Raw genomic sequence first — 53,339 nt, 5'->3', positions numbered from 1 at the left:
GCTCATACCGGTAACAAACGAAGTGCGTTTTCCGATGCTGCAAAACAATCAGGCAGATATGATAATCGCGGCTGCAAGTATCACTGAAGAGCGTAAAGGCAGCGTGGATTTCTCGATGCCGTATTTTACGGTAAATTTGGGAATTTTAACGAAAAAAGACTCAAATATTCACAAAATAGGCGATCTGATGGGTAAAAAGATCGGCATCATCCGCAAGACTACCGGCGAGGCGTATATCAAAAAGGACGGCGGTTATAATGTTTCTTATTGCAACGATTCGGTCGATTGCTATAGGAGATTAAAAAGTGGCGAGATCGACGGGTATTGCAACAACAACCTTTTTGTAATGGTCTATCCGATCGTAGATCCTGCAGTCGAAGTCAATATAAAAAATTTAGGCGATAATGTATTCTTGGGCGTCGCGGTGCAAAAGGGTAACGTGGAGCTGCTAGAAGCGATCAATAAAGGCTTGATCGCGCTTAGCAAAGAGGGCTTTTTCAAAAAGGCTTACGAGGACACTTTCGAATCCTTCTATAAAGGCACCGTCGATAAAAAATATTTCTTACTCGACGATCTTTACAGCTTTTTTTAATAAAAAAGGAATTTAAAATGAAAAAATCACTGTTTTTAATTCTTCTATCTTGCATCTTTGCGCTTGCGAATTCTTTAAGCCAAATAAAGCAGAGTAAAGTCATTCGTATCGCTGTCTATGAAAACGAGCCTCCATTTAGTAGAGTTACGGATAACGGCTTTGAGGGCTTTGACGTAGAGCTTGCTAATGCAATCGGAGGCAAAATTTTAGGCGATACCGGCGGCAGGATCGAGCTCATACCGGTATCAGCGCAAGCGCGCTTTCCGTCCATTCAAAATAATCAGGCAGATATGCTTATCGCGGCTGCAAGCGTTACTGAGGAGAGAAAGAAAAATTATGAGTTTTCGATGCCCTATCTTTCGGTAAATTCCGGAGTTTTAACCAGAAAAAGCGACAATATCCAAAAAATGAGCGATCTGCGAGGTAAGAAAGTAGGCGTCATCCGCGGCTCGACGGGCGAAGCGTTTATGCAAAAGGACGGCGGCTACAATCTAGTGTATTGCAAAAATTCCTCCGATTGCTACAAGCGGCTAAAAAGCGGCGAGATCGACGGCGCGTGCGACGATAATCTATTTGTGATGGTCTATCCGGTCGCAGATCCTAGCGTCGAGGTTAATATCAAAAGCCTCGGCGAGAACGTATTTTTGGGTATCGCGATGCAAAAGGGCAACGCAGATCTCGCAGAAGCCGTCAATCAAGCGCTTATCTCGCTTAGTAAAGAGGGCTTTTTCAAAAAAGCGTATAACGATACTTTCGAGCCGTTCTACAAAGGCACCGTCGATAAAAAATACTTCCTTTTAGACGACATATACAGCTTCTTTTAGAATTTTAAATTTGATGTGGGTTAGGATTTGAAGCTTTCGGCTTTAAATTCTAACCCGCGCATAACCGGTGCGTCATTAAAATTCCATCTCAAAATTTTGTCCTAAAAATCTCATTTCAAATTTTATTGGTCCCACTGCCGCGCCTAAGCCCAGCGTACACATGGCGGTTGCAATCTTTAGTATTTGCGAGTATTTACGGCGCGCAAAATTAGATCGAGCTAAGCTTTAAATTTTTACTCCGAGCCCTTGGAATTTTTTAAATCCTGCATGCGCTCCTGCTGAGCCTGTATGAACGCGCCGTATCTCGTAAAAAGATAATCTTTGATCTCAAAAATCATCAACGTAAAAATCGAAGGCAGCGTAAAAAATCTAATCGTCATAAATACAAGATCAAGCGCGCTTAGCTCATCCTCGCTAGCGCGATACCCTCCCGAGCCCGCGGTTAAAATCCCGTGCAGTGCCTCGTAGTTGTAAAGGATGAAAATCGTCACGAAAAGTGTGGAGAGCTTCGATACGATCTTGTTCATGATCTGCGCTACGTCCTCGTCGGCGATCACCGACATCGCAAACCACACGATGGTGAAAAACAGCGGAAAGACGATGTTAAAATTTAGCGAGTTATCAAGCTTCTGTGCGCCCGTCACCGCGATGATCGCAAACACCGCCGCAAAGGGGATCACAAATAGCGCGAAGGTCATCGCCGATTTTATCGCTTTAAAAAAGCTATACGCAAGCAGTGGCGAACCCAAAGCAAGCAAAAAGATCGTCAGCGCGTAGTTTGCTTTGGCAAAATCGTATAGGTTAAACAGCGCAAATACCGACGCTGCTGCAAGTAGCGGCACGCTTAGTTTAAAGAGCGCCCCATATTTGGCGTAAGCGTGCGACACGACGGCGTCGAGCTTGCTAAATTTGACGTTTAAGCTTTGCGCCCTGATGAAAAACAAAATGACGAATTTGACGATTACGTTTGGGCTCATACGCACCTTTCCGTTTAAATTTATAAAATTTTATCCGCGCTAAATTTAGTAAATTTTATCCGCGGAACCTGTCCGTAGAATTAGGCTTTGCCGACGGCTTATGCGGTCTGCGTTAAAATTTCATTGCGCTCTCGCTGCGTTGCTATCTTGCCGCCTTGTAGGCTTTGTCTTTTGGCTACGTGAGGCGGACCTGCGCGCTTTGGCTTGCGTAGCGTCTCGTTAGCAAGCCCCCTAGGTTGCAGCGTATCGCAGTAGCGCTCATTCGGCTCGGCGCGCGATACTTTGCTTGTGGTATCCGCACTCGCGTATGAGAGCTTGGCGCCGCTAAAATCTTACCGGCTCTTAGCCCTATGCGATACGTCCTGCGCGCCGCGATAGAATTTTGTGTGACGCAAGGACCTATCGGGCTTGGCTTTGCGCCGCATTGTGGCAAAATTTTAAAATTTATGCTGCAAAGCGCCTATCTTGCTCACTAGGATGTGCCGCGAATGATTAAATTTTAACCGCACCGTCGCCGAGCCGTTTTAAATCTCAAACGAATTTTTGAGCCGCTACGATACGTGAAATTCCAAAAATCGCGCCTTAGCGATCAAGCTCATTTGCGCTTGCTTGTGAGCCATGCAAAAAGCGGCGCACTTGCGCCCCTCGCCGCGCCCATGCAAAAGCAACGCGTCCCTTGCCGCTCAAAGTCCATTTCCGCTCGCTTGCGCCGCCCGCCAAGCCGAGGCTAAGAAGCGCGCCGCCTCACATCCAATCTAAAATTTGTGTGATCTCGGTGGCGTGAAAAATTTTAAGCCCTTGCGCGTTTTGCGGCTTCATCGGGACGATCGCGTTTTTAAATTTCTGCATCGCGGCTTCTTTCAGGCGCGCATCGAGGTTGAATATCTCTCTGATCTCGCCGTTTAGGCTCACCTCGCCGATGAAGACGCTCTCTTTGCTGATCGGGCGGTTTTTGAAGCTGCTTACGATCGCCGCGACGACGGCGAGATCGCACGCCGTTTCGGTGATTTTTACGCCGCCGCTTACGTTTACGAAGACGTCGTATCCGCCAAGCCCGATCTCAAGCTTGCGATCAAGCAGCGCTAGAAGCATATCCAGACGGTTTTTATCAAAGCCCGTGGCGCTGCGCTTCGGATAGCCGCTCTCGCACACGAGTGCTTGGATCTCCACGACGAGCGCGCGCGTGCCCTCCATCGTGATCGTGATCGCCGAGCCACTTACCGCCTTACCGCGCGTGAAAAATTTACTCGCGACGTCCTTGGCGCTTACGAGCCCGTGCGGCCCCATCTCGAAAATCCCCACCTCGCTCGTAGCCCCGAAGCGGTTTTTAAAACCGCGCAAAATTCTAAGCTGCTTGCTCGCATCGCCCTCGAAATACAGCACCACGTCCACCATATGTTCTAGTATGCGCGGGCCCGCGATCGAGCCCTCTTTGGTGATATGGCCGATGATGAAGATCGAAATCCCGCGCGCTTTGGCAAGTCGCATCAATTCAAACGTGATCTCGCGCACCTGCGTGATCGAGCCCGGCGCAGAGGGGGCTTTGTCGCTAAAAAGCGTCTGGATGCTGTCGATGACGATAAACTTATAATCCCTGCGCTCGACCTCTTCAAGCACGGCACCCAGATTTATCTCGGTGAGCAAAAACAGCTGCTCGCTTATCGCGCCAAGCCGCTGCGCGCGCATTTTGATCTGGCTGGCGCTTTCCTCGCCGCTTACGTAGAGCACGGCGCGGCCGCTGCTTGCTAAATTTGCCGCGATCTTAAGCAGTAGCGTGGATTTTCCGATGCCCGGGCTGCCGCCGATTAGCACGAGCGAGCCCTCTACGACGCCGCCTCCGAGGACTAAATTTAGCTCGCTATCCTTGGTGTCGATGCGCGAAATTTGCTCGATTTCTATCTCGCTGATCGCTTTGGCGCTTGCGGACGAGGCACGAGCAAGCTCGCCCTCGATCTCTTTTAGCGCTTTGATCTGAGCGGGCTTGAGCTCGATGAAACTATCGAATGCGCCGCAGTCTGGGCATCTGCCGAGCCATCTGCTTTGCTGATTGCCGCAGTGCTGACACTCAAAAATCGTAGTTTTAATCTTCGCCATCTTTATTCCTCGTTCATTTTGTCTAAATTTAGCCTTGAATTTCGTGAAATTATACTTAAAATTTTTAAAATTTTAGCCGCCCCGCGTGCTGTTTGCGGAATCAAAAATCGCGAGATAGAGGATTTGCGGCTAAATTTAGGCTAAATTTAAATATGTTTTAAATATTTATAACTATAATACAAACTTCACTTTATTTAAAGAAGGTTTAAGATGAAGGGCAAGCTTAGTAGAAGCCAGTTTTTGACGATATCGCTTACGCTGTTTGCGATGTTTTTCGGTGCGGGAAATTTTATTTTTCCGCCGGGCTTAGGCAAGGATTCCGGACAGAATTTTTATATTGCGATAATGTTTTTTTGCGCTACGGCGGTGCTTCTGCCGGTGCTCGGCGTTGCGGGTATAGCTCGTGCCAAGGGGCTTCAGAGCTTGGTGCGCCGCATAGATCCCGTGTTTGCGATCGTTTTTACCGCGCTTTTATATCTTACGATCGGGCCTCTTTTTGCGATACCGCGCGCGGCGAATATGCCCTTTGACATCGCGATCAAGCCTTTTATCGGGCAAGATAGCCTTCAAATTTGGCTATTTGTTTATTCTGCGGCGTATTTTGCGCTGAACTATTACATCTGTATGAACCCTTCAAAGCTCGTCGATCTGCTCGGAAAATACCTCACGCCGATACTTTTGGCGCTTATTTTGCTGCTTTTTGGCGCGGGATTTTTATTTCCGATCGGAGGTTTCGTCGCTCCTAGCGGAGAGTATATCGATCACGCCGCAGCAAAGGGCTTCGTAGAGGGCTATCAGACGATGGATGCGCTTGCCTCGCTGGCATTTGGAATCATCGTGATTAATGCCATTAAAGCAACCGGCGTGAGCGACGAAAAGCACCTCGTCACCTCTACGATAAAAGCGGGAATGATGTCGGGCGTCATACTGATGACGATATATTTTATGCTGGGCTATCTGGGCGCGACCTCCGCGGAGCTTTTCAAAGATACGCCGAATATCAACGGAGCGGAGCTTTTGTCGCGAGTAAGCGATCATTATTTCGGAAGAGTTGGCGTCGTGATCCTAGGCAGCGCGTTTTTCCTAGCTTGCATCACCACGACTCTTGGCCTTATAAGCTCGGCTAGCGAATACTTCGAGGAGCTTACGAAGGGCAAGATCAAATACAAAACCTGGGTGATCGCTTGGTGCGTGATCGGCTTTGGAGTCGCAAATTTCGGCCTTACGACCATCATCAAAGGCTCCATCCCCGTGCTCGTCGCAATCTACCCGATCTCGATCATGCTGATAATCCTCTCGCTGATCAATCCGTGGATCGATTCGAGCAAGCTGATTTACCGCGCCTGCGTCTATGTCTGCGTTGTCGAGGGCGTCATAAACGGACTTGATATTTTGGGGATTTCGGTGCCGCTTGTAACGTCGTTTGTGAAGATGATGCCGTTTTACGATTCTATGCTCGGCTGGATCGTGCCTAGCACCTTGACCTTCGCCGTGACCTACGTGCTGCATCTGATCTTTGAAAAAAGAGACGATAGCTTTTAAATTTAAGAGCTATTTTAAAATTTAGCCGGGCTCTACGGGGCTCGGCACACTTCTAAATTTTAATTCGTCGCCGAATTTAATCTCCCATATTTTTCCATAGAATTTTGAGATACAAGATAAGCCGCCTTCAAAATTTAACTTAAATTTACGATAAAATTATCAAAATAAAATCGCAAAAGGAAATAAGATGGATAAACGGGATGAGGCGCTAAATCTGGCGCAAGATTTCGAACGCGACGGCTTTAGAGTGCCTGGTTTATATGAGCGATTTTGGCGACTGCAAGGCGACGAGACGGCGTATTTTACGCTATCGGACAGTCTGCTGCGCGGGCGGCAAGAGGGCGGCACGCTGCTAAAGGACGCTCTGGACTATGTAGGCGAGGAGGATTTTAAGGCTCTGATTGCTACGGCGGTTGAAATTTTGCGCGAAGAGGTGGCAGAGGGGCGCGAAACGAAGCAGGACGAAAGCGCGGCACAGACGGGAGAGAATGCACGCTCAGCGTGGGCGGACGAAAGCGCAGGCAAAAGTGTACGGCAACGCGGCAGAGATGAAAAAAGCGCACGCTGGAAAAACGCCGAAGAGGTAATCGCTGCGGCAAGTCTCGAGTTCGCGCCGTTTTTGCACCCGTATCTGGGCGAGCTTTTTAAATTGCAGCCGAACGAGAGCACGTATTACGCGGAGTATCCGTGGCGCGGGCTTAGCTATGAGGGCTCGCAAATCTGGCGCGAGAAGCTTGCGGATCCGCAGACGAGCAAAGACGATAAGCAAAAAATTTTTAGCTGTCTGCTGCAAACCCGCGATCCGCGAAACGTAAAATTTGCCTGTGAGTTCGCGCTTGCGGAGGATTTTTTCGATCGCCCGTGCGACCTATTAGAGTATATCGGCTATTGGCTGGAGGCTGTCGGATTTACCTTTGAGCGGACTAAATTTAACGCAGACGGCGTGGCTCAAACGGCAGCGGATGAAATTTTAAAAACGGATGCAAACGAATGTGTCGGCGTCAAACAAACCCAAACGAGCGAGCGCAACGTATCGCGAGCTAACGTAAATTTAAATGAAACGTGCAATGTGGCAAGCGTCGTTAAATTTAACGCGGACGAAACCGACTCCGATAAATCACAAAAAGCGCCGAACGATGAAATTTGCTTTGGCGGCGAGAAATTTATGCTCAAAAGATACTGCGGCCAGCGCGTGTATCACATAATCTTTCCGCGCGGCTATTTCGGCGCACCCTATGCACCGCATCTGGCGAAGCACCATCCGACCTGGCGGCTTGATGGCAGCGAGGTAGGCTATAAGCTCGGCGGGGTTTTGGACGAGGCGGACGGCGATGCGCAAAATCCGCTATTTCATCTCATCACGCTTGATCCGCTGCCCCGCGACTTGCCCGTGCGATCGCTGCCTCGCCTAACCCTCGCCGCGCACGTCAGAGAGATAAACGAAGGCGAGATAGTCTTTTACGAGCACGACGCGCAGGGTATGCCACGACGTATCGGCGAAAGGACGCAGGTCGAATACGCCTTTGACGAACCGATAAAGGAGTGCGAAGTAGCACTTGCGCCTACGCCCGCCCGCTGGACGGCTCAGGACTGGGGGATGTCAAATAGTAGGCAAAACCTCGCGCGCATCGGCGGCGAGCCTTCATGGATACAGGGCGCGCAGGTGCCGCGCTGTCCGATATGCGGCGAAAAGATGGAGTTTTTGATGCAGCTTGACAGCGAGCTTCCAAGCTGCGAGCAAGGCGGTGAGGTGATGTTTGGCAGCGGCGGGATTTTATATGTGTTTTGGTGCGAGCGGACGCGGGTGAGCGCGTTTTTTATGCAGTGCACGTGAGTAAAATTTAAGAAAAACGCGCAAATGGACGGACGGATAATCACGGCGAAAATAAAAAGAAAGGGCCGTATTTGGTATTTTGACGATTATTTTAAGTCGCTTCGCAAGAATGAAAACGAAATAGCAAAGCCTATCAGGCAGTTCGTCTCGGATCCAAAAAGGTATCTGTTCAGTACGAAAGAGACCCTTCACGACGCCGTTTTGACTGAATTTAAATTCGCTATTTTAAAAAACGAAGATAGACTAGCAATGAAATTTTTATCGCCATATGGGGATAGAAATTTTAAATTTGTTTTCAAAAACGTCCTAGCCGTCCGCTTCAAAACGGACGACAAGAGCTTTAAAAATAACGATCTGATAGTTCATCAATTTTCGCTAAAGCGGGAAGGCGTTTGCGAGTATGATTTTATCTTTGCGAGCGGACAGAGGATAACCGTAAAATTTAAGCGGCTTGAGATCATTGAAGAATTCTCGTAAGCGCACCGCGTTGCAGGCGGCGGGATTCTACATGTTTTGATACGAATGGACGCGGACGAGCGCGTTTTTTATGCAGTGCGTGAGCTAAAATTTTGTAAAATTCTAAAACGAAAATCGCAAAATTTTAAGTAAAATTTATTCTAAGATAATAAAGCGGCAAAATTTGCCGAGCATTTCAGCGCGTAAAATTTAAGCTTGTTCGGCGAGAATATGTAAATTTACGCAGAGCCTAAGCGTAAATCCCATCCACCAGCGTCTCTACAAACTCATCCGAGTTAAATTCCGCCAAATCCTCCATCCGCTCGCCCACGCCGACGAAAAGTATCGGCAGCCGCAGCTCGCGCGCTATGGCGAAAAGTGCGCCGCCTTTGGGCGTGCCGTCAAGCTTCGTGATGATGATGCCGTCAAGCCTTACGATCTCGTTGAACGCCCTGGCTTGCGCGACGCTGTGATTGCCCTGAGTGGCGTCGAGCACGATGATCTTGCGGTGCGGTGCGCCGCTTTTTGCGCGGTCGCATATTCGCACGATCTTTTCTAGCTCCGCGGCTAAATTTTTCTGGTTTTGCAGGCGCCCTGCGGTGTCGATCAGGACGCGATCAATGTTTTTGGCACTTGCCGAACTAATGGTGTCAAACGCCACGGCTGCGGGATCGTGCCCTTGCGCGGTCGCCACGATCGGTAGATTTAGGATCTGCGCCCATTTGCGCAACTGCTCGACCGCGCCCGCGCGAAAGGTGTCGCATGCGCCTAAAATCACGCTTTGGCCACTATTTTTATATAAATTTGCAAGCTTTGCGGTTGTTGTAGTTTTGCCCGCGCCGTTTACGCCCAAAATTAGCTCGACGAAAGGCTTTTCATCCGCAGGACGGGCAATCTCGTAATTAAAATAGCTCTTCAAAACGCCTTTAAGATCATCTTTAGCGACTAGCTTTTTTGCGGGCAGCTTTTCTAAAATTTCCTCCACGAGTTCGTAGCTTACGTCGGCTTCAAGCAGCATCTCTTCTAGGATTTCTTTTGAAATTTTATCTTCGCTTTTCGCGCCTCGCATCGCGTCTATGGTCTTGCTAAGCCCTTTTTTAAAAAATTCGAACATCAGAAAATTTTCTCCAATTCGGTCATTAAAATTTCTTCCGGCATCAGCCCGAAATACTGCGCGCTAAACTCGCCCTTTTCGTCGTATATCGCCATATACGGCACTTCGTTTATGCCGCCTAGCGCCTTTGTAAAAAAGTCCGTCCCTTCGCCGTAAGCGATCGCGTAATTTACTTCGTGTGCGCTTGCGTAATTTTTTGCATCGTCTAAATTTGCATCACCGATCATCACGCCGATTATGTCAAGCTTGCCGGAGTAGGCTTGTTTGGCGGCGTTTAGCGCGCTTACCTGCACGGCGCAGGCGTCGCACCACGGCGTAAAAAATGCAAATAGCGTCACGGAGGAGTTATTATCGATTCGAAAGCCTTGCTTTGTCTTTTGCATATTTAAAATTTTTCCGTTACTTAGCTGAAGTGTAAAAGGAGCGGTATAATCGACCTGGATTACGGCTTCGGTTTCGGACTGTGGCTGCGTGGCGTTGCTCTCGGTGCTACTTTGCTCCTCGTCGCTGCCGCAACCCGCAAGAAACAAAAAAGCCGTAAAAAGCGCTAGAAAAAAACGAAATTTCATAATAAACCTTGAGAATTTTATCGCAAAATTATACAAAAAATAGCTAAAATAAGCGTTAATATTTTATTCGAAAGTTCAAACGATGCTAAAGAATGAATTTAGAAAAGCTTGCAAATCCCGCCTAAAATCTCACGCCGCGCGCGCAGCTAGATGCGAGCATTATGCGCTTTTAAGGCGCATAGAGGGTCTGGTAAAATTTTTAAAAGCGCGTAAAATTTTGATATTTTTGCCGATGAGCTACGAGCCTAACGTTTTGATTTTAAGAAAAAAGCTATCAAAAAGCTGCGAATTTTACGTTCCGTTTATGGTGGATATTAGCTTAAAAATGGTAAGATTGCGCCAGCCTTTTAAAATTTCGCGCTTTGGGTTGCGACAGACGCTGCCGCAAAATGGGTATTTTAAAAAGGTCGATCTAGCCGTGGTTCCAGCTATCGGAGTGGATGGCGCAATGGCTAGAATAGGACATGGGAAAGGATTTTACGATATGTTTTTTTCTGGTCTTAAGCTTAAGCCCACAATCGCGTTCGTGAGTATAAAAGACTGCTTTTGCAGCGAAATTTTATCGTTTGATCACGACGTAAAGGGCGATTTTTACATAACTCCGAGCCAAAATTACCTAAAAAGAGGAAAGTATGATAGAGATTTTAATCGCCTTGTGCGCTCTTGCGGTGGGCGCTGGCATAGGATACTTAGTAGCTAGAAAGATCAATAACGCCAATTACGATTTCTTCGTAGAACAAGCCAAAGCTAAAGCTAAAGCGATAGAATTTGAAGCTGAGGGCATCTTGCGAAATTCTAAAATTTCGGTGCAGGAAGCCGAGTTTGAAGCGAAGAAAAAATATGACGACAAATCAAGCAAACTACAGAAGGAATTTAACGTTAAATTTGACGAGCTCGGCAAAAAGGAGCACGCGCTTCTAACCGAGCAAGAGATTTTAAAAGACAGCAAAAAAGAGCTCGAAAGCGCCAAAAAAGAGGCGAAATTCCTTTACGAAGAGGGCTCGAATTTAAAGAAAAGCTATGAAGAGAAGCTCTCCGAGGCTCTTAAGGTGCTTGAGCGCGTGGCGGGCTTTACGCAGGATGAAGCGCGTGCGCAGGTGCTTAAGAAGGTCGAGGAGCAAAGCCGCACCGACATCGCTCACATCGTGCGAAAGTATGAAGAGGAAGCCAAAAAAGAGGCGCGAAAAAAGGCGAATTATATTTTGGCGCAGGCTACGTCGCGCTTTGCGGGCGAGTTTGCGGCAGAGCGACTTATCAACGTCGTAAATATCAAAAACGACGAGCTAAAAGGCCGTATCATCGGCAAAGAGGGGCGTAACATAAAGGCGCTTGAGATGACCCTTGGCGTGGATGTCATCATCGACGATACCCCGAATGCGATCATCGTAAGCTCACATAATCTCTACCGCCGCGCCATCGCCGTTCGCGTCATCGAAACGCTTATTGAGGACGGTAGAATTCAGCCTGCGCGCATCGAGGATATCTACAAAAAAGTAAGCGACGAATTTGAAGCTAGCATTGCGGAAGAGGGCGAAAATATCGTAATGGATCTAGGTCTTAGTAAAATTCATCCCGAAATTTTAAAACTCATCGGCAAGCTTAAATTTCGCGCCAGCTATGGACAGAACGCCCTTGCGCACAGCCTTGAAGTCGCACATCTTGCGGGCATTATCGCCGCAGAAACGGGCGGAGATCAAAAGCTGGCCAAGAGGGCGGGCCTACTTCACGACATCGGCAAGGCGCTGACTCACGAATACGAGGGCTCGCACGTGGATCTGGGCGCTGAGGTTTGCCGCCGCTACAAAGAGCATCCGGTAGTTATAAACGCGATCTACGCCCACCACGGCCACGAGGAGGCCACAAGCGTAGAAAGCGCCGCAGTCTGTGCCGCAGACGCGCTAAGTGCCGCGCGTCCGGGCGCTAGACGAGAGGTGCTAGAAAGTTATCTAAAACGCGTTAGCGACATCGAAGCGATCGCGATGAGTAAAACGGGCGTTAAGCAGGCCTACGCGATCAATGCGGGTCGCGAGATCCGCGTCATCGCAAATGCTAAGCTTATGAACGACGACGAGGCGGTTTTGGTCGCTAAAGAGATTGCCTCCGAGATCCAAGATAAGGTTCAATTCCCAGGCGAGATCAAGGTTAACGTCATACGCGAGCTTCGCGCGGTCGAGATAGCCAAATAAGGAGTGTGAAATGAAAAAATTTATAATCGCTTTATTTTTGCTTTTTAACGCGGCATTTGCCGATGATGAGCTCATCATCAACAGCGCAAGCGCCTATTCGTCGGTAATGCGCACAAACTCGCAGTACAAATATCTAGCGCAGCAAGCCCGCGCGATAGTGATCTTTCCGAGCGTCAAAAAGCTGGGCTTCATCATAGGCGGAATGTACGGCGAGGGGATCATCATCTACAATAACGACGGCGCGCGCAGCGTAAGCGGCGCAGAGATCAGCAGCGCCAGCATCGGACTTCAGATCGGCTACGAGGATAACTACCTAGTCATTTTCGTGATGAACGACGACGTGATCGAAAAGATGCGAAAATCCCAAATCACGCTCTCAGGCGATGCGACGGCGGTCGCGGGCAATTACAGCGCGGATTCGGGCGCACTGGACGTGCTAAATCAGGATATGTACGTCTTTACGAACAAGGGTGGATTATTCGCTGGCGTGAGCCTGGGCGGCTCGGTGCTGGAGACTAAAAACGATCGCGCTTTTGATCCAAACAGCGACGGCTACGCGTTTTTGATGCGCATAATCGGCGCGGAGGGCGGATATTGATTTTAAAGAACATAGCCTGTGCGCGCTTCGGCGGCCAAATTTAGCCGAAATTTAGTCCGACGATAGCAGGCTAAATTTAAACGTTTATAAAATTTAGCGCCGCTTGCTTGCGAAACTTTGCAAATTTTAACTTAGCGTTTTTCTAAATTTAGCTTCGTACGAGCCTTTAAGTCGTGCAGATCGAGCTTTATGCGGTAGCCATCGCAAAACGTGGAATTTGCCTGCTCGTCGTGTGTAAATTTAGAGCTTTAAATTTAGCTGCCGCGTCGCAAGCCCGCAAAATCAAAAGAGCGTATGCTAATAAATTTTGTCGCAGCGGAATTTCGGCGCATAAAAGCCTCGAAATTTTGAAATTTAAAACCTAAAATTTAATAGAATTTTATGAAAGGATTTGATGGAGTCGATGTTTGAAAACCTCCATACGTGGGGGTATCTGATACTGTTTTTATATTCGCTGGGCGGAGGATTTTTGGCGCTTGCGGCGGCGGGCGTGCTAAGCTCAGCCGGCGAGCTCAATATCGTCTTATGCATCGTAATCGCCTGCATATCGAACTTCATAGGCGATTCGGGGCTGTTTTTAGTAAGCCGCTACAATAAAAAAGAGATCATGCCATATCTGCGCAAACAGCGCCGAAACCTCGCTTTGGCGCAGATTTTATTTCGTAAATACGGCGACCGTATAATTTTAATCAAAAAATTTATCTACGGCCTCAAAACCCTCGTGCCGATCGCGATCGGTATCACAAAATATTCATTTTTAAAATTTAGCGTCATCAATGCCGTAAGCTCGCTTATTTGGGCGCTTGTGGTGGGGTTACTGAGCTACTACGCGGGCGATTTCGTGCGCGAGCTCTATGTGCACATTAAGGACGCGCCGTGGATCGCTCCGCTGGCTCTAGGCGCGATAGTAGCGGCGATCGTGCTCTATTTTCGCTTCGCCACGCGCAAAAGAGGCTAGCGGTGGCAAAAAAGCTGATCCCGCTCGCAATTTTTGCAGCACTTCTTTTGGCGCTAAATTTTATCTCCAATTCGCGCGGCTCCGCGGCTAAAGATGAGCGGGTTTTTACCTCCAAAACCCTGGATGCTGCGTCGCGTAAAAGCGGCGTGCAAAATTCAAAAAACGGCGCCGATCGTAAAATTTCAAGCTCACAAAATCCTGCAAGTGGCGCCGGTGCAAAAGATGAGAGCGGCGAAAAGGGCGCATATAGCACGAATATAGACGGCGCAAGAAGCGCAGACGGCGGGACAGGGCGCGGGGCGGATCTAGGAGATTTAAAATCTCATCCGCAAGCAAACGAGCCCGCCGAGGCAAATTCTAAAGATGAGGCGGATATCCACAGGCGGAGCAGCGCAGATTACGAAGCTTCAAACTCGCAAAATCCCGCCGAAAATTCTAAAAATCAGCTCGCGGACGAGCCCTGCATAAGCAGGGAGTGCGTGAGCGCTCATATCCGCCGTACGGGCTCTTTGCCGCAAAATTTTATCACGAAAAAGCAGGCCGGTGAGCTCGGCTGGCAGGGCGGCGATCTGTGGCGATACGCGCGCGGCAAAAGCATAGGCGGCGATCGTTTCGGCAATTTCGAGCGCAGGCTGCCTGATAAAAAGGGGCGGATTTGGCGCGAGTGCGATATCGAGTATCGCGGTGGCCCGCGCAGCGCGAAACGGCTGATATTTTCAAACGACGGGCTGATCTTCTACACCGCCGATCATTACGAAAGCTTCGAGCGCGTACAATGAGCTTAAATTTTAAAACGCGCAGCGCCGCAAAGATCATCATCGACGGCGCAAAGATTAGGCGCAAAGATCAAATTTTCGCGCTATTTGCCGCAGCGCTAAATTTCGAGCCAGAATACGTCGCAAATTTAGACGCGCTCTACGACGCGCTGGGCGAGCGAGGCGGGCAGGTCTTAGTCGTCATCAAAAGGGGCGGAATTTTAAAGCTAAGGCTGGGCAAATTTTATGATATTTTGCTGGATGTTTTGCGCAGCGGCGAGGCGAATATTTTAATGCTATGAGTTTTGCGGCGCCCTCGTCATCTCAAAGCTAAATTTTGCCGAGGCAAAGATAGGTTTGTTTCGGCGCAGTTTCGAGCGTGCTCTTAAAATTTACTGAATTTTAGAGCTTATTAAAAGAGGCGATTTTAGAAATTTCGCTCACAAAGCTCACGCGGTCAAATTTAAACTCAAGCCCATACTGCCAATCTTTGCGGCGCAGGTTTTTAAACTCGTAAAGCTTAACCGTCTCCGTTTCAAATTTAACCCTAAGCGCGAGATACCAGCAGCTCCAGATCCCGCACGGACAGCCCAGTAGAACGACATCTCGCTCATCTTGCGCCAAATCGGCTTCAAGCGCCACACGTAAAAATAGCTCCTCAAAATCGATCAAGTTTAAGTAGGCGTAGCTTCCCGCGATGCTAGCTTGCCCCTCTTTCGCCGCAAAGCTTTGCTCGCGCCGTTTAATCAGCTCAAGCAGGGGCTCGCCGTTTATCGCAACGACGACTTCGGTAAAGCTTTCACCCTCAATTTCGTAATCGTTTAGGTAAAATTTAACGCTATCCATGCGGCAATCTCACTAAATGATCTATTTTGTGCCGTATTTGCACCGGCCTGCTAAAATTTCAGCGCAGTTTAGCGAATTTGAAGTGAAATTCGGTTGAAAATCAAAAAAATTCGCTGGTAAAGCGCAGATCAAATGGGTATTTTGTAAAATTTAGGGATTTCGGGCTTGCGGAGCTTGCTTTCAGTGAGCACAAACTTAAATTCGCAAAAAAGCTCAATTTGTGTAGATGAAAGAAGTGAAAACACAAAGATTAAATTTCATCACAAATCAAAGAGACCGAAACGAGAGTTAAATTTTGCTATGGATAAAGAAGCTGAAATGAGAAACGAGGGGCTAAATTTAATTCGCTTTTCGGGCGCTTAAATTTAGCCCCGCCGCGGCTACATCATTTCGCCGCTTTTGTGCTCGTGCTCGGTGTAGGTTACCGGAATATCCTTCTTGCCTTTTCCCGGTGTATACACTCCCTCTCCGCGTTTGAAAAGAAGCTCGATGCCTTCGGCGTTAGTAAGCATTATACCGCTTGCGGAAGCAGCGCGTTTAAGATTATGCTTTTTACCTTTTTCGTCGGTTAACACGCCCGTTGCGAACATATCGTTCGAGCTAAGGCTGATGCGCTTATCCCCGGTCTCTCCTAGCAGAAATACGATCGTGTGCGCTACAGACTCTTGCTTTTGCTGCGGAGCCGTATCGGCCTTAGGTTGGTTGCATCCGCTTAAAATCGCGATTGCCGCTAATGACGAGAATACAATTCGTCTCATTTTTTCTCCTTTAAAAAAAAGTTCGCGAATTATATAGCCAAAAAGTAAATCCTAGATTTCGCGACTTTTTATTTAATCAAAGATTAACCCAAATTTAGTAAAATTCTAGCTGAAAACATCCCAAATAAGGAGAACCTTATGGCAGTAAAAATCGCAATTAACGGCTTTGGAAGGATCGGTAGGTGCGCGGCTAGAATTGCGCTAAGCAGGGACGATGTGGAGCTTGTGGCGATCAACGATACCGCTAAGCGCGAGCTTACGAGATACCTGCTTCAATACGACACGGTTCACGGCGAATTTCGTAAAAAAGTAGAAATTCTAAGCGACGAATGCATAGCCGTAGACGGCAAAAAGATCCGCGTCTATTCCACCAGAGAGCCTGCGGAGCTTGATTTTGCAGGCGATGGTGCAGAAGCTGTGCTTGAATGTACTGGTGCGTTTTTAACGAGCGAAAAATGCAAGCCGTTCATAGATAACGGTATCGGCGTAGTCGTAATGAGCGCGCCTGCCAAGGATGATACGCCCACTTTTGTAATCGGCGTTAATGAGGGCGCTTATGCAGGACAACGCGTCATCTCAAACGCTAGCTGCACCACTAACGGCCTGGCTCCGATTGCAAAAATTCTAGACGATGAGCTTGGTATCGAAAAGGGTCTGATGACGACGATTCATGCCTATACGCACGGACAGAGCCTAGTCGATGTAAAAGCTAAGGACTTTCGCCGTTCACGCGCTGCGGCTCTTAATATCGCTCCGACCACGACGGGTGCGGCAAAAGCGATTAGTAAGGTACTTCCGCAGCTAAGCGGTAAGATGCACGGACAATCTGTACGCGTGCCGGTAGCTAACGTATCGATGGTTGATCTAACGGTGCTAACGCGCAAGCAGACGAGCGCCGAGGAGCTAAACGAAATTTTCCGCCGCTATGCCTCTAAAGAGATGAAAGGAATTTTGCTCGTAGACGACGATAGCCGTGTCAGCAGTGATTTTTGTACTTCAGAATACTCCAGCATCGTAGCTAGCGACTGCACGCAGGTAATTGACGGCAATCTGATAAAAGTGATGAGCTGGTATGACAACGAGTGGGGATATAGCGAGCGCCTCATAGATTTAGCCTTATATGCGGCAAAAAGAAGGAAATAAGATGGGCGAAATTCTTTCGATTAAAGATTTGAAATTTAAAGACGGCGCGCGCGTTTTTATCAGGTGCGATTTTAACGTGCCTATGGATGAGTTTTGTAATATTACGGACGATCGTCGCATCCGTTCGTCTATCCCTACGATTAAATATTGCTTAGACGAGGGCTGCGCGGTAATTTTAGCCAGCCACTTAGGACGCCCGAAAAACGGATACGAAGAAAGACTTAGCCTAAAGCCTGTGGTAAAGAGGCTATCTAGGCTTTTGGAGCGCGAGATAAAATTTGTCTCTGATGTCGCGGGCGAGGAAGCTGGAGCTGCGGTAAATTCGCTTAAAAAGGGCGAAGTGCTTTTGCTAGATAATCTGCGCTTCGAAAAGGGCGAGAGCAAAAACGACGAAGCACTAGCTAAGAGGCTTGCGAGCTACGCGGAATTTTATATCAACGACGCTTTTGGTGTATGCCACCGCGCGCATGCTTCGGTAGAGGCGATTACGAAATTCTACGATGAGGCACACAAAGCGGCGGGATTTTTGCTGCTAAAAGAGATAAAATTTGCTAAAGACCTTATTAAAGATCCTGCGCGTCCTTTCGTAGCCGTAACGGGCGGCAGCAAAGTAAGCGGCAAGCTTCAGGCGCTTAAGAATTTACTTCCTAAAGTCGATAAGCTCATCATCGGAGGCGGCATGGCGTTTACGTTTTTAAAAGCCGTCGGATATGACATCGGCAAATCTTTGCTCGAAGAGGATCTAATCGAGGAAGCAAAAAATATTCTCCGCAATGCTCGCGAGCTTGGGGTTAAAATTTATATCCCCGTCGATGCCGTCGCAGCTCCGCAATGCTCGCAAGATGCCGTTACAAAAAAGGTTACCGTCCAAGAAATTCCAAGCGATTGGATGGGGCTAGATATCGGGCCTGCGACCGTAGCGCTTTTTAAAGAAGCCCTAGACGATGCACAAACGATCTGGTGGAACGGACCGATGGGGGTTTTTGAGATCGATAAATTCGCTCGCGGCAGCCTGTATATATCGCACGCGATCGCAGATAGCGACGCCACGACCGTAGTGGGCGGCGGCGATACCGCAGATGTCGTCGAACGCGCTGGCAACGCCGACGATATGACTTTTATTTCTACCGGAGGCGGCGCGAGCTTAGAACTCATCGAGGGCAAGGAGCTGCCGGGCGTGCGAGTGCTTACTGCTAAAACGGAGCTGTGATGATACTGGCAGCGAATCTTAAATGCAACCATACTCGCGCTAGTTTTGAGCGGTACGCTAAAGCTTTAGATGAAGGCTTAGCGGGCGGAATTTCGCGCGAGGATGAAATTTTAGTTTTTCCTCCCGCTAGCGCATTTTGCGCGAAAGTGAAAAATTTTACTCAAGGTGCGCAAAATTTCTATCCTGCCGCGCACGGCAGCTTTACGGGTGAGATCGGCGGTGATATGCTGGCGGAATTTGACATCAAAACCGTTCTTATCGGTCACAGCGAGCGGCGCGCCATTTTGGGCGAGAGCGCGGAGCTGATAAGAGAGAAATTCAGTTTTGCCGCAGCGCAGGGCTGGCGCATCGTCTTTTGCGTCGGCGAGGATGAGGCGGCATTTGCGCAAAACCGCAGCGAGGAGTTTGTAGCGACACAGCTTGATGGTATCGATCTGAAATATCCGAGCTTAGTACTAGCCTACGAGCCCGTCTGGGCGATCGGTACGGGCAGAAGTGCGCAGTGCGAGCAAATCGAAAGAATGCTGAAGTTTTTAGGCACCAAAAGCTCAGCACCTCTACTTTACGGAGGCAGCGTAAATGCTGAAAATATCGCAAAAATTTGCGCGATAAGAGGTTGCGACGGGGTGCTAGTGGGTACGGCGAGCTGGGACGCCTCTAGCTTTTTGGAACTTATTAGCGCGTCATCTCGCTGACGTCTTTAAATGATTTTGTAAATTTCGCCCTGCGACAGGCTATATGCCTAGTCTTGGGACGAAATTTACTTCTTCTATTTATAGCTACAAGTGTAGCGAAGTAGAAAACATTTAAATTCGCCTAGCGATATTTCCGCTTGTCGATTTGCGTTTTGACGGCGATTGACTTCAAATTTAAGTTGCAAAATTTTAAGTCGCCTAGTCTAGCTTTGCGATACTGCCGCTATCAAATTTGGGTTCAAATTTGAATTGCAATTTTTAAGTCAAATTGCGAAGGATTTTGAGATGATTTTTGGGGCTTTGCAGTTAAAATTTTGCGTAGGCTAGACATATAGTCTGCCGAGCAAAATTTTAACAAAATCGCCAAAAAGCGCTCAAAAGCCAAGCAAAATTAGAAAGGAGAAATAATGATTTTAAAAGGAAAAAAGGGCCTCATCGTCGGCGTCGCTAACGCCAAATCCATCGCTTACGGCATCGCCGAAGCTTGTCACGCGCAGGGCGCGCAGATGGCGTTTACCTACCTAAACGACGCGCTGAAAAAACGCGTAGAGCCGATCGCGGAGGAGTTTGGAAGCAAATTCGTCTATGAGCTTGACGTAAACAACCCAGCTCACTTAGACGGGCTTGCGGATCACATCAAAGCAGACCTTGGCGAGATAGATTTCGTCGTGCACGCAGTGGCCTATGCGCCCAAAGAAGCGCTTGAAGGCGAGTTTGTAAATACTACAAAAGAGGCGTTTGATATCGCGATGGGCACGAGCGTGTATTCGCTACTGAGCCTCACGCGCGCGGTGCTGCCGGTGCTAAAAGAGGGTGGCTCGGTGCTAACTCTAACCTACCTCGGAGGGCCGAAATTCGTGCCTCACTACAACGTTATGGGCGTCGCAAAAGCGGCGCTTGAAAGCTCCGTGCGCTACCTCGCTCACGATCTTGGCACGCGCGGTATCCGCGTAAACGCTATCAGCGCGGGTCCGATCAAGACGCTTGCCGCAAGCGGTATCGGCGACTTTAGGATGATTTTGCGCTATAACGAGATCAACGCGCCGCTCAAGCGCAACGTCACGACGCAAGACGTCGGCAAAAGCGCGATGTATCTACTCAGCGACCTAGCTAGCGGCGTGACGGGCGAGGTGCACTACGTCGACTGCGGCTACAACATCATGGGCATGGGCGACGTGGCTACCGACGCCGAGGGTAAGACGATCCTTGCGTGGGATGCGGCCAAGGCCGAATAAGCGGCGTGCAAAAAGGGCAAAATTTGACGCGTGCAGTTTTTTACGACGATAGTCATAGGCGGATAGCAGAAGGCAGCATAGAGGGCATCGCCGCCGTTTTGCGAGGTGATGACGAGGCCGAGAAAGCTTCGCTTCTGTCGTGCCTCAGTTTTACCTTGATTCATATTGCGGCTGCGCGCCGGCGTTTGAGAGCGAAATTTTTGCCATTTTGCGGGAACTGCTTCTGAGCGAGCGTTCGCAAGCTATCAGAGACGATATTTTGCAGCTTTTGGGCGATTACTGCAGCGATTTTAGCTTGCTGCGAAGCAGGATTTGCGAGGCGTCCGGCGAGCTTTTGCCGGGTATCAAGCGCTTGATCGAAAGATAAATTTAACGACCGGCGCGCTTTTGCTCACGGTAATTGCGTCGCGCCGAGCAGTAGCGAAATTTGCCGCGCCTCCGCATACGCCCCTTTCTGTTGCGAAAATGCGGCAGCGCAAAATTTAAAAGTTGGAAGCGGTGATGAGAACCTTGAATGAGCGAGGAGCTAGGTCTAGCGAGCATACTTAAAACGGTATGAAGATAGAGGATTATTTCAGAGCCGTTTTTGAAAAAAGCGGTAAAAGCCGCTAGAAAGGAGCTTTATGAAAAAGGATTATATCTGCGTATTCGACTGCGAGACGATACCCGACGTAGCGACGCTGGTGCGGGTGCTGGATGAGGAAGCGATTGCGGACTGCTTTGAGCCTTTCGATAAAAAAAGCTTCGCAAAGCTTCTTGACGCGCAGCTCTCGCAAAAGATCGGCGGCGAGAAACAAAACGCGTCTTTAAATTTTGCTGTAAATTCGGCGGAGCAGAATTTTAAAATAGAAAATTCCGAGCAAAATTCTGCGCCTCAAAGCTTCGCGAGTGAAAATTCCGCTGAAAATCCCGCGCAAGGAAATTCTGTGAGCGAAAATTTAGCGCCGCAAAATACCGCGCCTAAAAATTCCGCGTCGCTAAATTTAACCTACGACGATATCTCGCCTCAAGGCTCCGCGGCACAGGGCGCCGCGATAGAAAATTCCGCGCCGCAAAGCCCTGCGCCTCAGAATTTCTCGGCGGAAAGCTCTACATCCCGAAGCTCCTCATCCAAAAGCTCAAAGAGCGAAAATCCCGCTTTAAATTCCACGCAAGATCCCGCGTTAAACGCGCTAAATTTTAAAATTTACGGCGAGCAATTGATCTTTAACGCGGATAAAAGCAAAATTTTAAACCACAAATTGCTCTCGCTGAGGGCGATGGAAATTTTCAAAGAAAAAACCGGCAGCGAATTCCTGCCCGTCTGTTTCCACCGCGTCGTTAGCATTAGCGCCGTGATGGCGGACGGATTCGGCAGGTTTTTGCGCGTCTCGACTCTTGAGGGCGAGAATGAGCGCGATAAAATCGCAAAATTCCTAACCTTCATCGAGGATTTTAATCCGCGCCTCGTGAGCTTCAACGGGCGCGGGTTCAATCTGCCGATGATTATGGCGCGCGCGATGTGCTATGATCTAAGCGCCGCGGCGTATTTTGAGACGAACGATCGCGATAACAACAAGAGCAAATGGGAGAACTACCGCAGCCGCTACGACGGGCGGTTTCATTTGGATCTGCTCGATCACATCAGCGATTTTGGCGCCGTTCGCGGGCTCAAACTTGATCATATCTGCGCCAGCGTGGGCCTTCCCGGCAAATACGACGTGCACGGCGATCAGGTCCTGCAGCTGTATTACGGCGGCGAGCAGGCCAAGATCGACGAGTACTGCAGATCCGACGTACTCAACACCTACTGGCTGTTTTTAAAATACGAGCTTTTGCGCGGTAAGATCACCAAGGACGATTATTTGAATTACATCGCCGTAATGGGCGAATTTTTGCAAAAAGAGTGCGCGGGCATGAGCTACACGTCCGTTTTTTGCGACTTTATAGAAAGGGAGCTGGCGGCATATGCGAAGTGAAATTTTTAAAATTTTAAAAGGTGCTGTTTTTGGCGCGCTGTTTTTGGTCTGCGGCGCGGTCGCGGATGAGGCTAAATTTAAACCGATGCTGCTTAAAGAGTACGTCCCCGGCATGAATATCACGGGCTGGGTGATCAGCGAGAAGCTAGACGGCGTGCGCGCGATCTGGGACGGCAAAAATCTGCGCTCCAGGCGCGGCAAGATCATAAACGCTCCCGAGGGCTGGAGCGCGGGCTTTCCGCCGTTTTTCGTGGACGGCGAGCTATACACGGCGCGCGGGGAGTTTGAACAGCTCGTCTCGATCGTCTCTTCTAGCGTGCCCGATGAGCGCTGGAGCAGGGTAAAATTTTACGCCTTCGATCTACCGAAGGAGCAAAAAAATTTAAGCGCGAAGATGGAAATTTTAAGAAATTTTATCGCCTCAAGCGGCGCGCAAAATTTACTGATCGTGCAGCAAACTCCGGTAAGCACGCACGCAGACGTGCAGGCGTATTTTGATCGCGTCATCGCAGCAGGCGGCGAGGGGGTCGTACTGCGCGATCCAAACGCGCTTTATGAGAGCGGGCGCAGCGATAAAATTTTAAAATACAAAAAGACGCACGATAGCGATTGCAAGGTCGTAAAAATCAACCCGGGCTACGGCAAAAATGAGGGCAAGATGGGCTCGCTTAGCTGCGTGGATCTACGTAGCGGAGTGAAATTTAAAGTAGGCACGGGCTTTAGCGACGAAATGCGGGCAAATCCGCCTAAGGTGGGCACGGTCATCACCTATCAATACCAAAACCTAACCCGCGAGAAAAAGCCGCGCTTCCCCGTATTTTTGCGCGTGCGACCAGCGATTTAATCTAAGGGGCTATAATCGCGTATTTTGATAAATTTGATCCGAAGGAGAATAGATGAAAATTTTAATCACCGGCGGCGCTGGATATATCGGTAGCCACGTTGCAAAGGCGCTTTTAGAAGCGAACCGCCACGACGTCGTCATACTGGATAATCTTTGCAAAGGCTCGATGCGAGCGATCGAGGCGCTTCGCGACGTGGGCGAGTTTGAGTTCGTGCAGGAAAGCCTAGAAAACACCCCTGCGATCGAGAAGCTTTTTGGGCGCGAGAAGTTTGATGCGATCATTCACTTTGCGGCGTTTATCGAGGTTTTTGAAAGCACGCAAAATCCGCTAAAATACTATCTAAACAACACCGCCAACGCGATGAATTTGATCGCGCTTGCGAACAAATACGGCGTGAAAGATTTTATCTTTAGCTCCACGGCAGCGACCTATGGCGAGCCGGACATCCCGCAAGTAAGCGAGGAAACTCCGCAAAATCCAATCAATCCGTACGGCAGAAGCAAGTTGATGGTCGAGTGGGTGCTAAAAGATACGGCGGCGGCAAATCCAAATTTTAAATACGGAATTTTGCGCTACTTCAACGTTGCAGGTGCGGCTAGCGACGGCACGATCGGGCAAAACTACCCGAACGCGACGCATCTAATTAAGGTTGCGACCCAAACGATCGTCGGCAAGCGCGATAAGATGAGCATTTTCGGCGATGATTACGATACCAAAGACGGCACCTGCATACGCGACTACATCCACGTAGAGGACCTCGCAAGCGCGCATCTGGCGGTGCTTGATTATCTGCAAAGCGGTGAGAGCGCGGTCTTTAACGTAGGCTACGGCACGGGCTTTAGCGTAAAAGAGGTCGTCAATGAAGCTAAAAAAGTAAGCGGCGTAAATTTTAAAGTAGAGATCGCTCCGCGCAGAGCGGGGGATCCTGCCTGCCTCATCTCAAACGCCGATAAAATTCGCACCAAAACCTCTTGGCAGCCTGAGCACGAGAGCCTAGATGAGATCATCCTAAGCGCGCTTAATTGGGAAAAAAAGCTCTAGGTTCTAGCGTGAAAGTGCGATTTGAAATTTTAAAATTTTACTCCGCCGCGTTTAATAGCGGCGAGCAAAAGGAAGCCTTGTTTGCTTAAAATTCTAAACGCCCCCGAAGCCGCGCAGCGCAAGCTCGGCGTCGTGCTATCGTATGTGAATATCTTTGTTTCTACGATACTTACTTTGGTTTATACGCCGTTTTTTCTGCGGGCGCTGGGGCAGAGCGAGTTTGGGCTGTATTCTTTAGCTAGCAGTGTTATTGGCTATTTGGCGATTTTGGATTTAGGCTTTGGTAACGCCGTGACGGTCTATACCGCCAAATACGTCTCAAGCGGCGAAGTGGAGCGCATGCATAAGCTGCACGGCACGATTTTTAGCGTGTATTTGGTAATGAGCGCGGTGATCGTGATTGCAGGAGCTGCGCTGCTAGCTAATCTGCACGCGATTTTTGGCGCTAAGCTAAGCGCTAGTGAGATGGGCGAAATTCGCATTATGCTAATGCTACTAACTGTAAATTTAGCGATTAGCTTTCCTTTTAGCATCTATTCGTCGATCCTTACGGCGCATGAGAATTTCGTATTTATCAAGTTAATTGGGATCTTTCGTACGATCGCTCTGCCACTAGCTGCGGTGCCTACGCTACTTTTGGGATATAAGGCTATCGCGATCGTAATCATCGCTACGGCGGTAAATTTAATCTGCGTCGCGGCAGATTTCATCTACTGCAAGCGTAAAGTCTCGCCCGTGATAAGCGTGCGAAATTTCGACGCCTCCACGCTTAAGCAAATTTTTGGCTACTCGTTTTTTATATTTTTAGGCATCGTAGTCGATCAAGTAAACTGGAATGTCGATAATTTTATCTTAGGCGCGGTCGCAGGCGCTACAGCGGTCTCCACGTATGCCGTAGCAAGCACAATAAATGCCACTTTCGTCACGCTTTCGCTCACCATTAGCGGCGTAATGCTTCCTAAAATTGCCAAAATGGTTTCTGCCAACTCCACTGATTCCGAGCTTAGCGCAGAATTTATCAAAATAGGCAGGTTGCAATTTTACGTGATATTTTTTATCGCGTCGCTTTTGGTGATTTTTGGGCGGGAGTTTATCGTGCTATGGGCTGGCGCAAATTATGAAATTTCATACGCGATCGCGCTTATTTTGGTGCTTCCAGTAAGCGTGCCGTTGATTCAAAATTTAGGCTTAGCTGTGCTTCAGGCAAAAAACAAAGTCAAATTTCGCTCAATCGCCGCGTTTTGCGTCACGCTCGCAAATATCGCTATTTCTATTCCGCTAGCTAAGGCTTACGGTGGCGTGGGCGCTGCGTGCGGCACGGCTTTTGCGATCACCTTGCTAAATATCTGCGTGATGAATATCTACTATGCTCGTGTAATCGGACTTGACATCGCTAAATTTTGGCGAAATATCGGCGCGATGGTAGTAAAATTTGCTCCCGCAATCGCAGTAAGCCTAGCGATAAATTACGCATTAGGTTTACATGGAGTGAGCTTTTTGCTAATTTGCGGCGGGCTTTATTCGGCTATGTTTGTGCTAAGCGCGTATTTTTGGGCGATGAACGACTATGAGCGCGCGATTTTTGGTGGCATTGCAGCTAAGATAAGGAGGCGGGCTTGAGCTTCAATGTAATTAGTGAAGTGGTTACGAAAGACCGCTGTATCGGTTGCGGCGTCTGCGCGAGCAGCTGCCCTTTTAGTGTGCTAAAAATGCGGCTTGGAGGCAATGGATTTTACGCGCCCGAGGAGGGCGAAGGGTGCCGCGACAAATGCGACATCTGCCTAAAAGTCTGCCCGTTTTACGAAAAAGATACGCTTGAAAATGAGCTAAATTCTAAATCATACGCAGAGCTGGAAAGCTTTAGCCCTGATTTTGGCAGGTTTTTAGCCACTTACAAATTCTACAAAAAAGATGAAGCGCAGCGCCTAAGCAGTGCAAGCGGCGGTGCGGGAGATTATATTTTTCGCGAGCTTTTTGCGCGCGGGCTCATAGATTACGCGATTTGCGCCGTGCCCGCGGACGAAGGGGATTTTATAGCCCAAAATCCCAAGCGGGATTTTTCTGCCTGCAATAATTTAGCGCAGCCACAGAATTTGCAAAATTCCGCAACCAAAAATTCCGAGCAGAATTTCGCAATTCCGAATTTAACGCAGAATTTGGCGGATGATGATTCTATAAATTTTACGAGTACGCAAAATTCCTTTTGCGAAAATTTTACGCAGAATTCTATGCAGAATTTTACAAATGAAAATTTCGCGCAGAATTCTAAAGCTTCTTGTAAAAATTCCGTATCAGTGCAGAATTTTGCTTGCGAGAATTCTAAAAACACGCGAAATTATGCGGGCGAAAATTCCGTGCCGCTATTTAAATTTAGCGTGATAAAAAATGCCGATGAGCTTACTCGTGCGCGCTCGTCCGCTTACTATCCGCTCACGCTTGAAGCGGTGTTAAATGAGATGTCGCGCCGTGAGGGTAGATACGCGATCAGCGCGCTGCCGTGCTTTGCTAAGGCTTTAAGGCTTGCTGCGAGTAAAAATCCGCGCCTTAAATCCCGCATAAGCTTTATTATTGGGCTGGTTTGCGGACAGGGCAAGGGTGCTGGTTTTACGCATAAGCTGGCAGATCTTGCGTTTAAAGAGCGTAAGCAGCTCACGACGGTTAATTACAGATATAAAATCGCGGGCAAAAGTGCGATGAGCTTTGGCTTTAAATTTCGCGATGCAGACGGCAGTGAGGCGATAGACGATCGCAGTAGTAGCGCCTTTGCATACTGGAGCTCGCGCGCTTTTACGCCGCTTGCGTGCAACGCCTGCACCGACGTTTTTGCCAAATGCGCCGACGTCGTGCTGATGGATGCGTGGCTGCAAAGCGAAATGAGCGAGTGGCGCGGCACATCGCTCGTAATTACGCGCGCAGCTCAGATCGACGCGCTATTTTCGCAGCCTACGAAGCAGGCGCGCGAGGCGATTTTTTGCGAGCGGATATCCGCAGCAGAGGTGCAGCGCTCGCAGCAAAGCCAGGTGGAGTGCAAAAACGAAATTTTCTACGGCGTGAAAAATCCGCTTAGACGCTACATCTTGCGCCAGAAGCTTCAGATCCAGCGATATAGCGCTACGCATTTTGATTGTGATGATTTCATCTCTGCTAGGCTTAAAAAAATTGCCGCTGCGAATAAAGTGCTAGCGCTTTTGGCGCTACCAAAGATCGCGGCATATAAAATTTATAGGAAGTTTGCATGAAGATCGGGATTTTTACCCTGCCGCTAGTAAATAATTACGGCGGAATTTTACAAGCTTACGCGCTAAGCCGCGTGCTAGTGGGGCTTGGGCATGAGCCACGGCTTATAAACTTGCGCCTGCAAAGAAGCAAACTATCGATTGCGTATCTTAAATTTTTAGTGGCGCGCACGCTAAAAAAGGAGCTTTGCGGCGCAAAATTTAATCCCTCTTACGAGCGCGATACTAGCGAGTTTGTGGCTGAAAATATCCCTTTAACCGTGCCTGTTTGCATGCCTGCGGATTTAAAGGCGCTGTGCGAGAAAGAACGCTTTGAAGCGGTGATTTTAGGAAGCGATCAGGTTTTTCGCCCTAGCTATTTTGCGGATTTTGCAGATTGCTTTAGCCTTGGATTTTTGCCGGCTAACTGCACGCGGATCGCATATGCTGCAAGCTTCGGCGGAGATAGGCTCTGTGGGCTTAAAAATCCCGCAGATTTAAAAGCTCACGCTGCAAATTTGGCTAAATTTAAAGCTATTTCGGTGCGCGAGCGTGATGGTGTAAAGCTTGCGAGTGCATGCTTTGGTGTAAATGCGCATTGGGTACTGGATCCTACGCTTTTAGCTAACAAAGAGATTTACGATAAATTTTTAAGCCATGCGCCGCAGTGCAAGGGCTTTGCCTATATCCTAGATCCATCGCCTCGCTCAGAAGCGGCGATAGAGCTATTAAAGAAGCAAAACGGCCTAGAGATAGATGAGGTGAACGACCGCGGCAACCGCATCGGCATAAAAGCATGGCTAAGCGCTATTGCGGGCGCGGAGTTTGTGCTAACCGACTCATTTCACGGCTGCGTATTTTCTATAATCTTTAATAAGCCGTTTTTTGTGCTCGTTAATGCTAGTCGCGGCGCGTCGCGCTTTAGCTCACTTTTGGGCTCGTTCGGGCTTGAAGATAGAGCTTTGCAAGATCCCAAAGACGCGCGCTTGGACGCGACTATCGATTGGGATGGCGTAAATGAGGCGTTGCGCCGTAAAAGAGAGGATTCGATGAAATTTTTAAAAATAAGTTTAGGCTCATAAAATGAAAATAGCTATGGTAATTTCTGCTTTAGGCAAGGGCGGTGCCGAGCGCGTGCTAAGCGTGCTGGCAAATTTTTTCTGCCGTGAGAATGAAGTCTGTGTGATAAAATTTGACGCAGATGAGCCGTTTTACGCGCTGGATCCTAAGATCGAGCTTCTTAGCTTGGATTTAGGAGTGGGCGATTTAGGAATATTTGGAAATATAAAAAAGCGCTACGATAAAATTTTGGCCTTGCACAGGCTTCTAAAAAGTCGTAAATTTGACGTAGTAATCTCGTTTTTAGATAATACCAATGTTCTTACGCTTATCGCAAATCTTGGAGTCGGACAGAAAATCATCGTCTCCGAACACACCAATCATCGCTTTTTAAAAAGTCCGATTTGGCGCGCGCTCAAGCGGATCTTTTATCCGAGGGCTGCAGCTCTTAGCGTGCTTAGTAAATTTGATCTGGATCATTACACATATGTGCAAAATCGCGTGATTATGCCTAATCCGATGTTTGAGATCAGCCATGCTAAAGACGCCCGCCCGCCTAAAGAAAATATCATCCTAGCAGCCGGCCGGCTCAATGTCTATAAGGGCTTTGATGTCCTTCTTAAGGCGCTTGCGCTTATAGATTTCAATCTTTTAAAAGAGTGGAAGGTGGTGATCGCAGGCGACGGAGAGGAGCGAAAGAGCCTTGAGAGTCTAGCTGCGAAGCTGCGCTTAAATGTGCAGTTCATCGGCTTTGTGCGCGATATCGAAAGCTTATATGAACGCGCTAAAATCGTAGTCGTAACTTCCAAGATGGAGGGCTTTTGCAATATTTTGATGGAGAGTATATTTTTCGGCACCGCTAGAATTTCTACGGATTGCATCGCAGGTCCTAGCGAGCTTATAAGCGACGGCGTAGATGGGTTTTTGTGCCCTGTAGGCGATAGCGCAAGTATCGCTAAAAAGCTTGAAATTCTAATGAGTGACGAAAAGCTACGCGAGCGGCTCGTGCAAAATGCCTCCAAGCGCGAGGAGAGCTTTAAAATTGAAACGATCGGGCGACGCTGGCTGGATTTCATAGCCGCTACGATACACAGGGAGGAATAATGAGCGAAAATCCCCTAATCTCGGTCATCATCCCCGTTTATAATGTCAAAGAATTCCTGCGCGCTTGCGTGGAGCGCATCATGGCGCAGACTTATGCGAATTTAGAAATTTTGCTCGTAGATGATGGCTCAAATGACGGCAGCGAGGCGATTTGCGACGAATATGCCACGCGCGATCCCCGTGTGCGCGTGCTGCATAAACCAAACGGCGGGCAGGCTAGCGCGCGAAACGCTGCTTTGGATGTCGCTCGCGGGGAGTTTATCAGTTTCGTAGACAGCGATGATTTGATAAGCCTTGATTTGATTGAGACTCTTTTTCATCTTACACAGAAATTTTGCACCAAAATCGCTATGTGCGGCTACACAGCATTTGGCGACGAGAGCGAAATAAATAATTTCAAGGCGGCTTTAAATTCTAAAGAAAATCAAAATTCTAAAGAGGTTAGCGATCCAGGAGGAGCTGCAAATTTAAATACCTGCGCAGGCGAATATAAAATATCGCCGCAAGAGCTTTTTAGACGCAGCTGCACGCAGGATCCGTATTTTAGCACCGCGGTTTGGCGCGCGCTGTTTGCTCGCGAAATTTTCACTGCTTTGCGCTTTCCTACGGGGCAGATCTATGAGGATGTGGCGATATTTTTTGATATTTTTAACGCTTCTATTACGGCGTGCACGGATGAAATTTTATATTTTTACCGCGTAAGGGCGGGCTCGACCGTAAACTCATTCGCGCGCAGGCATCTTGCAGTCATCGCTGCGGTGCGCCGCTATACTGAGGCGATCGCTGTGAATTATCCGAGCTTGGCGCGTGAGGCTAATTTTACTCGCTGCGAGTCCGCGCTGAATACGGCGTTTTTAATTATCAAATCGAGCTTTGATCCTGCAAGTTCGGATGGAGATGCAACTTCTCCTTCCGAGGCTAATACGTGCAGCTTGGCAAACGAGGCGGATTTGCGCGGTGCTGATAGTTTATCTTGCGCATGCTGTGAAAATTCTGCAGTTAAAAATTCCGCCAAGCAAAATTATATGCGAAATTCCGAGCAGAATTCCGCGTCGCAAAGAAAGACCGCAGATCCCCGCTCGCCTTTAAGCGCTGCAGAAGCTGCGCAGCAGATCCGCTCACTGCACGCTTTGGTGCGCGAGCGGCTGGATTTTGGATTTTTCGCGGCGCATGCAAGCCGCACGCAGACGCTGATGATGGTCTTATTTTACGCTAGCCCCGCGCTTTTGCGGCTATTTTATAAAATTTATCGGAAGTTAAAATGAAAATTTTATTCGTCATCGCAGCTCTTAGAAACGGCGGCGCCGAGCGCGTGCTGCAGGTTTTGGCGAACCATTTTGCGCGCGCAAACGACGTTACGATCGCGATTTTGGAAAATGACGAGGGTAGGTATAAATTTAGCGAAAAGATAAAATTTTTGCATCTGGACGTTTATAAAAACGGCGGCAGGTTCGATAAATACAGAATTTTGCGCGAGTGTTTCAAGCGCGAGCGTCCGAGCGTCATCATCAGCTTTATGGACTGGACGAACGTAGCGTGCGTGATCGCAAGCTTTGGGCTAGGCATCCCGCTCATCGCGACCGAGCACAACGCGCACGATTATCTGCGAAGCGGGCTTTTTAGCCGCGTGCGCGATCTGTGCTACAAAAAAGCGGACGCGCTTACGGTGCTTACGCGCTCGGACTTTGAGTTCTATTCGCGATTTGTCAAAAACTGCTTCGTCGTGCACAATCCCTTTTTCGGCGAGATTGATGGCGCTAAAAGCGCCAAGCGAAACGTGATCTTAAGCGTCGGCAGGCTCGAGCCCGTAAAGGGGTATGAAATTTACTTTGACGCGCTAAGCAGGATCGATAAAAGCCTGCTTGCGAAGTGGGAAATTTTAATTGCGGGCGACGGCTCGCTGCGCGAAAGCTTGCGCGAGCTCGTGGCGCGGCTTGGACTTGAAGTGCGTTTTTTAGGGCATAAACAGGACGTGAGCGAGCTGTATAAAGAAGCTAAAATTTTTGTGCTAAGCTCGCTTAATGAAGGGCTTTCGAACGTGCTGATCGAGTCTGCATTTTACGGCTGCGCACGGCTTAGTAGCGACACGGCGGGCGCAAAAGAGCTCATAAAGGATGGCTTTAGCGGCGTTTTGTTTAAATGCGGCGATGCGAATGAACTTGCGAGCAAGCTTGAAAATTTAATGCGTGATGAGGCGCTGCGAGACGCTCTCGTGCAAAATGCAAATGAAAATTTAGACGATTTTTCGCAGGAGCGCATCGTTGAGCTCTGGCAGGGCTTGATCGATCGGTTTGCGCGCAAATAGCAGCCGCTTATCGATGCCCTAGGGCGCGCAGGGATTAAATTTAAACTTCGGTGTGCTAAGATAGGCTCTTGCGCCCAAGCGTATCGGCGCGGCTAAATTTACAAAGCCGCGTTGCGCGATGAAATTTAGCCGCTTAGAACAGCGCAAAATACGCTAAATTTATAAACGGCGGCGGGGCGGCGCTCGCATAAAAAGCGGAACTAAAGCTTAAATTTAGGGCGCGGCAGCAATATTAAAAGGTAAATGGATGAAGAAATTAAGCGTTTTTATATATTCGATGGGCGGCGGCGGCGCCGAGCGCGTCGTAAGCAACCTCTTAGGCGAGCTTACGGCACGTTACGAGGTGCATCTGGTGCTGATGAACGAGAGGATTTTTTATGAAATTCCAAGCGGCGTGCAGATTCATTTTATCGAAAAATCAGCCCCTTTTGAAAACGGGCTGCTAAAGCTTGCAAAGCTGCCGTTTTTGGCGCTGCGCTACAAAAAACTATGCGAGAGGCTGGGCATCGATATCCACTTTGTTTGGATGAACCGCCCGTGTTACGTGGCGGCGCTGGCGCGAGTTTACGGATTGGGCGGAACGATGATTTTTAACGAATGCTCGACGCCGTCGGTGTTGTATAAAGATGAGAGCTTCAAATCCAAAATTTCAAAGCTTTTGCTGCGCAAGCTCTACCCGAAGGCCGATTTTATCTTTCCGAATTCGCTCGGCAATCTGCGCGATCTGGCGGATAATTTTGGAATTGACGAGCGCAAGATGAGCGTGCTGTATAACGCGATCGATCTAGATGAGATCGGGCGCAAGGCAGAGGAGCAGGTTGCGCAGGAGCGGCCGTTTTTCCTAAGCGTCGGCAGGCTCGATGCGGGCAAAAACCACGCGCTTTTAATCCGCGCGTATGCGAATTTAAAAAATAACGACAAAGACCTGCTGATCTTAGGTGACGGCGTGCTGCGAGCCGAGCTTGAGGCTCTGATAGAGGAGCTCGGCTTAAGCGGTCGCGTGAAGCTGTTGGGCTTTGACGCAAATCCGTATAAATATATGGCCAGATGCTACGCGTTTGTCTTCGTAAGCCTTTTTGAGGGGTTTTCAAACGCGCTCATCGAAGCTCTTGCGTGCGGCAAGCTCGTGATTTCGAGCGATCATCAAAGCGGCGCGCGCGAGCTTATGGGGCAAAGCGAATGGGGCGTACTGGTGGGCGTAAACGATCTAGAAAGCACTCAAGCGGCGATGCAAAAAGCGCTGGATGATGAAAATTATGTAAAATTTTATGAGAAAAAGGCTAAAATTAGAGCCTCGTTTTTCGATAAAAAACAGATAGCAAGCGAGCTGATCGTAAAAATAGAACAAATCGACGAAGGAAAATAGGCGTGAGTGAAGAAAAAAAGGCTTTTAGCGTCAGAGAGATCGACGAAGGATCGGACGATCAAAAAGGCGCGCAATCAATGGGTGCCGACAAAGCTGCCTTAAGCGAAAATTTTGCTAGTGAGGGAAATTTTGACGCAGAGTATTCCGCAAGCGGCGGAGAGAATTTTAGCGGCGAAAATGCCGAGCTTAAGGGTAGCGAGGATACCGCGCCTCAGAGCGATAAAAATTCCGCGCTTGATGCAAAAAATTCTGCGAGCAAAAATTCCGCGCACGCTGGCGTTAAAAATTTAAGCGACGATCAAGCGCGCGCTGTTTCTGCAAAAATGCGAGCACAAAAAAAATCCAAAAAGGCTAAAAAATCAAGCGGACGAAATTCTACCTCGGTAAATTCTGAAAATTACGCAGGCGCAAATTCTACAAACTCAAATTTGAAAGGTACTGCGAATTCCACGAGCAAAAATTCTACAAATAAAAATTCCGCTGGTGTTGCGAACTCTACAAATAAAAATTCCGCAAAAGCCGCTAATTTGGCTAAATTTAAAAATGCGAATTCCGCAAGCGCTTTAAATTCTACAAACGGCATAAATTCTGATAATTCTAAAAGCTTTACAGCAGAAAATTCCCAAAATTCTAAAAATCAGGCAGCTGGCGCGCTTCCTGCCAGGCGTAGGATTTTTGGCTTCATAAAAAATTATGAGTTCTCCAAGCATATTTTGCTGATGATTGTGTTCGCGTTTGCCTTTAGCGTGGCGTTTCGCATGTGGTGGGTGCACTGGGCGAGCGGTTTTGTGAACTACTTTTTTTGGGACGGCGAGCTGATGATAAACACCAACGACGGCTACGCCTTTGCAGAGGGCGCACGCGACCGACTCGCCGGCTTTCATCAGCCTAACGATCTTAGTTATTTTAGCGCGCCGCTTTCGATCGTGACGGCGTTTTTGGCTGAAATTTTGCCCTTTAAAATCGAGACGATATTCGTTTATTTGCCGGCTTTGTTTAGCTCGCTCATCGTAGTGCCTATTTTGCTGATCTCAAGCGAGTTTCGCTGCATGCGTGCGGGCTTTATAGGCGCGCTTGTAGCGAGCGTGGCGAATAGCTACTACAACCGCACGATGGCTGGGTATTACGACACCGATATGCTAAATATCGTGCTTGCGATGTGTATTTTGTGGGCGCTCATCCGCATTTGCACGCGCGGTTCGCGTAGTACGCTGTTTTGGCTGGGCGCGTTTACGATATTTTATATGTGGTGGTATCCCTCAAGCTTCTCGCTAAATTCCATGATGCTCGCCATGTTTTTCGCCTATACGCTGATTTTTAAGCGAAAAAGTAGAGTAAATTACGAAGCGATGATCATCTTTTTGATTGCGCTTTGCTCCACGCCTTTGGTAGCTAAAATTTTAATCTCGCTTGTGCTATTTTGGCTCTTTGCATTTAAAGGAAAGCTATTAAATTTTAAATCCCTAGCCCTTTTGGGCGGCTTTGCCGTAGCGTTTTTTATCGCAAACGGAGGCCTTAGCCCGATCATCTTTCAGGCGAAATTTTATATCTTCCGCTCCTTTGCGGACAACGCCGATACGGCATTTCATTTTTTCAACGTCAATCAAACGATCCAAGAATCGGGCATCGTGCCGGCTAAAGTATTTATGGAGCGCATCAGCTCGCACGTCGCGGTTTTCGTGATCGCAGCGATCGGATACGTAGTGCTTTGCTTTAGGCATAAGGAATTTTTGCTCTCGATCCCGCTTTTGCTTTTGGGCTTTGCGGCAAACAAAGCAGGCCTTAGATTTACGATCTATGCCGTGGGTGTGATGGGACTGAGCTTCGGATATATTTTGTATTTTTGCGTAAAGCGCTTGGATCTGCCAAAGATCGCTGCACGCGCGATACTACTGATTTTGACGGCGCTTGCGATCTATCCAGCGTGGCAGCACATCGTCTCGTACAAGGTCGATACGGTCTTTTATCAAAGTGAGGTACGGGTGCTAGATGAGCTCAAAGATAAGGCGCAGCGCGAGGATTACGCGCTTTCGTGGTGGGACTACGGATACGGCATACGCTATTACAGCGACGTAAAGACCCTTATCGACGGCGGCAAACACCTAGGCAACGATAATTTCCCCGTTAGCTTCGCGCTTTTTAAAGATCAGATGAGCTCTGCGAATATGGCGCGCCTGGATGTCGAATACACTGAGCGTGGATATAGCGAGAAAATTCCAAACAAGCTAAAGCAAATTTTAAAAGATTATAACGCCACGGACGTAAATGACTTTATCTTAAGCTTGGGACTGGCTGATTTTAAGCCGCCGAAGCCTACGCGCGACATCTATTACATCTTGCCCGATCGTATGATGAATATCTTCCCCGTCGTCACGCAGTTTTCAAATATCGACATCACCGACGGCAAGCAGCTAAGTGAGCTGTTTTTCATAACGAGCGATAGGTTCGTTCAGGATCAAAGCGGCGTGCATATGGACAACGGCTTTTCGATCTCACCGAGCCTTTTAAATTTAGAGTATAGCGGTAGAAAATTTGCGATCAATACCTTTTACGAAACGAGCTACGACGCGAATGGCAAGCTTTCGGTAAAAGAGTTTAATATGGACAGCAGCGCGCAATTTTACGTGGTTTTCATGCGCGATTACGGGAGATTTTTGCTGCTAGATAAGACGATGCTAAACTCAAGCTACATTCAGCTTTTTGTATTTGAAAGATATAGGCCCGAGCTATTCGAGCCTGTGATCTTAAGCCCTGCTGTGAAAGTTTATAAATTAAAGCGCTAGATAAATTTTGCCGCAAGCTAAGGAGAAATTTATGAAATTTAATCTCGCAACGCCAAACAAGGAATGCAACAGATGGCTCGCATAGGGTTTTTAAGCCATGCCGATATGAGCTTACATTTCTTTCGCCGCCCGATAATGCAGGCTTTAAAAGAGCGCGGGCACGAGGTTTTCGCAATTGCTCCTCGCGGCGCTTATACGCAGGATTTGGCACGCGATTTTAATGCCGTAACTTACGATCTTGATCGAGCGAGCCTAAATCCGTTTACCGTATTTAGCAACACCAAAGCCCTTGCGCGCGAGCTAAAGAGGCTAAATTTGGACCTGCTGCAAACAGCTGCGCACAAATCAAATGTGTTTGGTACGCTGGCGGCTCGAGAGGCGGGTATAAAATATGTGATAAACTTAGTCGAGGGGCTGGGTAGCTTTTATATCGACGAAGATATTAAAACAAGGCTCGTGCGAGCGGTATTGGAGAAGCTTTATAAATTTTCATTTTTGCAGGCGGATGCTTGCATATTTGTAAACGATGCCGATCCCGATTATATGCTATCTCGCGGGCTTATTGCGAAGCAAAAGGTTATAAGAATTAAAAGTGTAGGCGTAAATGCTGAAAAGTTCAACCCCAAAACCGTTAGTGTGGCGGATTTGGGCGAGGATTTGTACGGCAAAAAGATCGTACTGATGATAGCTCGCGCGATGTGGCATAAGGGCGTGAGAGAATTCTACGAAGCAGCAGAAATTTTAAAAGATCGATTGGATGCGAAATTTGTCTTTGTGGGCGAGGGTTTTGCGGGCAATAAAAGCACCGCTGATCCTGCGTTTTTGCAAAGCGGTGCGGTACATTATCTGGGTGCTAGAAACGATGTGCCTGAGCTTTTGAAGGCTAGTTACCTACTGGCACTTCCTAGCTACAAGGAGGGCTTTCCGCGCACGGTTTTAGAGGCGATGAGCATGGCGCGAGCCTGCGTGGTAAGCGATTGCAGCGGCTGCGTCGAGGCGGTGCAAGATGGCGTCAACGGTCTGATCTGCCGCACTCGCGACGCAGAGGGTCTTGCGCGAAAGATCGAAATTCTATTGGACGATGCTGCGCTTTGCGAGAGGCTAGGGCGAAACGGGCGCGAGATGGTACTTGCAAATTACGACGAAAAGATCGTTACGGAAAAATATTTAGAGGTTTATAGGAAATTTATCGATGTATAGGTGTTTTTTAAAGCGTGCGCTCGATTTTACGGCGGCTTTGATTTTGATTATTTTGGTTTCGCCCGTGATGGCGCTTACGTGGTTCTTGATCCGCAAGCACATTAGCAAAAGCACGATTTTTACGCAATCTCGCCCTGGGCTTGATGAGCAAATTTTTAAAATTTACAAATTTAAAACGATGAGCGACGAGCGCGGCGCGGACGGCGAGCTTCTGCCAGACGAAGCGCGGCTGAACGATTACGGCAAAAAGATCCGCGCGCTAAGCCTGGATGAGCTGCCGCAGCTTTTCAACGTGCTAAAGGGCGATATGAGCTTCATCGGGCCGCGACCGCTATTGATCGAATACTTGCCGCTTTATTCGCCGCAGCAGCGCCTTAGGCACAGCGTGCGCCCGGGCATCACGGGGCTTGCGCAGGTAAATGGTCGCAACGCGATCAGCTGGGAGAAAAAATTTGAGTTCGACACGTATTACGCGCAAAATTTAAGCTTCGCGCTCGATCTTAAGATCGCGCTTTTAACGATCAAAAAAGTGCTTGCGAAAGAGGGCGTGAATAAAGAAGGTATGGCGACGACGGAGAAATTTAATGGGCACAACTAAAATTTATGTTTACGGCGCGAGCGGACACGGGCTGGTGGTTGCCGACGTCGCGCTAGCCGCGCGCGGGGCTAAATTTAGCGAGGTCGTTTTTTTAGACGACGCGGCAGGGCTGAAATTTAGCGAGGATCTGCCGAAGCACCCCGTAATAATCGCAATCGGCGATAATAAAACCCGCGCAAAGATCCAAGAGAAAGTAGCACGCGCAGGTTTTGAGATAGCGACGCTGATTCATCAAAGCGCGATCGTTAGCCCAAGCGCCGTCATCGGCGAGGGCGCGGTCGTAATGCCCGGCGCCGTGATAAACGCGCGAGCTAAAATCGGTCGCGGCGTGATAATCAATTCAGGCGTCGTAATCGAGCATGAGTGCGAGATCGGCGAGTTTGCGCACGTTAGCCCAAACGCAGCGCTTGCCGGCGGCGTGAAGGTGGGGGCGTTTTCTCACATTGGAATCGGCGCCAGCGTCATTCAGAGGCTAAGTATCGGGCAGCGCTGCATCATCGGCGCGGGCGCTGCGGTCGTGCGCGACATAGCTAGCGATAGCGTAGCCGTAGGCGTGCCTGCTCGCGTGATTAAAAAAAATGGCTGAATTTAAAATTTATAGCATTAAAAGTGATAAAATCCGAGCATTTAAATTTTATGCCGAAAGCTAAATTTAGCCTTGCGACGCGCGAGGTTAAATTTAAAGATCAAGGAAGGATAGAGATGGCAAGAGTATTTTTAAGCCCGCCGAATATGGGTGGCAATGAGCTTGAGTATATAAAAAAAGTATTTGAAAGCAACTATATCGCGCCTTTGGGCGAATATGTCAATCGCTTTGAAGACGCAGTGAGGTCCTATACTGGCACGCGCGGCGCGCTGGCGCTAAACGCAGGCACGGCGGCACTTCATCTAGCGCTTCGTTGCAGCGGCGTAAAGGACGGCGACGTGGTGCTAGGGTCCACGTTTACCTTTATGGCGTCGCTAAATCCGATATTTTACGAGCGCTGCGTGCCAGTGCTGATAGACAGCGACGAGAGTTGGAATTTAAGCCCGAAGTTGCTTAAAGAAGCGATCAAAAAATCGCCGAAAAAACCAAATGTGCTCGTCGTTACGCATCTTTACGGACAGGCTGCGAAGATGGACGAGATATGCGAAATTTGCGCGAACGAAGGCATTGATGTTATCGAGGATGCCGCAGAGGCGCTGGGGGGATTTTATAAAGGTAAAGCACTTGGTGGTATCGGAAAATGCGGCGCACTAAGCTTCAATGGCAACAAAATTATCACTACCTCAGGTGGTGGCATGCTGATCTCAAACGATGAGGGGCTAGTGGCTAAGGCTAGATTTTTAAGCACCCAAGCGCGCGAGCCGCTGCTTCACTATGAGCACAAGGACTACGGCTACAACTACCGCTTAAGCAACGTCTTAGGAGCTATCGGCGTAGGCCAGATGGAGGTCTTGCCGCAGCGTGTAAAGAGAAAACGCGAAATTTTTAAAATTTACGAGGATCTGTTTAAAGGAACCGACGTGGAGTTTATGCCGGAAGTCGATGGTAGCGAGGGCAACAGATGGCTTAGCACGCTTCTATTTAAGCAAAAAGGTGCTCATTTAAAGGTTATCGACGCTCTGAATAAAGCTGACATCGAATCTCGTCCGCTTTGGAAGCCAATGCATCTGCAAAGCATCTTCGCAGGCGCACTTAGTGTAGTTGACGGCACGAGCGAGGATATGTTTAGTCGCGGCATCTGCCTTCCTAGCGGCACCGATATGAGCGACGAGACGATTGAACGCGTCGTAAAAATCGTAAAAGAAAACATCTAATGCTGTTAAAACCCACTAAATTTAGCCGCTTCGCGTTTTTTTTGCTAGGAGATATTTTTATCTCGATCCTCTCCGTTTATATCGCGTTTTTGCTGCGATTTAGCGGGGATATACCGAACGAATTCTATAAAGGCGCGTTGCTTAGCGCCTCAAGCCTTACTGCGATTAAAATTTTCTATTTTTGGTTTTTGCGTATCTATCTCGTGCCGTGGAGATTTTTCGGGCTATACGAAGCGAGGAAGCTCTTTTATGCGCACGTTATGGCAGCGCTTACCTTTTTAATCCTATTCTTTCTAGCGAGTAAAATTTTTAACCCGTTCCCGCGCTCGGTCATCATCATCGATGCGGCGATCTCGTTTATTTTGATCAGCGGGGTTAGAATTTCAAAGCGGATGTTTCTAAGTGAGAAGAAAAATATCACGAATAACGAGCCCTGCATCGTCGTGGGCGCTACGAGCAAGACCTTTCACGTCCTAAAAGGTATGCGGCAAAAATATATCAACTACTATCCCGTGGGCGTAGTGGACGGGCGGCCTGAGCTAGTAGGGACGTATTGCGAAAACTACGTCGTCAGAGCCAAGGGCGAAATTCCGCAGATGATCAAAGATAGCGGCGCCAAAACCGCGATCATCGCGCTAGCGCTGTATCCGGACGAGCTAAAGGAGCTCTACGACGAGCTTTTTGCATACGGGCTAAAGGATATCAAGCTCTTTTCGCTTTTGGAGGATGAGAGCAAAAAGATCCGCGACGTATCGATCGAGGATCTGCTCGCGCGCAAGCCCAAAGACCTCGACACCAAGGCGATTGAAAATTTTATCAAAGACAAGATCGTGCTGGTAACGGGTGCGGGCGGCACGATAGGAAGCGAAATTTGTAAGCAATGCTTGAAATTCGGCGCAAAGCGGCTCATTATGGTCGAACACAGCGAGTTTAACCTCTACTCGATCAACGAAGCGACTGGCGCGGACGCGCGCAATGAGTTAAAGATGATAAACGTCGTTTATCGCCATGAGCTGGAGGAGGTTTTTGCAGAATTTCATCCCGAAGTAGTCGTGCACGCAGCGGCGTATAAGCACGTGCCGCTATGCGAGTTTAATCCGCATCTAGCGGTCAAAAACAATGTCATCGGCACAAAAAACGTAATCGATCTATCCAAAAAACATGGCGCGAAAAAGGTCGTTTTGATCTCGACCGACAAGGCGGTGCGACCGACGAACATTATGGGCACGACGAAGCGTATCTGCGAGCTTTACGCGCTAAATTCCAACGACGCGGCAAGCGACACGCAGATCGTCGCGGTGCGCTTCGGAAACGTGCTCGGCTCAAGTGGCAGCGTCATTCCTAAATTTAAACGCCAGATCGAAGCGAACGAGCCGCTTACCGTTACGCACCCCGAGATTACGAGATATTTTATGCTCGTTAGCGAGGCGTGCCAGCTGGTGCTTCAAGCAGCCTCCATCGCGCGAGGCGGTGAGCTTTTCGTGCTGGATATGGGCGAGCCCGTAAAGATCGCCGATCTTGCCAAGCGAATGCTGCAGCTTGCCGGCAAAGAGGAGCTGGGTATTAAATTTGTAGGTCTGCGCCCCGGCGAGAAGCTTTACGAGGAGCTTTTGATCGACGAAAACGACAAGAGCACGAAGTACCAATCCATATTCGTAACCCACTCCGCAAAATACGACCTAGAGGAGCTAAGCTCGCAGATCGAGGAGCTTTCGGAGTGCGAGGACGCTCAGGTCGCGGATAAGCTAAAGCGCATCGTGCCGGAGTTTTCGCACCGATTAAACGATATGAAGGGCACGGCTTGATCGGCATCGTGGATTACGGCGCGGGCAATATCCAAAGCGTGATGAACGCGCTTAGCTTTTGCGGCGCTAAATTTTGCCTCGCGCGCAGCCCTGAGGAGCTTTTGAGCTGCGATAAAGCCTTGCTTCCGGGCGTGGGCGCATTCGGCGAGGCGATGGATAGGCTTCGCGCAAGCGGTATGGACGCCGCGATTAAAGAATTCGTCGCAAGCGGCAGATATTTTTTAGGCATCTGCCTTGGGATGCAGCTTCTGTTTGAAGAAAGCGAGGAATTCGGCGCGCGCAGCGGGCTTGGAATTCTACCCGGTCGCGTCGTGAAATTTGACAAAACGAAATTTAATATTCAGGGGGTGGAATTCCGATCCGAAGATTTTAAATTTAGATCGGGCGGGGCGGAATTTAATTCAGACGAGGCGGAGTCTGGCGAGCGCTGCGGGCAAAATTTTACCCATGCTGAAAGCCTAAAGATCCCGCACGTCGGCTGGAACAGCGCGCATTTTATAAAGCGCTCGCCTATAAATGTGGGCCTAGGCGAGTTTGAGTATCTGTATTTCGTGCACTCCTACCACGTCCTTTGCGCGCGCGAGATCACGCTTGCGACCACATTTTACGGCTATGAGTTTGCAAGCGCGATCTGGCGCGAAAACGTATTTGCCTTTCAGCCGCATCCCGAAAAAAGCCATGATGCGGGCATAAAAATCATTAAAAATTTTACGGAGCTGTGATGGAAATTTTCCCTGCGATCGATCTGAAACAAGGAAGCGCCGTGCGTCTTAGCAAGGGCGAGATGCAAAGCGCAAAAATTTATTCCAAAGACCCCTGCGAGCTAGCCAAAAAATTTGAAGATCTCGGCGCTAAGTGGCTGCATCTGGTTGATCTCGACGGCGCGTTTGTAGGCGAGGCGGTAAATTTCAAAGCGATCGAGCGGATCGTAAAAAGCACGCGTCTGCGCGTAGAAGTGGGCGGCGGCATCCGCGACGAAGCGCGTATAAAGGAGTATTTGAGCTTAGGCGTCGATAGATTTATCCTGGGCTCGGCGGCGCTAAAAAACCCGGATTTCGTAAAACAAATGGCGAAGCTTTACCGCATCGTCGTGGGCATAGACGCAAAAGAGGGGCTAGTAGCGACCGAGGGCTGGGCGGAGCTAAGCCGCGTAAAAGCGACTGATCTGGCGCGAGACTACGCGGACGCGGGCGTTTGCGCGATCATCTGCACCGACATATCGCGCGACGGTATGTTAAGCGGCGTAAACGTAGAATTTAGCCGCTCTATCGCGAAAGCTAGCGGTATCGACACTATCGCAAGCGGTGGCGTTAAAGATATAAACGACATAATCGCGCTGAAAAACGCAGGGCTCATTGCAGGCGTCATCGTCGGCAAGGCGTATTATGAGGGCACGCTCGATCTTAAAAAGGCATTTGAAGCTCTATAAAAACGCCCGAGCGTAAGCAAAGTTTGAACTAAATTTTAGTAATATGCAAATTTTAAAATTTAAAGGCGATGTGAGGCGATGAAAGATTTTTTTTATGAGATGATCGTAAAAAGCGCGAATGCAAGCGAGCTTTTTAAGGGCTTTGCGTTTGAGCTCGGCGTTACCTGCGTCGAAGAGCGCGGCGATCGCTTCATAATCCGCGACGAAGAGGATCCGCAAAATTTAAAATTTGCGTTTGAAGAGTTTAAAAAGGGGCTCGCGCGCACTCTTAATTTAGACGCCGATCTACAGATCGAAATTTTAAAAAAGCAAAACAAAGATTGGCTCGACGAATATAAAAAAGGGGTCGCGCCCGTGGCGGTCGGCAAATTTTACGTTCGTCCGAGCTGGTGCGAAAGATCGCAAGATCCCGCGCTAATCGATCTGCTGATCGATCCTGCGCTGGCGTTCGGCTCGGGTCATCACGAAAGCACCAATATGTGTCTGGCGCTACTTAGCGAGCTTACTTGCGCGGGCATGAGCGCGCTTGACGTGGGCTGTGGCAGCGGAATTTTAAGTATCGCGATGAAAAAACTGGGCGCAAAGGCAAGCGCCTGCGATACCGACGAGCAGGCGGTGAGTGCTACGCAGCAAAACGCCGAGAAAAACGGCGTGCAGATAGATCAAATTTGGCTCGGTAGCGTTTCAAGCTTAAACGAGCAAAGTTCAAGCGCAGCCGCGCAGTCGCAGTTTGATCTCGTCGTCGCAAATATAATCGCCGACGTGATTTTGATCCTAAGCGCGGATCTGAAAAAAGCGCTAAAACCTGGCGGTAAGCTCGTGCTGTCGGGAATTTTAGAAAAATATAAAGATAGGATAGAGCAGGCCTTTTCGGATTTAAATTTCGTGCAGATGAAAAAGCAAAACGAATGGCTTAGCTTCGTTTATGAAAGGAAAATATGAATAACAACCCAAATAATCAACCTCCCAAAAACGGCGGTGGAAACAATTTTTTCAATAAAAATCCGATCGGCGTTTTTATTATTTTCGCGCTTATTTTGATAGTCGTGTTTAAAGCGATATCGCCAAGCGGCGGCTTTGATAGCGGCGGAGTGCTAGGCTCCGTTTCGGGCGAGAGTAGAAACGTAAGCTATTCGGAGCTAAAATCGCAGATCAAAAACTCCCAAGTAAGCATGGTCTCCATCGGAAGCTCCACGATTAAAGCTCAAGTTGGCAACGTAATCTACACCGCCAAGCGCGTGGATGATCCCGAGCTAGTTCAAATTTTAGAATCGCGCAAAATTCCATACGGTGCGTATAACGAGAGTAATTTTTTGACCGATCTGCTCTTTAGCTGGGTCTTGCCGCTCGTGATTTTCTTTGGAATTTGGATGTTTTTAGCCAACCGCATGCAGCGCAATATGGGCGGCGGCGTGCTCGGCATCGGAAGCTCCAAAAACCTGGTAAGCGCCGAAAAGCCGAAGGTTAAATTTAGTGATGTAGCGGGCGTCGAAGAGGCGAAAGAGGAGGTTAAGGAGATCGTAGATTTCTTAAAAAACCCCGAGCGATATATCAGCCTCGGGGCTAAAATTCCAAAAGGCGTGCTTTTAGTGGGCCCTCCCGGCACGGGTAAGACGCTGCTAGCCAAAGCAGTCGCGGGCGAAGCGGACGTGCCGTTTTTTTCGGTATCGGGCTCCAGCTTTATCGAGATGTTCGTAGGCGTGGGTGCCAGCAGGGTGCGCGATCTATTCGATAACGCTAAGAAGCAGGCTCCGGCGATCGTTTTCATCGACGAGATCGACGCAATCGGCAAAAGCAGAACCGCGGGCGGCATAGGCGGCGGTAACGACGAGCGCGAACAGACGCTAAATCAGCTACTTGCCGAGATGGACGGCTTCGGCTCGGAATCAAGCCCGGTGATCGTCCTTGCGGCTACCAACCGCCCCGAGACGCTGGATGCGGCGCTTCTGCGTCCGGGCAGATTCGATAGGCAGGTTCTGGTCGATAGACCCGATTTTGACGGCAGAATGGCGATTTTGAGGGTGCATATGCGCGACGTTAAATTTGCCCGCGACATCGATATCGAAGAGATCGCGCGACTTACCGTGGGCTTTGCGGGAGCCGATCTTGCAAACATCATCAACGAAGCCGCGCTTTTAGCGGGTCGCGAGGCAAAGGCAGAGGTTGAGCAAAAAGATCTACTCGAAGCGATTGAGCGCGTCGGTATCGGACTGGCTAAAAAATCGCGCCGCGTAAGCCCGATTGAAAAGCGGATCGTCGCCTACCACGAAAGCGGACATGCGCTCATCGCCGAGCTTACCAAAGGCGCGATGCCGGTATCTAAAGTAACTATCGTACCGCGCGGATTGAGCGCCGCGGGATATACGCTAAATTCGCCATTTGAAAATAGATACCTACACCAGCGCCATGAAATTTTTGCCGAGATCGATACGTTTTTGGCGGGGCGCGCGGCGGAGGACGTGTTTTTAGGAGAGATCACCGACGGCGCGGGCAATGACCTACAGCGCGCTACCGATATGCTTAAATTTATGGCTACTCAGGTCGGAATGACCGATGCGTTGGGGCTTGCGGTGCTCGAAAAACAGCAGTATTCCTTCCTAAACGGCGGACAGAGCATTAAGGATTACAGCGAGGTAACGGCGGTTAAGATCGACGAATATGTCCGCAAGACGCTGGATGAGCGCTACGTGGCGGTAAAAGAGACACTAAGGACCTACGCTCCGGCGATCGAGGAGATGGTAAAGGCGCTGTATGAGAAGGAGACGGTCTCGGGCGAACAGATCGTGGAGATCATCTCTAAATTTGAAAAAGACAACGGCATGCCTACCCGTTTGGTGCGAAATTTAGGCGCTAACGACGATATCGAAAGCGCAAAGAGCGAAGCTTAAATTTAAAGCTTCGCGCGCGGTAAGAACTTAGGGCTAAATTTTAAGAAGGTCGCGCTAAAATGCTTTATGCGCGATCCGCGGCACCGAACGAAAAGCGGTGCGAAAATAAAATTTAAAGAGTAAGAGATGGAAGAGGAAAAGGGAAAATTAATCTACATATTGCCGAATTTTTTCACGGCGGCAAGTGCATTTTTAGCGGTCATCAGCATAATTTCTACGATCAAAGGCAACTTCAGCGCCGCGATCTTTTATATCATTTTATCCTTGATCTGCGACGGGCTTGACGGCCGCGTGGCAAGGCTAACGCATGCCACGTCGAAATTCGGCGTGGAATTTGATAGCCTTGCGGATATCGTTGCTTTCGGCGTAGCGCCGGCGCTGCTGTTTTACTGCGCGGTCGGGCACGATTACGGTAAGGTCGGCTCGCTCGTAGCTGCGCTTTACGTGGTTTTCGGCGCGATCAGGCTGGCGCGATTCAACGTCACCACGGGCACCTACGAGCCTAGCGTTTTTATCGGGCTGCCGATACCAACGGCTGCGATTACGATGGCGTTTTGGATCGGAATTTATCTAAAATATGAGCTCTCCAAAGGATTTGGCGTATTTTTGATCATCGCAATGGCGGCGCTATCGTTTTTGATGGTAAGCAACATCCGCTTTCCGAGCTTTAAAAAAATCAGCCTAAAACGCCCCAATGCGATTAAAATTTTAGTGCTTCTAATCGTCGTATTTTTCTCGCTGTTATATCTTTTCAGGCTGGAATTCCCGGCAGTGCTCACTTTGGTCTATATTGTTTACGGTTTGGTTCGCGGAGCTTTAAATTTAAGCGCGGCCAAATTTCATAAAAAAGAAAAACCCGAGGAAACGGCGAAATAATCTCAAATATGTTTATTATCGCGATTGTTTTAAGTTTGCGCGGCTATAATTTTGCCAAATTTTAACGATTTGAAAGGACAAGCAATGGACAAAAATAAAATCATAATCTTCGATACGACGCTTCGTGACGGCGAGCAAAGCCCCGGAGCGTCGATGAATACGGATGAGAAGATCCATCTTGCGTTGCAGCTTGAAAAGCTGGGCGTAGATGTTATCGAGGCTGGCTTTGCGGCGGCGAGCCCGGGGGACTTTGACGCGATAGAAAAGATCGCGAGCGCTGTTAGCAAGGCTCGCGTCTGTTCGCTTGCACGCGCTTTAGAAAAAGATATCAAGGCCGCGGGCGAAGCGATAAAGGGCGCGAAGCTCGGACGCATCCACACCTTCATCGCCACAAGCCCTATCCATATGGAATTTAAACTCAAAATGCAGCCGCAAGAGGTCATAAAGCGCGCCGTAGATGCCGTGCAATACGCAAAAAGCCTATGCGATGACGTGGAGTTTAGCTGCGAGGATGCGTGCAGAAGCGATATGGGTTTTTTAAAAGAGATCTGCGACGCTGCGATAAACGCCGGGGCCTCCACCATAAATATCCCCGATACGGTGGGTTATCTCTATCCGGATGAGATCACCGCCCGAATAGGCGAGCTCGTTAAGCTTATCGGCGAGCGCGCCGTAGTTTCCGTGCACAATCACAACGACTTGGGAATGGCTACCGTAAATTCCTTAGCCGCTATTTTGGCGGGAGCCAGACAGGTCGAGTGCACGATAAACGGCATCGGCGAGCGCGCGGGCAATGCGGCGCTAGAGGAGATCGTAATGGCGATCAAGACGCGCACAGATAAATTTGCGCCGCTTTATACCGATATAAATTTGAAAGAAATTTATCCATCCAGCCGCTTGGTTGCGAGCATTACCGGCATCGAGCCGCAGCCTAATAAAGCGATCGTCGGCAAAAACGCCTTCGCGCATGAAAGCGGCATCCACCAAGATGGCGTGTTAAAACACAAAGAAACATACGAAATAATGCACGCCGAGGATATCGGGCTTGATAAAAACTCGCTCGTGCTGGGCAAACACAGCGGCCGCCACGCCTTCAAAGACAAGCTGGTATCTTTGGGCTATGAGCTTAGTAACGAGCAGGTTGAGATTGCGTTTAATAAATTTAAAGCGCTCGCCGATAGCAAAAAGGACGTTTTCGACGAGGATATTAGAGAGCTCGTAAACGACGAGTTCGTGGGAGCCGAAAAGACCTATGAAGTGCTGGTTTTAAGCTCCAATAGCTGCAACAAAGGACACGCTAGCACTGCGCTTACGCTAAGGTATAAGGATGAAATTTTAAGCGACAGCGCGCTTGGAAACGGCGGCGTTGATGCGATATTTAAGGCGATAGACCGCATTAGCGGCATCAGCGGTAGCCTGAAAGAATACCAAGTAAAAGCGGTCTCGCAGGGCAAAGACGCGCTGGCGAAAGTAACCGTTAAGGTGGAATTTAAAGACGAGGGCGCCATCATCGGCAGAGGACTTGACGTAGATACGATGCTAGCGTCTGCGAAGGCCTACATTGCGGCGCTAAATACGTATCTGGACGCTAAGCGTTAGATTGCTTGGCGGGATTTGTTAAATTTAACTCAAATTCCGCCAGATTAAACAAATCAAAAGCAAAATTTTAATAATATTCCACACTTAAAACGTTGGAGTAGGGGGTATTGAGCCGAAACTCGTTTTAAAATTTATTTATGGAGACTTTTATGAAAAAAGTTCTTGTATTGTTATTTGCGCTTTGCGGCGCGGCTTTCGCTAGCGAGCAGCTAAGTGCTTACACTCAGATTGTTTCTTTTTCTGCAATTACCGTTGCGGTCGTTTTAGGTCTAGCCGCTTTGGGTGGCGCATTAGGCATGGGAAATGCCGCTAGTGCAACGCTTAACGGCATCGCTAGAAATCCGAGCGTAGCTAGCAAGCTATCGAATACGATGTATATTTCGCTAGCTATGATCGAAGCGCAGGTTATCTATGCATTAGTTATTTCATTTATCTTGCTTTTCGTAAATCCTTTTTTGACAGCGGGTTTAAAGGCTGCTGCAAATTAATTCTAAGCCCGAGAAATCGGGCTTTAAACTTATATAATTCAAGGCTTAAGATCAAGCTTTAAAATTTATGCGACCGTGGTGGAATTGGTAGACACGCTATCTTGAGGGGGTAGTGCCGCAAGGTGTACGAGTTCAAATCTCGTCGGTCGCACCATCTATCAAAATTTTCCCTATTTTTTTCGTTTTTTGAATTTTTAAATAATTTTTTGAGCCCTATTTTTGGGAATTTTAAAATTATTCTTAAAAAATTCTTAGCACCGAAAATCATCGATTCATACATATATTTTAAGAAAAACTACTATATATTAAAAAATTGTATAGTAGCTTTTTTTTGCGCTCCTGCCTTGTTAATCCTTTGAGGAAATTCTATAATCTGCCTAAAATTACTATACAAAGGAAGAAAGATGACAGAAGTTTTTACCAAAATCAAGGATAATCCAATTTTAATCAGATCCTGATAAAGTAGCCAGGAATTTTATTTTGCCGCAATATAAGCGCACTATGGTCGAAGTCTTAGACGATTTCATAGCCGTTAAATTTTATAGCTCGCTAGCTAGAGACGGAACGGTTAAAATGCATAGACATTATCACTATACGCAAGGCGGCAAGTTAATCAAAGCTCTAGGCAATGCCGACGAAATAACATTCGAAGGGGCTAGAATACTGTTAAAGAAATTAATATCAAATAGCCATACTAATGGTGTGGCAGCTCGAAGGGGCTAGAATATTGTTAATATTCATAATTTGTGCTACCAAATACATGCTCTATGCTGCTCCTAGCGTATAGTTTGGGTTGCTATGGTGCATAAACATATAAGTTTTTGCTTCATTGCTGTTTATGGCAGGTATGGTTACTTTTATGAATTCACCTTTTTTTAACTCTCTACTAAGCGAGATTGTAAAATTCATCTTTCCTGCTTTTTCTACCGCATTTGCATTTGATACATTTACAGCTATCTCATCTGCTTTGTGTAGGGTTATGTCAAGATACTCTTGGTATGGATTAAAGTCTTCTATAATAAGGCTATCATTTACTATAAGCTTATTATCAATTAGTTCATATTTTATATTGTCTTTTGTTTTATATATGTTTGAGCCTTTTTCTATTTGAGTGCCGTCTGTTAGTTTGCGACCATAAAAATATACCTGACCTTTTCCATCCTCATCTCTTATAGTGTCTTTGCCGTCGGTAAAGTATGTATCATAGCCGGCTCCGCCAAGAAGCAAATCATCGCCATTTCTGCCTTGAAGCAAGTCATCTGCGCTACCGCCGAACAATACATCGCCTTTCCTATCGCCAAATATAGAACCACTTGGCTCACCATTAATGTTTAAAATTTTTCTAGCTTGTGTCGATAATGGTCTTGTATAAATAGAACCATCATTATTCCTAACTTCTATAAAGCCATTTGAGGTAATATTTATATTATCGTTATCTTCTCCATATATTTTCTTAAATATACTTCCCAAATCCCAATCAACAAGAGATAATACCAAATTTACACCAGTAATTATCCAACCTTGCGGTGTCAATAATGCCGCACCAGCAATAATTGCATCTCCTAACGCCCCAACCATTTGTTTCATTTTGCTTTCACCTATAGTACTATCAATTATAACACATTTCCTGCTGCGGTTTCTACAAACAAAACAATAGCCCTAGCTTTGCTTTTTAAAATCTTTTCGAGTATATCAGTGAAATTTTCAGCAATACTATAACCACTGCTTGCACTATTCCACATTTTACGAATATTTTCTAAATTATCTTTACTATTTTCAGAAAGATTGAATTTAGTAAATTTTTCAATAATATTTTTTTCAGCTTTATCCAAAGCAACTCTTGCTTTCGCTTCTCTGCTACCTGTTGAATTCATCGTTCGCTCCTTGTGTTATAAAAATTTTTATCAAAAATTCCAAAGCTAGTTTTAGCATTTGAAATATTTAATTTCACATTTTCTAAAAAGTATTTTTTAAATTCTTTAAATTCTTTGTCGTTGCAAATCATAATATTCATCACTTTTCCATTTTTGCTGTAAATGGTAAGACAATCATAAACGCTATCATTGATTTTGCCACCATTTATTGTATGAGTTATAATTTTTGGAATTGCATAAAATACAACGATAAGTGCAAAAATAAAAAACAAAATAATAAGCTCATTAAATGCAAAAATTGCGTATATGTATGTAGAAATAATAATCAAAAGTAAAATTTTGGCAACTAGTGAAATTTGTTCGCTTCCATCTCTAAAATCAACGCTAAATTTAACATTTTTAATATTTTTTATTATAAAAAGTTCCCTTATTCTCAAATTATTCTTTCTACCTTTTAAAATCCATGAAATTGAACCTTGAAAAAAATACAGGCTTTTTAACCAATTTGGATTTATATAAATATCCTTATCACTTTTTAGAGTTAGAATATTAGTAGAAAATTTATTTAGCACTTTACCTAAATTTTTTAGCGGTCCTTGCCCCAGTTTATATTTTTTTAAATACGGCAACAATTCCCCTGCACCTGCACCAATTCCTTGTCCCCAGTCTGCCTTAACTTTCTCGCACCAATTTTTCATCTGCAAAATTGCCAACCGATTTTGCTTACCTTCATAAAATCCATTATTCGCTATGCAATAAATTTTAGTTCCAGATTTTATAACTTTTTCCTTTTCAAATTCTACAAGTAATTTTAACAGATTGGACGGAATTCCATCAACATACAAAGGAAAAAGAAATATTAAGATGTCACTATTATGAATTTCATTTTTAATTTTATTATCTAATCTAACAGAAATTGAATAATATTTTTTTATTTCATTGTCTTTAAGCAAGGATAAAATATAATTTCCTAATATTTCAGAATTACTTTTGCCTGCTTTTGGACTTCCGTTTATTATACTAATTTTCATATTTCATCATTCTCCTAATTTTCTAAAAAAGAAACCTTAAAATTTTTCACATCTAAATTCACACTATTAGCCTTTACTATTTCTTTAGCAACTGTCTTTTCATTTGGTGACAAATTTTTTCCATAAAAATATACATTTAAGTCAAATTTTGTTTTATTTCGTGTAATATGATGCATCTCTTTATTTTTAAATTTAAAAAATGGCAACAAATATGGAATTGTCCTATCTAGCACATTTTTTACAAACGGACTGTAAGAACCATAGACACATTGACTTATAATCACAACTTTGTCTGCTTTTGAATATAATTTTGCTAAATTTTCATATCCATCCCTAATTTTACATTTCCCTGGAGTTTTAATCCAGCATTCAAAACATCCCATGCAGCTTTTAATTCTATCATTGTCACAAATTATAGATATATCTTCATCAACTATTATTTTCTTTTGATTTATGCTATCTTTTATTTTATCCGTAATTTTTTCCTTTTTTTCAATTTTCCACTTTAAATTTTCCAATTTTTCATCGTCTAAATCGTGTATAATTAACTCCATATTTCTCACCTTCCATAGACCATAGATATATTAAATCTATTTAAAATTTAATTGTTAAATATTAATCAAATTTAAGATTCAAAATCGTACAATAACCAGCAACTTTCAATTCTCTTTTAAGATTATTTCGCTATACAAACTGATTTTATTATCTCCTCTATTTTTTCTTCCCAGCTTTCAGAATACTTTATATCATTTGTAATCATTATTGTTGTTAATCCTTGTACCAACGCCCACATTGCTATAATTTTATCTTGCATAGCCTGATTTGGCACTCCCATTTTTTCAAGTATTTTCGTTGCCTCAATTTTTAATATGCTAAAAGCTTTTTCATTATTATTTTCTATTTTTGAAAACTTTGAGAATAAATCTATTTTCATATTTTTTCTTGAAATCATAAAATGATAGTATCTATGATTCTCACAAAAAAACATAACGTACGTTTTTCCTAATTTTACCAGCAAATCCTCTTGATTTTCATATTTTTTCCTCGTTCTATCAAGTTTCGCCGCCAATATTCCCCATATATAATCGCTCATTGCGTAAAGCAAATCACTTTTTTTCTTAAAATATGTATACGGTGCCGCATTACTTACTCCACACATTTTAGCCACTTTTCTTAAAGATAATTTTTCTTCTCCCACTTCATTTATCAGCTCTATCCCTTTTTCAATCAATTCTTCCCGTAAATTTCCATGATGGTAACTTTTTTTAGATTTTTCCATACTTAAATTCCCCCTAACTTTCATTATCTTACCACTGTAAAGATTATACGCCCAAATCTTAACACTGTCAAGTTTATTTTAAAATTTTATTACTACTTTTTAACTGAGGCTATTATAAATTACTATTTTTATAAAATTTATTGGGTAAAAAGTTGTTTTAAAAATTCAAATTAAAAAAATAACCGCTGTCTTTTACAACAACGATTATTTGAAAATATAGCTTTGTTTTTTTATAATTTCTATTTTTCCTTCTTCTAATAATTCTAAAATTAACATTTTAAATTCATCTATGTACTTTTTTCAAATTACTTTTCTTAAACTAAGTTTTAATAAATAGAAAACAAGTTTTCAAATTATTTGTCCAAGATTTTGGGTACACTCCAATATCCTATTGTCGCTCCGGTATTTAT

The 53,339-nt window shown here is 47.1% G+C and carries 51 protein-coding genes and 1 tRNA gene; 41 read left to right on the top strand and 11 right to left on the bottom strand.

What is annotated here, in order from left to right; translation table 11 throughout:
* Both Q0605_RS00425 and Q0605_RS00420 read left to right on the top strand, forming a co-directional pair.
* Positions 1-592: transporter substrate-binding domain-containing protein (locus Q0605_RS00425; protein WP_298703263.1), on the top strand; the 592-nt coding region annotated here is incomplete at its 5' end.
* A 17-nt stretch (positions 593-609) separates the two neighbouring features.
* Positions 610-1,416, top strand: coding sequence for a transporter substrate-binding domain-containing protein (locus tag Q0605_RS00420; RefSeq protein ID WP_005873330.1), 807 nt, complete (start codon positions 610-612; stop codon positions 1,414-1,416).
* 233 nt (positions 1,417-1,649) lie between these two features.
* Here the strand turns inward: Q0605_RS00420 and Q0605_RS00415 are convergent, their stop codons facing one another.
* Both Q0605_RS00415 and radA read right to left on the bottom strand, forming a co-directional pair.
* Positions 1,650-2,393: a hypothetical protein gene (locus tag Q0605_RS00415; protein ID WP_298703262.1), complete on the bottom strand. Its 744-nt coding sequence runs from the start codon at positions 2,391-2,393 to the stop codon at positions 1,650-1,652.
* Positions 2,394-3,137: 744 nt separating this feature from the next.
* Complete coding sequence (gene radA / locus Q0605_RS00410; RefSeq protein WP_298703261.1) at positions 3,138-4,487, bottom strand: DNA repair protein RadA; 1,350 nt, start codon at positions 4,485-4,487, stop codon at positions 3,138-3,140.
* Between the two features lie 210 nt (positions 4,488-4,697).
* Here radA and brnQ point away from each other — a divergent pair, with 210 nt between their 5' ends.
* The 3 genes from brnQ (at position 4,698) to Q0605_RS00395 (ending at position 8,340) form a co-directional block, all read left to right on the top strand.
* A complete protein-coding gene (gene brnQ / locus Q0605_RS00405; protein ID WP_298703260.1) occupies positions 4,698-6,029 on the top strand; it encodes a branched-chain amino acid transport system II carrier protein in 1,332 nt (443 codons plus the stop codon).
* Between the two features lie 187 nt (positions 6,030-6,216).
* Complete coding sequence (locus tag Q0605_RS00400) at positions 6,217-7,863, top strand: hypothetical protein (protein WP_298703259.1); 1,647 nt, start codon at positions 6,217-6,219, stop codon at positions 7,861-7,863.
* 24 nt (positions 7,864-7,887) lie between these two features.
* Entirely contained in the window at positions 7,888-8,340 is a 453-nt protein-coding gene (locus Q0605_RS00395) for a hypothetical protein (RefSeq protein WP_298703258.1), read from the top strand.
* Positions 8,341-8,569: 229 nt separating this feature from the next.
* Here the strand turns inward: Q0605_RS00395 and ftsY are convergent, their stop codons facing one another.
* Both ftsY and Q0605_RS00385 read right to left on the bottom strand, forming a co-directional pair.
* A complete protein-coding gene (gene ftsY, locus Q0605_RS00390; protein ID WP_298703257.1) occupies positions 8,570-9,433 on the bottom strand; it encodes a signal recognition particle-docking protein FtsY in 864 nt (287 codons plus the stop codon).
* Entirely contained in the window at positions 9,433-10,002 is a 570-nt protein-coding gene (locus tag Q0605_RS00385; RefSeq protein ID WP_298703256.1) for a TlpA disulfide reductase family protein, read from the bottom strand. The genes ftsY and Q0605_RS00385 overlap by 1 nt, the downstream gene beginning before the upstream one ends.
* Positions 10,003-10,084: 82 nt before the next feature.
* Between Q0605_RS00385 and Q0605_RS00380 the strand changes: the two genes are divergently transcribed.
* The 7 genes from Q0605_RS00380 to Q0605_RS00350 all read left to right on the top strand — a co-directional run bounded on the left by Q0605_RS00380 (position 10,085) and on the right by Q0605_RS00350 (position 14,801).
* Entirely contained in the window at positions 10,085-10,702 is a 618-nt protein-coding gene (locus Q0605_RS00380; protein ID WP_298703255.1) for a 5-formyltetrahydrofolate cyclo-ligase, read from the top strand.
* Positions 10,635-12,188, top strand: a complete 1,554-nt coding sequence (rny, locus tag Q0605_RS00375) for a ribonuclease Y (RefSeq protein ID WP_298703254.1) — start codon at positions 10,635-10,637, stop codon at positions 12,186-12,188. The genes Q0605_RS00380 and rny overlap by 68 nt, the downstream gene beginning before the upstream one ends.
* A gap of 10 nt (positions 12,189-12,198) precedes the next feature.
* Positions 12,199-12,786 (top strand): lipid-binding SYLF domain-containing protein, encoded by a 588-nt coding sequence (locus Q0605_RS00370; RefSeq protein WP_298703253.1) that lies wholly within the window; start codon positions 12,199-12,201, stop codon positions 12,784-12,786.
* A 173-nt stretch (positions 12,787-12,959) separates the two neighbouring features.
* Positions 12,960-13,151 carry a hypothetical protein gene (locus Q0605_RS00365; RefSeq protein WP_298703252.1) on the top strand — a complete coding sequence of 64 codons (192 nt, stop codon included), beginning with the start codon at positions 12,960-12,962 and terminating at the stop codon, positions 13,149-13,151.
* Between the two features lie 29 nt (positions 13,152-13,180).
* Entirely contained in the window at positions 13,181-13,744 is a 564-nt protein-coding gene (locus tag Q0605_RS00360; protein WP_297914856.1) for a DedA family protein, read from the top strand.
* Between the two features lie 2 nt (positions 13,745-13,746).
* On the top strand, positions 13,747-14,523 hold the full coding sequence (locus tag Q0605_RS00355) for a ribonuclease domain-containing protein (protein WP_298703251.1): 777 nt from the start codon (positions 13,747-13,749) through the stop codon (positions 14,521-14,523).
* Positions 14,520-14,801 (top strand): barstar family protein, encoded by a 282-nt coding sequence (locus Q0605_RS00350; RefSeq protein WP_298703250.1) that lies wholly within the window; start codon positions 14,520-14,522, stop codon positions 14,799-14,801. Before Q0605_RS00355 ends, Q0605_RS00350 begins: the two co-directional genes overlap by 4 nt.
* A 100-nt stretch (positions 14,802-14,901) precedes the next feature.
* On the opposite strand, the gene Q0605_RS00345 is transcribed toward Q0605_RS00350, so the two are convergent.
* Entirely contained in the window at positions 14,902-15,345 is a 444-nt protein-coding gene (locus Q0605_RS00345; RefSeq protein ID WP_298703249.1) for a hypothetical protein, read from the bottom strand.
* Positions 15,346-15,725: 380 nt separating this feature from the next.
* Positions 15,726-16,103, bottom strand: a complete 378-nt coding sequence (locus tag Q0605_RS00340) for a hypothetical protein (protein ID WP_297944227.1) — start codon at positions 16,101-16,103, stop codon at positions 15,726-15,728.
* 138 nt (positions 16,104-16,241) lie between these two features.
* Here Q0605_RS00340 and gap point away from each other — a divergent pair, with 138 nt between their 5' ends.
* The 29 genes from gap (at position 16,242) to Q0605_RS00195 (ending at position 48,899) form a co-directional block, all read left to right on the top strand.
* On the top strand, positions 16,242-17,246 hold the full coding sequence (gap, locus tag Q0605_RS00335) for a type I glyceraldehyde-3-phosphate dehydrogenase (RefSeq protein WP_005873308.1): 1,005 nt from the start codon (positions 16,242-16,244) through the stop codon (positions 17,244-17,246).
* Position 17,247: 1 nt separating this feature from the next.
* On the top strand, positions 17,248-18,456 hold the full coding sequence (locus Q0605_RS00330; RefSeq protein ID WP_298703248.1) for a phosphoglycerate kinase: 1,209 nt from the start codon (positions 17,248-17,250) through the stop codon (positions 18,454-18,456).
* Positions 18,456-19,151, top strand: a complete 696-nt coding sequence (locus tag Q0605_RS00325) for a triose-phosphate isomerase (RefSeq protein WP_298703247.1) — start codon at positions 18,456-18,458, stop codon at positions 19,149-19,151. Before Q0605_RS00330 ends, Q0605_RS00325 begins: the two co-directional genes overlap by 1 nt.
* 407 nt (positions 19,152-19,558) lie before the next feature.
* Entirely contained in the window at positions 19,559-20,386 is an 828-nt protein-coding gene (gene fabI, locus Q0605_RS00320; protein WP_298703246.1) for an enoyl-ACP reductase FabI, read from the top strand.
* A gap of 139 nt (positions 20,387-20,525) precedes the next feature.
* Positions 20,526-20,753: a hypothetical protein gene (locus Q0605_RS00315; RefSeq protein ID WP_298703245.1), complete on the top strand. Its 228-nt coding sequence runs from the start codon at positions 20,526-20,528 to the stop codon at positions 20,751-20,753.
* A gap of 256 nt (positions 20,754-21,009) precedes the next feature.
* Entirely contained in the window at positions 21,010-22,344 is a 1,335-nt protein-coding gene (locus tag Q0605_RS00310) for a 3'-5' exonuclease (protein ID WP_298703244.1), read from the top strand.
* Positions 22,334-23,188, top strand: a complete 855-nt coding sequence (locus Q0605_RS00305; RefSeq protein WP_298703243.1) for a DNA ligase — start codon at positions 22,334-22,336, stop codon at positions 23,186-23,188. The genes Q0605_RS00310 and Q0605_RS00305 overlap by 11 nt, the downstream gene beginning before the upstream one ends.
* A gap of 52 nt (positions 23,189-23,240) precedes the next feature.
* On the top strand, positions 23,241-24,230 hold the full coding sequence (gene galE, locus Q0605_RS00300) for a UDP-glucose 4-epimerase GalE (protein ID WP_298703241.1): 990 nt from the start codon (positions 23,241-23,243) through the stop codon (positions 24,228-24,230).
* An 81-nt stretch (positions 24,231-24,311) separates the two neighbouring features.
* Entirely contained in the window at positions 24,312-25,850 is a 1,539-nt protein-coding gene (locus Q0605_RS00295) for an oligosaccharide flippase family protein (protein WP_298703239.1), read from the top strand.
* Positions 25,847-27,469 (top strand): Coenzyme F420 hydrogenase/dehydrogenase, beta subunit C-terminal domain, encoded by a 1,623-nt coding sequence (locus Q0605_RS00290; RefSeq protein WP_298703237.1) that lies wholly within the window; start codon positions 25,847-25,849, stop codon positions 27,467-27,469. Before Q0605_RS00295 ends, Q0605_RS00290 begins: the two co-directional genes overlap by 4 nt.
* A complete protein-coding gene (locus Q0605_RS00285; RefSeq protein ID WP_298703235.1) occupies positions 27,466-28,527 on the top strand; it encodes a polysaccharide pyruvyl transferase family protein in 1,062 nt (353 codons plus the stop codon). The genes Q0605_RS00290 and Q0605_RS00285 overlap by 4 nt, the downstream gene beginning before the upstream one ends.
* A gap of 1 nt (position 28,528) precedes the next feature.
* On the top strand, positions 28,529-29,608 hold the full coding sequence (locus Q0605_RS00280) for a glycosyltransferase family 4 protein (protein ID WP_298703233.1): 1,080 nt from the start codon (positions 28,529-28,531) through the stop codon (positions 29,606-29,608).
* Positions 29,608-30,873, top strand: a complete 1,266-nt coding sequence (locus Q0605_RS00275; protein ID WP_298703230.1) for a glycosyltransferase — start codon at positions 29,608-29,610, stop codon at positions 30,871-30,873. The genes Q0605_RS00280 and Q0605_RS00275 overlap by 1 nt, the downstream gene beginning before the upstream one ends.
* On the top strand, positions 30,870-31,913 hold the full coding sequence (locus Q0605_RS00270) for a glycosyltransferase (protein ID WP_298703228.1): 1,044 nt from the start codon (positions 30,870-30,872) through the stop codon (positions 31,911-31,913). The genes Q0605_RS00275 and Q0605_RS00270 overlap by 4 nt, the downstream gene beginning before the upstream one ends.
* A gap of 247 nt (positions 31,914-32,160) precedes the next feature.
* On the top strand, positions 32,161-33,279 hold the full coding sequence (locus Q0605_RS00265; RefSeq protein WP_298703226.1) for a glycosyltransferase: 1,119 nt from the start codon (positions 32,161-32,163) through the stop codon (positions 33,277-33,279).
* 2 nt (positions 33,280-33,281) lie between these two features.
* Positions 33,282-36,062 carry an STT3 domain-containing protein gene (locus tag Q0605_RS00260; protein WP_298703224.1) on the top strand — a complete coding sequence of 927 codons (2,781 nt, stop codon included), beginning with the start codon at positions 33,282-33,284 and terminating at the stop codon, positions 36,060-36,062.
* A 72-nt stretch (positions 36,063-36,134) separates the two neighbouring features.
* Positions 36,135-37,262, top strand: coding sequence for a glycosyltransferase family 4 protein (locus Q0605_RS00255; RefSeq protein WP_298703221.1), 1,128 nt, complete (start codon positions 36,135-36,137; stop codon positions 37,260-37,262).
* Complete coding sequence (gene pglC, locus Q0605_RS00250; protein ID WP_298703219.1) at positions 37,255-37,860, top strand: undecaprenyl phosphate N,N'-diacetylbacillosamine 1-phosphate transferase; 606 nt, start codon at positions 37,255-37,257, stop codon at positions 37,858-37,860. Before Q0605_RS00255 ends, pglC begins: the two co-directional genes overlap by 8 nt.
* Positions 37,847-38,446 (top strand): UDP-N-acetylbacillosamine N-acetyltransferase, encoded by a 600-nt coding sequence (gene pglD, locus Q0605_RS00245; protein ID WP_298703216.1) that lies wholly within the window; start codon positions 37,847-37,849, stop codon positions 38,444-38,446. Before pglC ends, pglD begins: the two co-directional genes overlap by 14 nt.
* Positions 38,447-38,562: 116 nt before the next feature.
* Positions 38,563-39,660, top strand: a complete 1,098-nt coding sequence (gene pglE, locus Q0605_RS00240; protein ID WP_298703264.1) for a UDP-N-acetylbacillosamine transaminase — start codon at positions 38,563-38,565, stop codon at positions 39,658-39,660.
* Positions 39,660-41,465, top strand: coding sequence for a nucleoside-diphosphate sugar epimerase/dehydratase (locus Q0605_RS00235; protein WP_298703214.1), 1,806 nt, complete (start codon positions 39,660-39,662; stop codon positions 41,463-41,465). The genes pglE and Q0605_RS00235 overlap by 1 nt, the downstream gene beginning before the upstream one ends.
* Positions 41,462-42,187 (top strand): imidazole glycerol phosphate synthase subunit HisH, encoded by a 726-nt coding sequence (hisH, locus tag Q0605_RS00230; RefSeq protein ID WP_298703212.1) that lies wholly within the window; start codon positions 41,462-41,464, stop codon positions 42,185-42,187. The genes Q0605_RS00235 and hisH overlap by 4 nt, the downstream gene beginning before the upstream one ends.
* Positions 42,187-42,894 (top strand): 1-(5-phosphoribosyl)-5-[(5-phosphoribosylamino)methylideneamino]imidazole-4-carboxamide isomerase, encoded by a 708-nt coding sequence (hisA, locus tag Q0605_RS00225; RefSeq protein ID WP_298703210.1) that lies wholly within the window; start codon positions 42,187-42,189, stop codon positions 42,892-42,894. The genes hisH and hisA overlap by 1 nt, the downstream gene beginning before the upstream one ends.
* 78 nt (positions 42,895-42,972) lie before the next feature.
* On the top strand, positions 42,973-43,836 hold the full coding sequence (locus Q0605_RS00220; RefSeq protein ID WP_298703208.1) for a 50S ribosomal protein L11 methyltransferase: 864 nt from the start codon (positions 42,973-42,975) through the stop codon (positions 43,834-43,836).
* Positions 43,833-45,782: an ATP-dependent zinc metalloprotease FtsH gene (gene ftsH, locus Q0605_RS00215; RefSeq protein ID WP_298703206.1), complete on the top strand. Its 1,950-nt coding sequence runs from the start codon at positions 43,833-43,835 to the stop codon at positions 45,780-45,782. Before Q0605_RS00220 ends, ftsH begins: the two co-directional genes overlap by 4 nt.
* A gap of 126 nt (positions 45,783-45,908) precedes the next feature.
* Entirely contained in the window at positions 45,909-46,658 is a 750-nt protein-coding gene (gene pssA, locus Q0605_RS00210; RefSeq protein ID WP_298703204.1) for a CDP-diacylglycerol--serine O-phosphatidyltransferase, read from the top strand.
* Positions 46,659-46,742: 84 nt separating this feature from the next.
* Positions 46,743-48,257, top strand: a complete 1,515-nt coding sequence (locus Q0605_RS00205) for a 2-isopropylmalate synthase (protein ID WP_298703201.1) — start codon at positions 46,743-46,745, stop codon at positions 48,255-48,257.
* Between the two features lie 149 nt (positions 48,258-48,406).
* Positions 48,407-48,745 (top strand): ATP synthase F0 subunit C, encoded by a 339-nt coding sequence (gene atpE / locus Q0605_RS00200; protein ID WP_177386747.1) that lies wholly within the window; start codon positions 48,407-48,409, stop codon positions 48,743-48,745.
* A gap of 69 nt (positions 48,746-48,814) precedes the next feature.
* Positions 48,815-48,899 (top strand) — tRNA-Leu (locus Q0605_RS00195).
* 611 nt (positions 48,900-49,510) lie between these two features.
* Here the strand turns inward: Q0605_RS00195 and Q0605_RS00190 are convergent.
* The 5 genes from Q0605_RS00190 to Q0605_RS00170 form a co-directional block, all read right to left on the bottom strand.
* Positions 49,511-50,332: a hypothetical protein gene (locus Q0605_RS00190; RefSeq protein WP_298703199.1), complete on the bottom strand. Its 822-nt coding sequence runs from the start codon at positions 50,330-50,332 to the stop codon at positions 49,511-49,513.
* A 26-nt stretch (positions 50,333-50,358) separates the two neighbouring features.
* Positions 50,359-50,619, bottom strand: a complete 261-nt coding sequence (locus tag Q0605_RS00185) for a hypothetical protein (RefSeq protein WP_298703198.1) — start codon at positions 50,617-50,619, stop codon at positions 50,359-50,361.
* Complete coding sequence (locus Q0605_RS00180; RefSeq protein ID WP_298703196.1) at positions 50,616-51,650, bottom strand: hypothetical protein; 1,035 nt, start codon at positions 51,648-51,650, stop codon at positions 50,616-50,618. The genes Q0605_RS00185 and Q0605_RS00180 overlap by 4 nt, the downstream gene beginning before the upstream one ends.
* A gap of 14 nt (positions 51,651-51,664) precedes the next feature.
* Positions 51,665-52,204: a hypothetical protein gene (locus Q0605_RS00175; protein ID WP_298703194.1), complete on the bottom strand. Its 540-nt coding sequence runs from the start codon at positions 52,202-52,204 to the stop codon at positions 51,665-51,667.
* A gap of 122 nt (positions 52,205-52,326) precedes the next feature.
* Positions 52,327-52,929 carry a TetR/AcrR family transcriptional regulator gene (locus Q0605_RS00170; RefSeq protein WP_298703192.1) on the bottom strand — a complete coding sequence of 201 codons (603 nt, stop codon included), beginning with the start codon at positions 52,927-52,929 and terminating at the stop codon, positions 52,327-52,329.
* Positions 52,930-53,339 lie beyond the last annotated feature (410 nt).

Origin of the sequence: uncultured Campylobacter sp., assembly GCF_938017705.1 — a bacterium.
Classification (GTDB): Bacteria; Campylobacterota; Campylobacteria; order Campylobacterales; family Campylobacteraceae; genus Campylobacter_B.
The sequence above is the reverse complement of the archived record's forward strand: the minus strand, read 5'-3'. Positions and strand labels throughout refer to the sequence as shown.

Coding starts and splice junctions, on each gene's coding strand:
- Q0605_RS00420 (WP_005873330.1), top strand. CDS start 610: ATGAAAAAATCACTGTTTTTAATTCTTCTATCTTGCATCTTTGCGCTT.
- Q0605_RS00415 (WP_298703262.1), bottom strand. CDS start 2,393: ATGAGCCCAAACGTAATCGTCAAATTCGTCATTTTGTTTTTCATCAGG.
- radA (WP_298703261.1), bottom strand. CDS start 4,487: ATGGCGAAGATTAAAACTACGATTTTTGAGTGTCAGCACTGCGGCAAT.
- brnQ (WP_298703260.1), top strand. CDS start 4,698: ATGAAGGGCAAGCTTAGTAGAAGCCAGTTTTTGACGATATCGCTTACG.
- Q0605_RS00400 (WP_298703259.1), top strand. CDS start 6,217: ATGGATAAACGGGATGAGGCGCTAAATCTGGCGCAAGATTTCGAACGC.
- Q0605_RS00395 (WP_298703258.1), top strand. CDS start 7,888: ATGGACGGACGGATAATCACGGCGAAAATAAAAAGAAAGGGCCGTATT.
- ftsY (WP_298703257.1), bottom strand. CDS start 9,433: ATGTTCGAATTTTTTAAAAAAGGGCTTAGCAAGACCATAGACGCGATG.
- Q0605_RS00385 (WP_298703256.1), bottom strand. CDS start 10,002: ATGAAATTTCGTTTTTTTCTAGCGCTTTTTACGGCTTTTTTGTTTCTT.
- Q0605_RS00380 (WP_298703255.1), top strand. CDS start 10,085: ATGCTAAAGAATGAATTTAGAAAAGCTTGCAAATCCCGCCTAAAATCT.
- rny (WP_298703254.1), top strand. CDS start 10,635: ATGATAGAGATTTTAATCGCCTTGTGCGCTCTTGCGGTGGGCGCTGGC.
- Q0605_RS00370 (WP_298703253.1), top strand. CDS start 12,199: ATGAAAAAATTTATAATCGCTTTATTTTTGCTTTTTAACGCGGCATTT.
- Q0605_RS00360 (WP_297914856.1), top strand. CDS start 13,181: ATGGAGTCGATGTTTGAAAACCTCCATACGTGGGGGTATCTGATACTG.
- Q0605_RS00350 (WP_298703250.1), top strand. CDS start 14,520: ATGAGCTTAAATTTTAAAACGCGCAGCGCCGCAAAGATCATCATCGAC.
- Q0605_RS00345 (WP_298703249.1), bottom strand. CDS start 15,345: ATGGATAGCGTTAAATTTTACCTAAACGATTACGAAATTGAGGGTGAA.
- Q0605_RS00340 (WP_297944227.1), bottom strand. CDS start 16,103: ATGAGACGAATTGTATTCTCGTCATTAGCGGCAATCGCGATTTTAAGC.
- gap (WP_005873308.1), top strand. CDS start 16,242: ATGGCAGTAAAAATCGCAATTAACGGCTTTGGAAGGATCGGTAGGTGC.
- Q0605_RS00330 (WP_298703248.1), top strand. CDS start 17,248: ATGGGCGAAATTCTTTCGATTAAAGATTTGAAATTTAAAGACGGCGCG.
- Q0605_RS00325 (WP_298703247.1), top strand. CDS start 18,456: ATGATACTGGCAGCGAATCTTAAATGCAACCATACTCGCGCTAGTTTT.
- fabI (WP_298703246.1), top strand. CDS start 19,559: ATGATTTTAAAAGGAAAAAAGGGCCTCATCGTCGGCGTCGCTAACGCC.
- Q0605_RS00310 (WP_298703244.1), top strand. CDS start 21,010: ATGAAAAAGGATTATATCTGCGTATTCGACTGCGAGACGATACCCGAC.
- Q0605_RS00305 (WP_298703243.1), top strand. CDS start 22,334: ATGCGAAGTGAAATTTTTAAAATTTTAAAAGGTGCTGTTTTTGGCGCG.
- galE (WP_298703241.1), top strand. CDS start 23,241: ATGAAAATTTTAATCACCGGCGGCGCTGGATATATCGGTAGCCACGTT.
- Q0605_RS00285 (WP_298703235.1), top strand. CDS start 27,466: ATGAAGATCGGGATTTTTACCCTGCCGCTAGTAAATAATTACGGCGGA.
- Q0605_RS00280 (WP_298703233.1), top strand. CDS start 28,529: ATGAAAATAGCTATGGTAATTTCTGCTTTAGGCAAGGGCGGTGCCGAG.
- Q0605_RS00275 (WP_298703230.1), top strand. CDS start 29,608: ATGAGCGAAAATCCCCTAATCTCGGTCATCATCCCCGTTTATAATGTC.
- Q0605_RS00270 (WP_298703228.1), top strand. CDS start 30,870: ATGAAAATTTTATTCGTCATCGCAGCTCTTAGAAACGGCGGCGCCGAG.
- Q0605_RS00265 (WP_298703226.1), top strand. CDS start 32,161: ATGAAGAAATTAAGCGTTTTTATATATTCGATGGGCGGCGGCGGCGCC.
- Q0605_RS00255 (WP_298703221.1), top strand. CDS start 36,135: ATGGCTCGCATAGGGTTTTTAAGCCATGCCGATATGAGCTTACATTTC.
- pglC (WP_298703219.1), top strand. CDS start 37,255: ATGTATAGGTGTTTTTTAAAGCGTGCGCTCGATTTTACGGCGGCTTTG.
- pglD (WP_298703216.1), top strand. CDS start 37,847: ATGGGCACAACTAAAATTTATGTTTACGGCGCGAGCGGACACGGGCTG.
- pglE (WP_298703264.1), top strand. CDS start 38,563: ATGGCAAGAGTATTTTTAAGCCCGCCGAATATGGGTGGCAATGAGCTT.
- Q0605_RS00235 (WP_298703214.1), top strand. CDS start 39,660: ATGCTGTTAAAACCCACTAAATTTAGCCGCTTCGCGTTTTTTTTGCTA.
- hisA (WP_298703210.1), top strand. CDS start 42,187: ATGGAAATTTTCCCTGCGATCGATCTGAAACAAGGAAGCGCCGTGCGT.
- Q0605_RS00220 (WP_298703208.1), top strand. CDS start 42,973: ATGAAAGATTTTTTTTATGAGATGATCGTAAAAAGCGCGAATGCAAGC.
- ftsH (WP_298703206.1), top strand. CDS start 43,833: ATGAATAACAACCCAAATAATCAACCTCCCAAAAACGGCGGTGGAAAC.
- pssA (WP_298703204.1), top strand. CDS start 45,909: ATGGAAGAGGAAAAGGGAAAATTAATCTACATATTGCCGAATTTTTTC.
- Q0605_RS00205 (WP_298703201.1), top strand. CDS start 46,743: ATGGACAAAAATAAAATCATAATCTTCGATACGACGCTTCGTGACGGC.
- atpE (WP_177386747.1), top strand. CDS start 48,407: ATGAAAAAAGTTCTTGTATTGTTATTTGCGCTTTGCGGCGCGGCTTTC.
- Q0605_RS00190 (WP_298703199.1), bottom strand. CDS start 50,332: ATGAAACAAATGGTTGGGGCGTTAGGAGATGCAATTATTGCTGGTGCG.
- Q0605_RS00185 (WP_298703198.1), bottom strand. CDS start 50,619: ATGAATTCAACAGGTAGCAGAGAAGCGAAAGCAAGAGTTGCTTTGGAT.
- Q0605_RS00180 (WP_298703196.1), bottom strand. CDS start 51,650: ATGAAAATTAGTATAATAAACGGAAGTCCAAAAGCAGGCAAAAGTAAT.
- Q0605_RS00175 (WP_298703194.1), bottom strand. CDS start 52,204: ATGGAGTTAATTATACACGATTTAGACGATGAAAAATTGGAAAATTTA.
- Q0605_RS00170 (WP_298703192.1), bottom strand. CDS start 52,929: ATGGAAAAATCTAAAAAAAGTTACCATCATGGAAATTTACGGGAAGAA.